This window comes from Vibrio toranzoniae, assembly GCF_024347655.1.
Lineage (GTDB): Bacteria > Pseudomonadota > Gammaproteobacteria > Enterobacterales > Vibrionaceae > Vibrio > Vibrio toranzoniae.
The window spans coordinates 2,998,362-3,056,032 of sequence record NZ_AP025514.1; the positions used below are offsets into that span (position 1 = coordinate 2,998,362).

Sequence of the window (57,671 nt, forward strand, 5' to 3'; positions counted from 1 at the left end):
TGCATCGAATTAAACCACATGCTCCACCGCTTGTGCGGGCCCCCGTCAATTCATTTGAGTTTTAATCTTGCGACCGTACTCCCCAGGCGGTCTACTTAACGCGTTAGCTCCGAAAGCCACGGCTCAAGGCCACAACCTCCAAGTAGACATCGTTTACGGCGTGGACTACCAGGGTATCTAATCCTGTTTGCTCCCCACGCTTTCGCATCTGAGTGTCAGTATCTGTCCAGGGGGCCGCCTTCGCCACTGGTATTCCTTCAGATCTCTACGCATTTCACCGCTACACCTGAAATTCTACCCCCCTCTACAGTACTCTAGTTCACCAGTTTCAAATGCAGTTCCGAGGTTGAGCCCCGGGCTTTCACATCTGACTTAATGAACCACCTGCATGCGCTTTACGCCCAGTAATTCCGATTAACGCTCGCACCCTCCGTATTACCGCGGCTGCTGGCACGGAGTTAGCCGGTGCTTCTTCTGTTGCTAACGTCAAGAGATAACGCTATTAACGTTACCCCCTTCCTCACAACTGAAAGTACTTTACAACCCGAAGGCCTTCTTCATACACGCGGCATGGCTGCATCAGGCTTGCGCCCATTGTGCAATATTCCCCACTGCTGCCTCCCGTAGGAGTCTGGACCGTGTCTCAGTTCCAGTGTGGCTGATCATCCTCTCAGACCAGCTAGGGATCGTCGCCTTGGTGAGCCATTACCTCACCAACTAGCTAATCCCACCTAGGCATATCTTGACGCGAGAGGCCCGAAGGTCCCCCTCTTTGGCCCGTAGGCATCATGCGGTATTAGCCATCGTTTCCAATGGTTATCCCCCACATCAAGGCAATTTCCTAGGCATTACTCACCCGTCCGCCGCTCGACGCCCATTAACGCACCCGAAGGATTGTTAGTGTCGTTTCCGCTCGACTTGCATGTGTTAGGCCTGCCGCCAGCGTTCAATCTGAGCCATGATCAAACTCTTCAATTTAAAGTTTTGATTACCTAAATTAATAGGTATGACTCAACGAATACTGACTTCAAAACTATTCTTTATAAATAAAGAGTGTAATTTTAAAGCTATTACCATTCCAACAGAATGGTAATGAATTGACTGTGCCGAATAACTACAAGTAGTTAAACGTATTGGTCACTCAGTTCATTGAAATCAATGTTGTTACCGAAGTAACTGTTATTACCTAAGTAATAACGTTTTGATATTCATCAACGAGTGCCCACACAGATTGATAGGTTTAAATTGTTAAAGAACGTGTTCTCTAAAAAGAGAACGCTTTCAGTGCCTTAGCACGTAAGCAGGACGCGTATAATACGCTTTCCACTTTGAAAGTCAACATAAAACACTAAGAAAACTTAGAACTCTATGGTGACTTGTCTACTTAGTAGACAAAGTCGAACTTTTTGTCTTCACTTTTAAAACGTGAAAATAAATTTGGAGCCTGGCGATGTCCTACTCTCACATGGGGAAGCCCCACACTACCATCGGCGCTATTGTGTTTCACTACTGAGTTCGGCATGGAATCAGGTGGGTCCACAATGCTATGGTCGCCAAGCAAATTCTGTTTAATTGACGCCTCTGCGACAATTAATAATTCGGAAAACTGATTTAAAAGTCTTTCTCTTCAAACTCATTCAAGGTCTGGTCTTTCTTTGAGTCCACAAAACCCCTTGGGTGTTGTATGGTTAAGCCTCACGGGCAATTAGTACAGGTTAGCTCAATGCCTCGCAGCACTTACACACCCTGCCTATCAACGTCGTAGTCTACGACAACCCTTTAGGACACTTATAGTGCCAGGGAAAACTCATCTCAAGGCTCGCTTCGCGCTTAGATGCTTTCAGCGCTTATCGATTCCGAACGTAGCTACCGGGCAATGCCATTGGCATGACAACCCGAACACCAGAGGTTCGTCCACTCCGGTCCTCTCGTACTAGGAGCAGCCCCTTTCAATTTTCCAACGCCCACGGCAGATAGGGACCGAACTGTCTCACGACGTTCTAAACCCAGCTCGCGTACCACTTTAAATGGCGAACAGCCATACCCTTGGGACCGACTTCAGCCCCAGGATGTGATGAGCCGACATCGAGGTGCCAAACACCGCCGTCGATATGAACTCTTGGGCGGTATCAGCCTGTTATCCCCGGAGTACCTTTTATCCGTTGAGCGATGGCCCTTCCATTCAGAACCACCGGATCACTATGACCTGCTTTCGCACCTGCTCGAATTGTCATTCTCGCAGTCAAGCGGGCTTATGCCATTGCACTAACCACACGATGTCCAACCGTGTTTAGCCCACCTTCGTGCTCCTCCGTTACTCTTTGGGAGGAGACCGCCCCAGTCAAACTACCCACCAGGCACTGTCCGTAACCCCGATTCAGGGGCCAACGTTAGAACATCAAAACTACAAGGGTGGTATTTCAAGGACGACTCCATCACATCTAGCGACGCAATTTCATAGTCTCCCACCTATCCTACACATGTAGGTTCAATGTTCAGTGCCAAGCTGTAGTAAAGGTTCACGGGGTCTTTCCGTCTAGCCGCGGGTACACTGCATCTTCACAGCGATTTCAATTTCACTGAGTCTCGGGTGGAGACAGCGTGGCCATCATTACGCCATTCGTGCAGGTCGGAACTTACCCGACAAGGAATTTCGCTACCTTAGGACCGTTATAGTTACGGCCGCCGTTTACCGGGGCTTCGATCAAGAGCTTCGACCGAAGTCTAACCCCATCAATTAACCTTCCGGCACCGGGCAGGCGTCACACCGTATACGTCATCTTACGATTTTGCACAGTGCTGTGTTTTTAATAAACAGTTGCAGCCACCTGGTATCTGCGACTCTCGTCTGCTCCATCCGCAAGGGACTTCACTGATAAGAGCGTACCTTCTCCCGAAGTTACGGTACCATTTTGCCTAGTTCCTTCACCCGAGTTCTCTCAAGCGCCTTGGTATTCTCTACCCGACCACCTGTGTCGGTTTGGGGTACGATTCCTTACAATCTGAAGCTTAGAGGCTTTTCCTGGAAGCATGGCATCAATGACTTCACACCCGTAGGTGCTCGACATCGTATCTCAGCGTTAATGAAAGTCCGGATTTACCTAAACCTTCCGCCTACGTACTTGAACCTGGACAACCGTCGCCAGGCCCACCTAGCCTTCTCCGTCCCCCCATCGCAATTGTAAGAAGTACGGGAATATTAACCCGTTTCCCATCGACTACGCCTTTCGGCCTCGCCTTAGGAGTCGACTTACCCTGCCCCGATTAACGTTGGACAGGAACCCTTGGTCTTCCGGCGAGGGAGTTTTTCACTCCCTTTATCGTTACTCATGTCAGCATTCGCACTTCTGATACCTCCAGCAGCCCTTACAGACCACCTTCAACGGCTTACAGAACGCTCCCCTACCCCACGCACCCTAAGGTACGTAGCCGCAGCTTCGGTGTATAGCTTAGCCCCGTTACATCTTCCGCGCAGGCCGACTCGACCAGTGAGCTATTACGCTTTCTTTAAATGATGGCTGCTTCTAAGCCAACATCCTGGCTGTCTGAGCCTTCCCACATCGTTTCCCACTTAGCTATACTTTGGGACCTTAGCTGGCGGTCTGGGTTGTTTCCCTCTCCACGACGGACGTTAGCACCCGCCGTGTGTCTCCCGGATAGTACTTACTGGTATTCGGAGTTTGCAAAGGGTTGGTAAGTCGGGATGACCCCCTAGCCTTAACAGTGCTCTACCCCCAGTAGTATTCGTCCGAGGCGCTACCTAAATAGCTTTCGGGGAGAACCAGCTATCTCCAGGTTTGATTGGCCTTTCACCCCTAGCCACAAGTCATCCGCTAATTTTTCAACATTAGTCGGTTCGGTCCTCCAGTTGATGTTACTCAACCTTCAACCTGCCCATGGCTAGATCACCTGGTTTCGGGTCTAATCCTAGCAACTGTACGCCCAGTTAAGACTCGGTTTCCCTACGGCTCCCCTAAACGGTTAACCTTGCTACTAAAATTAAGTCGCTGACCCATTATACAAAAGGTACGCAGTCACACCACGAAGGTGCTCCTACTGCTTGTACGTACACGGTTTCAGGTTCTATTTCACTCCCCTCACAGGGGTTCTTTTCGCCTTTCCCTCACGGTACTGGTTCACTATCGGTCAGTCAGTAGTATTTAGCCTTGGAGGATGGTCCCCCCATATTCAGACAGGATATCACGTGTCCCGCCTTACTCGATTTCACTGATGATGATGTGTCGGTTACGGGGCTATCACCCTTTACTGCGCCACTTTCCAGAGGCTTCACCTGCATCATTAAAAGCTTAAGGGCTAATCCAATTTCGCTCGCCGCTACTTTCGGAATCTCGGTTGATTTCTCTTCCTCGGGGTACTTAGATGTTTCAGTTCCCCCGGTTTGCCTCCTGTTGCTATGTATTCACAACAAGATACGTGCTTATGCACGTGGGTTTCCCCATTCAGAAATCCCAGACTCAAAAGGTTATTACTACCTAATCTGGGCTTATCGCAAGTTATTACGTCTTTCATCGCCTCTGACTGCCAAGGCATCCACCGTGTACGCTTAGTCACTTAACCATACAACCCGAAGAAGTTTCGTGTTGATGTCAAATCACCAAGGTTTTTGGTTGTCATCAAGAAGGGTTAATTCTTGATGACTGTTTGCCGGACTCAATGTGATTCAAACAAGTTTGAATCGAATACAAGACACTTGAATGTGTTTGTTGTGTTTATGCTGTTCTTATTAAATAAGAGCAGATAAACATTGAGAACTTTTAAATTTGATTAACTTAATCACAGCCTATAGCTGTTTTATTTCACTTTTTAAAGTGAAAACCAATTAAGTAATCAGTCAGCTTTCCAAATTGTTAAAGAGCTTGATTCAACTTCTATTAAAAGAAGGGAACCATTTTTAAAGATTCTTAAGGAAGAACACTTAAAGATGGTGGAGCTATGCGGGTTCGAACCGCAGACCTCCTCGCTGCCAGCGAGGCGCTCTCCCAGCTGAGCTATAGCCCCATCTGGAAAAGTATTTCTTACTCTTAACTTTTCTAAACCTAATCAATCTGTGTGGACACTCATCGTCAATATCTTCGTATAAGGAGGTGATCCAGCCCCAGGTTCCCCTAGGGCTACCTTGTTACGACTTCACCCCAGTCATGAACCACAAAGTGGTAAGCGTCCTCCCGAAGGTTAGACTACCTACTTCTTTTGCAGCCCACTCCCATGGTGTGACGGGCGGTGTGTACAAGGCCCGGGAACGTATTCACCGTGACATTCTGATTCACGATTACTAGCGATTCCGACTTCATGGAGTCGAGTTGCAGACTCCAATCCGGACTACGACGCACTTTTTGGGATTCGCTTACCATCGCTGGCTCGCTGCCCTCTGTATGCGCCATTGTAGCACGTGTGTAGCCCTACTCGTAAGGGCCATGATGACTTGACGTCGTCCCCACCTTCCTCCGGTTTATCACCGGCAGTCTCCCTGGAGTTCCCGACATTACTCGCTGGCAAACAAGGATAAGGGTTGCGCTCGTTGCGGGACTTAACCCAACATTTCACAACACGAGCTGACGACAGCCATGCAGCACCTGTCTCAGAGCTCCCGAAGGCACTCCTGCGTCTCCGCTGGATTCTCTGGATGTCAAGAGTAGGTAAGGTTCTTCGCGTTGCATCGAATTAAACCACATGCTCCACCGCTTGTGCGGGCCCCCGTCAATTCATTTGAGTTTTAATCTTGCGACCGTACTCCCCAGGCGGTCTACTTAACGCGTTAGCTCCGAAAGCCACGGCTCAAGGCCACAACCTCCAAGTAGACATCGTTTACGGCGTGGACTACCAGGGTATCTAATCCTGTTTGCTCCCCACGCTTTCGCATCTGAGTGTCAGTATCTGTCCAGGGGGCCGCCTTCGCCACTGGTATTCCTTCAGATCTCTACGCATTTCACCGCTACACCTGAAATTCTACCCCCCTCTACAGTACTCTAGTTCACCAGTTTCAAATGCAGTTCCGAGGTTGAGCCCCGGGCTTTCACATCTGACTTAATGAACCACCTGCATGCGCTTTACGCCCAGTAATTCCGATTAACGCTCGCACCCTCCGTATTACCGCGGCTGCTGGCACGGAGTTAGCCGGTGCTTCTTCTGTTGCTAACGTCAAGAGATAACGCTATTAACGTTACCCCCTTCCTCACAACTGAAAGTACTTTACAACCCGAAGGCCTTCTTCATACACGCGGCATGGCTGCATCAGGCTTGCGCCCATTGTGCAATATTCCCCACTGCTGCCTCCCGTAGGAGTCTGGACCGTGTCTCAGTTCCAGTGTGGCTGATCATCCTCTCAGACCAGCTAGGGATCGTCGCCTTGGTGAGCCATTACCTCACCAACTAGCTAATCCCACCTAGGCATATCTTGACGCGAGAGGCCCGAAGGTCCCCCTCTTTGGCCCGTAGGCATCATGCGGTATTAGCCATCGTTTCCAATGGTTATCCCCCACATCAAGGCAATTTCCTAGGCATTACTCACCCGTCCGCCGCTCGACGCCCATTAACGCACCCGAAGGATTGTTAGTGTCGTTTCCGCTCGACTTGCATGTGTTAGGCCTGCCGCCAGCGTTCAATCTGAGCCATGATCAAACTCTTCAATTTAAAGTTTTGATTACCTAAATTAATAGGTGTGACTCAACGAATACTGACTTCAAAACTATTATTCATGTAAACATGAACATGTAATTCTAAAGCTATTACCATTCCAACAGAATGGTAATGAATTGACTGTGCCAAAATTAAGTAAACTTAACTTTGTATTGGTCACTCAGTTCATTGAAATCAATGTTGTTACCGAAGTAACTGTTTTATCTAACGATAAAACGTTTTGATATTCATCAACGAGTGCCCACACAGATTGATAGGTTTAAATTGTTAAAGAGCGCTAGCGTTTTGTGATTTGCATCTCAATCGCTAGGGGTGCGTACTATACCTGCACCGCTTAGAGAGTCAAGGGTTATTTTAAACTCCTTTTTCTCTACCGATTTCACTGTGTGACTTTCGTCTCACTCCGTGTCGGTGAGGCGGCATTATAGAGAGATCGACATAGAGCACAAGGGATTTTTTTGAATAAAAGTTTTGTTCGCCTAAAAAGCCACCAGAACCACATTTTTCGAATAAAAACTAAACATTTGAGACGTATCACAGCAATACATTGGAAAAATGGAAGCCATGAACGTAAGATTCATGTATCTATTTTGTTAAGAGTAGATGTGTCTATTTCGTTTATTAATATGTAGTATTCCGATATGAACTCAAAAAAATCGATGTTGTTAATTGTCGCTCTAGCTGTTCTAGGTGGCATTATTTTCTCTCAGGTAGATATATCGCCTGCAATTACCTTTATCCTTGGTGTCTTGGCTTCCGCTTTTGTTGTTAACTTTTCAAGCACCGACTCAAAATCAGATTCAGAACCTAAGGCATCAACAAAAACACTTTATGTAGGTAACCTTCCATACAAAGCGAACGAGTCACACGTACGTGAACTATTCTCTGAGTATGGTGAAGTATTTGCTGTTCGTTTAATGAAAGACAAGCGAACAGGTAAAAGAAGGGGCTTTGGTTTTGTTGTTATGGCGAGTAATGATGTGAATCATGCAATCTCTGCACTTAACGATAAAGATTACATGCAACGAACTTTAAAAGTACGAGTTGCAAATGATCCTAAACATCCTGAAACGGACGAATCTGAACTGAGCTAAACCCTAACTGCTTTAACATTCTATTTAGTGCACTTTCTTTTTTAGGAAGTGCACTACAAAAAACCTCACGCACTCCCCCTTCTTTATCACTACTTTCCAAGTCCAATAAATCTTGAACTCGCTTCGCAATCGCTTTGCCAGAATCAACCAATAAAACACTCTTACCTAGGACTTGTTGAATCTCAGATTTTATCAGCGGGAAATGTGTGCATCCTAAAACGGCCACATCAATTGTGTTGATCATCGGTTGAAGGATGAGTTGCAGCTCTTCAAGGTCAATCGTCTCCCCCCTGAGTTTGTCTTCGGCCATATCCACCAGCCGAGTAGAACCTAAAAGCTCGACTCTTTTATTACTCGAGAAGTTTTTAATGAGATCATGTGTATATTCACGAGTGATCGTTGCGGGAGTAGCAATAAGACCTACCGCTTTATTGGCGAGGATGGAAGCAGGCTTGATTGCCGGGACAACACCAACAATAGGGATTAGGTTACTAGCACGAAGTGTAGGTAAGACAATCGTACTTGCTGTATTACAGGCTATCACCACAACATCAATCGCGTGGCTAGCCACAAAACTGGCAACAATACTTTGAACTCTGCGAATAAGTACTTGTTGATCAAGCTCGCCGTATGGGTAAGCCTCGTTATCGAATACATAGGTATAATTATGGTTCGGTAGTAATTGGCTTATCTCTTTATATACAGATAGACCACCCACTCCAGAATCAAAGACTAATATATTTTTTTGTAGACTATCCGACACGACGATTACCTGTAATTAGTTCCGCAGCAATGATACCCCTTCGCTTAGTTTTCGCCAATCCTCACTCTATATAATGCAAGCTTGATAGCGTTGATGAACAAAACGCTCACCTTGTTCTACATTTTCTAACTCTATCTTAAGCTTTCCTGTAAAACATGGTGCTGACGTCACTAGAGTATGGAACTCACCATCTTCACCACATGGATCGACATGACTCGGTAAACTGTCTATTAGTTCAGGCGTGTATTGTTGCCCGCAATAGCCAGCATCTAATGACTCACTATCAACCGTGACGAGAAAGGTTTCAATTCCTCTGTTTAATATCTCACTAGCTAAATCCTGACTACTCTCTCCCATTAGGGGAAATACACACTCCCAACCCGCTGGTTCTATGTAGCTTCTTCGATAATCGGCAATGCCATTACAAAACATGTCTCCAAACGCGACCGCGTCGATTGATAAGCCAGACCCTTTTAATGCTGAGACAATCGTACTTTGGTAAATCTCATTGCTTGGGAACACTTCCGGAAGCTCTATGGTAATGAGTGGCAAATCGATTAATTGCGCCTGCATGGCAACAACTTCGATCGGAGTCACTTGGAAAGGGACTTCATCTCCAACATATGTAGTATAGAGAGCAACAACTTCATATTCAGAGCTTTCAAGTAGACGCTCCAACGTTAACGTAGAGTCCTTGCCTGACGACCAACTTATGACTACTTTCTTTTTCATTGATATACCCAATAAGAAAAACCGCCCGAAGGCGGTTTAGGTGTTAATTAGAATTGGTAAGTAGCATTCACGTAATATGTACGCTCTGGTGATGGGTATCCACCAGCAGTCTCGTACTCTTCGTCAGTTAAGTTATCCACTCGACCATTTAAAGTAAGATTTTCATTCGCATAATAGTTAACTGAAACATCAAACAAGCTATATGCTGCAAGATCTTCAGAGAAGTCTGTTCGCTCACCTACGTATTGATAACCTAATGAAACATCAACCTCATCAAAACTAGCTACCGCATTATACTTATAGATCTCTTTAGCGCGGCGGACTAGCTGCTCACCTGATTGGTCTTCAGGGTCTTGAAAATTAGCGCTTACTTGATGGTTAATAAAGTATGTATCAAACCCTACGACCATTTCCACACCACGCAACTGGCTTTCACCATCTGTGTTGTAGTACTTACTCGTCGCATAGTTATAATCAATCAAGTCTTCGACATTTGTATCGTACCCAGTAATCGACCAATCTACGCCTTTAACTAGGCCACTAAAAGTCAACTCTACCGAATCAGCTTTTTCCGATTCTAGCTGCTCATTACCGTAGTAGCTATATAATTGATACAAGTTAGGCGCCTTGAAGGATGTACCATAAGCTGCTTTAACAACAAGCCACTCCGCATAACGATAGCCTACCCCTGTGTTGTAAGTGGCTTCGGTACCAAATTGCTCATTATCATCAACACGAAGGCTCAGTTCGCCAAACACTTTATCCGCGTCTGCATTTAATGCTGCAAAGTATGCAACATTCGTTCTGTCATATTCAGTATTCGAAGGCTTCACAATATAAGCTTCATCACGCCAATCTACACCGCCGCTTAGAGTCAGTGCCGAAGTCAGTTTGTATGAATTCACCCATTGAACATTTAGCTGTTCAAGCTCATCAGATATTGCTGACGCTGAGTTCTTGCCTAAAGACTGTTCGTAGTTCCAGTTATCTTGATTCTGATAGTTAACTAGGAAATCAGACTTAAGTTCACTGCCACTATATTTAACACCAGTAGCAAAGGTAGAGTTTTGCACCTCTGCTTCTTTGTAAGAATGGACTGGGTTGCCGGTATTAAAATCAATATACGAACCATCATATTGAGAGATAGTCTCGAACATGCGGAAGTTAGCAAAACCACTCCATTGCTGATCAAAGTTATGAACATAGCCAATAAGCGCATTACGCGATTCAAAGCCATGTCGATCACCATCATTTATTCCCTGCATAGGATGAACGTTGTATCCCTCATCGGAGTCGTAGCCAATAGATACGTTTAAGTGACCATTTTCACCAACCTTGGTACCACTAACAAAGCTCAACTCTTCGTAATCTAAGCTTCCCAAGCCCGCACTTACCGCCGTTTTTTCATTGTCAGAGTTTGCAACGGTAATAATATTGATAACACCGCCGATCGCTTCTGAGCCATACATAGCGGCACGAGCTCCTCGAACGTATTCCACACGATCAACGAATGTAATTGGTAACTGGCTAAAATCGACACCACCTTTTGCAGCTCGTGCAAAACGAATACCATCAATTAGAACAAGTACTTGATCAGAGTTAGCACCACGAACAAAGATCGAAGCTTGCTGACCTCGGCCTCCATTTTGTGAAACCTGGATACCCGTTAATCGTCTAAACACATCTGTTAGAGACTTAGCTTGAATTCGGTCGATATCTTGGCGCGTTACTACTTCAACTTGAGCGACAACACTTTCCGTGCTCTGCTCAAAACGGTTAGCCGTAACCACCATGGTTTCGTCGGCAGAGGCTTCTTGGGCGTGTAAATTGGAGATAGGTGAAAGCAGCGATGCTACGGCAACTGCTAAAAGGGACTTGTTCATATTATGATCCTAAATCGCGTAAATTCCTACCAAACCACATTGTATGGTTTAGCTGCTGGCAGGTATTCGGACTTAAGAGCACAACCTTATGGTTACCTCATATTCGACTTCCCACAAAAAGCTATTTGCAGTGTCTTATGAATATTTGTTCTCTTTTACCGCTGCGCGTCAGTTCTGGATTTACACCAGATTCCCTCTTCAGCCATCTATACATCTAAATGGCACCAGCTTGTCGGAGATAGTATTGGCCTATAAATCATTTGTCTAGTCTAAGATAGTTATAAGCTATAGTTTTCATGGCCGATTTACATTGAATGACTCTCAACACTGGACAAGCGCTTGTGATTGAATAAAATCTGCGCTCTTGATTTAAAAGCACGACAGCAAAAAGGCATAACAATGGCGAATTTAGATGTAAACCCGCAACGCTACCAAGAACAACTAGCAGAAAAGACTGAGCGTCTTACTGAGATGTTCTCACAATATGATGTGCCTGAGTTGGAAGTGTACGAATCTCCAGAACAACACTACCGCATGCGTGCTGAATTCCGCGTGTGGCATGAAGGTGACGATATGTATTACGTCATGTTCAATCAAGAGACCAAAGAAAAATACCGCGTAGACCAGTTTCCTGCAGCTAGCCGTCTTATCAATGACTTGATGCCTCTATTAACAGATGCAATGAAAGACAATCACTCTCTGCGCCACAAGCTATTCCAAGTAGATTTTCTTTCTACACTAAGCGGTGAGATTTTGGTGTCACTGCTTTACCACCGTCAATTGGGTGAGCAATGGATTCAAGATGCTAAAGCACTGAAGCAGCAATTGAATGATGAAGGTTTTAACCTGAACCTGATTGGTCGTGCGCGTAAGATGAAAATCGTATTGGATCGCGACTACGTCATTGAAAAGCTAGACGTAAATGGTGACAGCTACATCTACCAACAAGTAGAGAACAGCTTTACTCAACCAAACGGTAAAGTAGCAGAGAAAATGCTTGAGTGGGCTGTCGACTGTACTCAAGACAGCAAAGGTGACCTATTAGAACTTTACTGTGGTAACGGTAACTTCTCATTAGCATTGGCACAGAACTTCGAACGTGTACTGGCAACAGAACTAGCGAAGCCATCAGTAGAGTCAGCGCAATACAACATTGCGGCGAACAAGATTGAAAATGTTCAGATTATTCGTATGTCTGCGGAAGATTTTACCGTAGCAATGGAAGGCAAACGTGAGTTCCGTCGTCTACAGCAAGCGAACATCGATCTTAAGAGCTATAACTGCAACACTATCTTTGTTGATCCACCGCGTTCAGGTATGGATGTTGATACTTGTAAGATGGTTCAAGGCTATGAGCGCATCATGTACATCTCTTGTAACCCTGAGACACTGAAAGATAACTTAGACATTTTAAGCGAAACACACGACATCACTCGTTTTGCTCTGTTTGACCAGTTCCCTTACACCCACCACATGGAAGCGGGCGTGCTGTTGGAACGCAAAGCGTAAATCATGATTCAAATCTCTAAGCGCTCGTGATGAGCGCTTTTTATTGATATCGCTATACAGCCAACTTCAAGTCCGTGGTTTGAGTTCCACCATATTGCCTTCTGGATCTTCTATATAGGCAGAATACCCAAAACCTTGCGCACCATAGCGCTCTGCAAACTCGGTAACTTGAATATCGTGTTTGTACAGATAATTGACCAACTCTCGCTCATCAAAAGCCGCTATTTGCAGACAAAAATGGTCGAGGTTTCTTCCGTCTTGTTGCGGCGCCTTGCCGCCAAGCTTTCCTAGCTCGCTATCGACGACGACTAAGTCAATGATTGACTCCCCCGCCCTTAATTGCGTCAACCCTAAGTCTGGCAATTCCCTTTCAATAGGACAACCCAGCACCTGTTGGTAAAAATAGAGCATCGCCTCACGGTTTGATGTCCGCAATACAATATGGTCAATGGCCTTTACCTCTATCATGCAGTTTCTCCTTATAACACGCACACTTCCCTAGTATAGGTAACATTGTGTACAAAAAAGGCCTGGCGATAAAGCCAAGCCTTTCTTTCACTATTTACCAAGCGAAGTGCTGAGGTTATTCAGCTTAAGTTGCTTTGCCGATAAAACCGAGCTTTTTTCCTACCCAAGCTAACAGCAACATCGCAACAATAATCGCAAAGAAGTTTGAGCCCGCATCAGGATATTGTGCTTTGACAAAAGCCGAGTGGCCAAATGCACCAACAAAGAAGCAAGCTAAACCTACCAATGGAATATCTTCAGAGACTGGGTTAGTTAGATACTCCTGGTAAAGTGCTTGTACAGTCAACACTAAAGCAATAAGCGGGAAAATAGAGAAGCCCACTTCGCTCATTGTGACCCAAGACAACAGCGCATCACCACACACACCGGCAACAACAGCTAGTACGAGTGTTTTTCTTTCAGAACCACGGTTTACAGTATTATTTTCATTCGACATTATTCAATCCCGCCTTTTAATCGGTTACGTTCACGTTCTTTACGATACCAAAAAGCCCCTTTGGCCATCATTCGCAATTGCATGATCAAGCGATCAGCCAATTCATCTCGCTGACGTCGATCTAAATCTAGTGCTTCTGCCCCTGAGTTAAAAACCAATATGACGGAGGCTTCAGCTTGAGTAAAAGCTTCATCTCTTGTCATGCCAGTCGTAATCAAATATTCGGTTAACTCAGCAGAGAAGTGCTGTATTTCACGAGCTACCGCAGCACGAAACTCAAATGAAGTCCCTGAGCGCTCTCGTAATAACAATCTGAATACGTTTGGACTGCTTTCAATGAATTCCATAAAGGTTTCAACCGATGTGCGAATCACACTGCCTTCTTTTACTATACGCTGACGAGCTTGACGCATTAATTGACGTAATAATAAGCCACCTTCATCAACCATGGTTAAACCAAGCTCATCCATGTCTTTGAAATGACGATAAAAGGAAGTTGGGGCTATTCCAGCCTCACGAGCAACTTCTCTCAAGCTTAGGTTGGAAAAACTACGATCGGCGCTGAGTTGGCTAAATGCTGCATCAATTAAGCTACGACGAGTTTTTTCTTTTTGCTGTGCGCGAATGCCCATTGGTTTCATATTTTATCAAATTCTTCTTTTACAGCCTAAACAGGCATGTCTAATACTCTCTTCAATATAACATAACGCGAATCACTTATTTATATAAGGCACTCTGGTTATATAAGACACTCAACATACCTCTTTGTTCACGTACCGAAGTAAATACGCTCGAACAAAAAATTTCAATCTCCACACTGTGATTTGGAGACATACAACATACCAAATGTTATTTTTTTTAGAACACTGCGTGATCCCACCGACTCTCTGATGTCCTTTTCATGTACCCAAGAACAGAATCAGTTAAAATCTCACTAAAGCAATGTTAATTAAATATAACAAGGAAGATATCTATGCCGCACTCCAACCACTTTGATGTAATCGTAATTGGTAGTGGCCCCGGAGGAGAAGGGGCAGCGATGGGATTAACCAAAGCAGGGTTGAATGTTGCAATCATTGAGAAAGAGAGCAGCGTTGGTGGTGGTTGCACCCATTGGGGAACCATTCCTTCCAAAGCACTGCGTCATGCTGTAAGTCGTATTATTGAATTCAACAGCAACCCGCTGTTTTGTCAAAATAACAAAAGCATCCACTCTACCTTCTCCAGTATTCTGGGCCATGCTAAATCAGTCATCGATAAACAGACTCGACTGCGCCAAGGCTTTTATGATCGCAACCAATGTACATTGGTGTTTGGTTCTGCACGTTTTATCGATACCAACACTATCTCTGTCATGCAAAGCGATGGGACAGAAGAACATTACAGTGCTGACAAGTTTGTAATCGCAACGGGTTCGCGACCTTATCAGCCAGATAATGTTGATTTCTTGCATGAACGTATCTACGACAGCGACTCGATTCTTTCTCTTAAGCACGACCCACAACACATCATTATTTATGGCGCTGGTGTTATTGGTTGTGAATACGCCTCAATCTTCCGCGGTTTAGGTGTAAAAACCGATCTCATCAATACTCGTGACCGCCTACTCTCATTCCTAGACAATGAAACGTCTGATGCGCTTTCTTACCACTTCTGGAACAGCGGTGTTGTGATTCGTAACGATGAAACCTTTGAGAAAATTGAAGGTACGGACGATGGCGTTATCATCCACCTAGAATCTGGCAAGAAAATGCGCGCGGATTGCCTACTGTATGCCAATGGTCGAACAGGTAATACCGATAAACTGAATCTTGGTGCAGTTGGCTTAGAAGCCGACTCTCGTGGACAAGTATCCATAAACACCAATTACCAAACCAGCGTTGACCATGTTTACGCGGTAGGTGATGTGATTGGTTACCCCAGCTTAGCGAGTGCTGCTTACGACCAAGGTCGATTTGTCGCACAAGCGATCGTCAAAGGTGAAGCAGAACACCACCTGATTGAAGACATCCCCACGGGGATCTACACCATCCCTGAGATCAGCTCTGTGGGTAAAACCGAGCAAGAACTCACGGCTGCGAAAGTACCTTATGAAGTGGGACGTTCTTCATTCAAACACTTAGCTCGCGCTCAAATCGCAGGTAAAGATATTGGTAGCTTGAAGATCCTATTTCACCGTGAAACCAAAGAGATTTTAGGTATCCACGTATTTGGTGAGCGTGCTGCTGAAATCATCCATATAGGCCAAGCAATCATGGAGCAGAAGGGTAAAGCCAATACCATTGAGTACTTTGTGAATACGACGTTTAACTACCCAACAATGGCCGAAGCTTATCGTGTTGCAGCCCTTAACGGACTTAACCGTTTGTTCTAAATAAAGAACCAACAAGAGCATTTGACCACCCATAGGCCAAATACATAAACAGCAAGCCACGCGCTTGCTGTTTTTATTTAAGATACTGAATAATATAATAGTGATAGTCATTAGATCATGATGTTCTAAATGCTATTTTACCTGTACAGCCTCTATTTATTGCTCTCTGAACTGAGCTACCTAAGTAAGCTAAGCGAGAAACTCACCCTTCTTCCACTGACAAACAAATAAAACACCAAGGCCAATCCCACGCATCGCCATAAAACTCAGCATCGCGAGCCACAACGCATGGTTTTCTAAACCTGAAGCTAAGTAGAAAATCGCAAAGAAACTGCAGGTCGCAACGAACATGCTATTGCGCATATCCTTACCTTTGGTTGCTCCAACAAAAATACCATCCAACAAGAAACACCACATAGAAACCAGCGGCATCGCAATCAACCACGGCAAATACACTTGAGCTTGGCTCTTAACGTCTGGGATTGTGGTGATCATATTAATCAAGCTAGACCCTGCAATCGCGAACACGATAGTGAGCACTAAACAAATATTGAAGCTCCAAAAGAAAGTACCAATCAAAGACTGATTTAACTCATCTTTATCTTTCGCGCCAATCGCTTTACCCACCATGGCTTCCATTGCATAGGCAAAGCCGTCCATCCCATAAGAGATGATCATCAAGAAACTCATCAGTACCGCATTGGCTGCCACCACATCATCACCAAAGCTTGCGCCTTGGAAGGTCATGAAAGTGAAAGTCGCTTGTAGGCACAATGAACGCAGAAAGATATCGCGATTCAATTTGACAAAACGACTCAAGCCTTGACTGGTTTTCTTAACTAAATCCCATGGCGAAGGCAGTTGTCTCTTCATCCAGATTCGATAAACACAAACTAAGCCAAAGGTAAGACCCGCATAGTCCGCTATCACCGATGCCAACGCAGCGCCTTCAACTTGCCAACCGAGTCCAATCACAAATACGATATCTAAAACGATGTTGGTGATATTAGTGATGATTACCATCCACATGGGTGCTTTGGCATTCTGGGTTCCGAGTAGCCAACCTAAAATTACAAAGTTAGTTAGTGCAGCGGGCGCACTCCACGCTCGAATTGAAAAATATTGCTGACCGTAGTGTTTCACTTGTTCACTAGCACTACTTAAAGAGAAAACGAGATCCGCGACCAAGCTATGTAAAAGCAAGAAGACACCAGCAAATCCCAAGGCCATGGTCACACCTTGCACGAGAACCAAACCAAGCTGTTTGCCATCGTTCGCCCCATAAGATTGCGCGGCGAGCCCCGTTGTCGACATACGCAGAAATCCGAGCAACCAAAAGGTTACACTAATCATGGTGCCACCTAATGCCACACCTCCTAAATACCAGGAGTGCGCTAAGTGACCGATAACCGCGGCATCAACTAAACCCAGAAGTGGAACGGTAATATTGGAAAGAACCATCGGGATCGCGAGTAACAACACCTGTTTATGCACGGCTTGATTAGATAGTGTTTGAAAAATAGTTTGGGAGTTAGATAGCTTCACGATCACCTCTTCGATTAGAGGCGATAGTTTAACCTAGTGGATGTACTTTCACTACGTTGCGAGGTTTTACTTATCTTTTACTTATAACGAGGCGTGTATTACGCGCTCTAAAGGGCAGAGTTGTTAGCATTACCATTTGATGAGGACTAATTGCGGAGTTAAACGTTTTTTGACCTGAGAGATCTTACACAATAATCGCTGCCACAACTTCCAACGATTACATTGTTGGTCTAGTGGAGAAAACGCTTTTACCCACTGGGCCCATGGTAGCCAATTTAGAATACTGTCGACTGGAGAAGACAAGCCATGTGCATAGTCACCAGAACCAAGTTTTTTCCCTAGAGTGCTCGAACTCTTGTCTCCCGCTAACACTAAACACGCATGGGCATGAGTAAAGTAGCGGCTCAAAGACTGAATAAAGTGCGCGGCCTGTTGTTCATTACAGTCAAGCAGAGCATGTTCACACACCACCATCACTGAGGCTTGCTCTGGGATGTTAAGTTCATCTAACCAAGTTAGGTCATCAACAGAGCCGCACTCTAAACGATAGCGTTCATTTTTGTGGAACAAGCGTTGCCGCCAAACTAGATTTTCCGTTACATCCAATTCTACCCAATGACAGCGGCCATTATCTAAACGGTAGAAACGGGTATCGAGCCCTGCTCCCACGTTAATAATCCAAGCATCTGAGTTGTGAGATAAGAACTGTTGAACTTGAGAATCACAAAGTTGAGTCAGTGTCGCATAAAGGAGTTGTTGTTGGTCGAGTTCACCGGTAAGACATTCTGGTGCCAATTGGCAACGCTTACAGGCTTGCGCTCCGATAGGATCATAAACCAAGCCATCATCGGCAAGACTTTCGCGGCTGCGAAACCAAAGATGTTGAACGAGATTCGTCGGAACTTGAAATTCTTGATGTGCAGACCCTTGATAAGAATCAGCCTTTTGATCAAAGGAGCGCGACTTACGAATAAGCGGCTTAATTTGAGGTTTGGTTGGGTTTGGCATCATCATCTTCCTTGTATCTCGACAAAGAAGATGATAATGAATATCAATTACAATAACAAGTTATTGAGAATAAATATCAATAAGCTATTTGCATTGATTACATCCAGTCGGTGTTGCGAATGATACCAACCGCGAGCCCTTCAATAGATAAGTGTTGAGACGCTAGATCGACATGGATTGGAGAAAACTCTTCATTTTCAGCATGTAACAGAACCGTTGCACCTTTACGTTCTAGGCGTTTAACCGTTACATCATCATCGACACGAGCAACGACAACCTGACCATCGCGAACATCTTGAGTTTTATGAACAGCCAGTAGATCACCATCCATAATACCGATGTCTTTCATACTTTCACCATTTACACGGAGTAAGAAGTCAGCCTGTGGTTTAAACATGCCAGGGTCAACTTGGTAGTGCATTTCTACATGTTCTTGAGCCAGAATAGGCTCACCAGCGGCAACCTGACCGATTAATGGTAAACCTTGTTCTTCGTTTGCTGCATCTTCAAGCAAAATACGAATACCGCGAGACGCACCCGGGATAATCTCAATCGCTTCTTTACGAGCAAGAGCTTTCAAATGTTCTTCTGCTGCATTAGCAGAACGGAAGCCTAATTCACGTGCAATTTCTGCACGCGTCGGTGGCATTCCGGAATCTTCGATCTTACTTTTGATAAGGTTAAAGACTTGTTGCTGGCGGGGCGTTAACGGCTTCATGATTCACCTGTCTTTTTATACAGTTGACTGTGAGTATATCCAGTAACTGAACAAAAGCAAAGCAATTGGTTGTTTTTAGTTCATTTTAAGCGAATTACAAAAACAATATATCTAGCCACACGTAACCCGCTAACACTAAACAGATAAAAACCGCTGCCGAACCGACATCTTTTGCCATTCCAGATAGCTCATGATGTTCACTACCAATCCGATCAACGACCGCTTCAATCGCAGTATTTATTAGCTCGACAACCATCACCAATACGATGGCAGAGATCATCAAGATTCGCTCAACCTGGCTTACGTCTAGGTAAAACGCCAGTGGGATAAGTACAGCTGCCAGCAACACTTCTTGTCGAAATGCAGCTTCGTTTTTAAACGAACTCGTAATGCCCTGCCATGAAAAGCCTGCAGCTTTAACGATACGTTTGAATCCTGTGCTTGATTTTTTAGTCATTTTTAACTCTATACTCAATCAGTCGATGAATGATTTTCCACAAACTTAACGTCAATATGACTATTTCCATTAAAAGGTTAGACCAGTTTCTGGTATTCTTGCATCGATTAAATTTACGCCTAGGCTTACCCCTATTTCACTCATAGGATTTATCCTTTCATCATAGAAATAGCGATACGCTTAAGCACATTGAAATAACTATTGAGGCAGTGAACCTATATGTCTTCTGGACAATCTTTTTCACGTTCATTAATGAAGCTACCTTTATCCTTATTGGTAAAAGGCACATCAATCCCTTCAAACCCGGTTGAGGATTTGAACATTGATTTAGGCAAACCGATTGTATACGCCTTACCGTTTCGCTCAAGTGTAGACATGCTTACATTGCAAAAACATGCACTTGAATTGGGGCTACCTGATCCGTTGAGCAAGCTTGAAATCAACGGTAAATCACTGCAACGCTACGTTTTTATCTCTTCTCGCAAAACTTTACTGCAAGACGATGATTATGTACCAAGCTCTTCAATTGAAGTTTTCTCGGAGCTGCTTTCACTGCATGCCGAAGACTCTGAGCTTGATGTTCAAGTTATCCCTGCCACTGTGCTGTGGGGACGTAAACCCGGTAGAGAGAATAACCAGAAGCCTTACCTACAAGCAATGAATGGCTTAGAGAAATCAAAAGCCGTATTGCTGGCAGGCCGTGACTGCCTAGTTCGCTTTAGCCCTGTGGTTTCTTTACGTTACATGGCTAACTCTCACGGTACCGACAGCACCATCGCTCATAAATTAGCGCGCGTGGCGCGTATTCACTTCTCTCGCCAAAAGTTAGCAGCATCAGGGCCGAACCTACCCAGCCGCCAAGCTCTTTTTAACCGCCTACTGAAGTCAGAGGCGATCAAAAAGGCAATTGAAGATGAAGCAAAATCAAAGAACATCTCGGTCGAGAAAGCGAGCAAAGAAGCTCAAGACATCATGGATGAGATTGCTGCTAATTTTTCTTACTCACTGATTAAGCGTGGAGAGAAAGTGCTTGGTTGGCTATGGAATAAGTTGTACCAAGGCCTACACATCAACAATGCTTCAACGGTTCGAAAACTGGCTCAAGATGGCCACGAAATCGTTTATGTACCTTGTCACCGTAGCCATATGGACTACCTACTGTTGTCTTATGTTTTGTATCATGAAGGCATGGTGCCTCCGCACATCGCCGCGGGCATCAACTTGAACTTCTTCCCTGCCGGCCCTATTTTCCGCCATGGTGGTGCGTTCTTTATTCGTCGTAGCTTCAAAGGCAACAAGCTGTACTCAACTATTTTCCGTGAATACCTAGCAGAGCTGTTTGCAAAAGGTTACTCGGTAGAATACTTCAGTGAAGGTGGCCGTTCTCGTACTGGTCGTTTGCTACAAGCTAAAACCGGTATGCTAGCGATGACGATTCAGGCCATGCTACGTGGTATGAACCGCCCAGTAACTTTGGTTCCTGTATACATCGGTTACGAACACGTAATGGAAGTAGCGACTTACGCCAAAGAGCTGCGTGGCAAACGTAAAGAGAAAGAAAACGCCAGCCTGGTGATTCGTACTCTGCGTAAACTGCGCAACTTTGGTAAAGGTTATGTCAACTTCGGTGAGCCGATCCAACTGAACCAATATCTAAACGAACACGCACCAGAGTGGACCAAAGATATCGACCCAATGGGGGCTGGTAAACCACAATGGATGAACCCAGTGGTTAATGGTTTGGCAACTAAGATGATGACGCATATTAATGATGCAGCAGCGACCAACGCTCTAACTCTTTGTGCAACCGCTCTACTCGCTTCACGACAACGTGCATTATCTCGTGACTCTTTGGTTTCTCAGATCAACTGTTATCTGTCTTTGCTGAAAAATGTACCTTACTCTAATACATTCACGGTACCAAAAGACAGCGCTGAAGATCTGGTCAAACACGCTGAATCACTGAACAAGTTCCTGATCGAATCAGATTCAATGGGCGATATAGTTTCACTCGATCGTCACCAATCTATTCTGATGACGTACTACCGTAACAACATCATTCACTTGTTCGCTCTACCGTCGTTAATTGCTCAAATGACGATTCGTCAGCGTGGTCTATCGATTGAAGCTATTCAAAAGAATGTTGCTGCACTCTACCCATTCTTGAAGAAAGAGTTGTTCCTAAGCTACGACGAAGACAAGCTTGAAGGTGTGGTTTCAAACATCATTGAAGAGCTAGTCAGCCAAGGTATGCTTGTTGTGTCAAACAACGAAGTCACCATCAACCAATCAAACAGCCAAGCACTGATGCTATTAGGTCGTACGATTACAGAAACGCTGCAGCGCTACTCTATTGCTCTAAACCTATTGGCAGAAAATCCTGAACTGGATAAATCTGATCTGGAAACAAAGAGCCAAGACATTGCACAGCGCCTTGGTCGCTTACATGGTATCAACGCTCCAGAGTTCTTCGACAAAGGTGTATTCGCATCGATGTTCGCGACACTGAAACAGCAACAATACCTAGATAACGATGGTAACTGTGATTTAGAAAAGACTCAGCAATTCGCTAAACTTCTTTACTCTATGCTCTACCCAGAAGTGCGTATTACTATTCAAGAGAGCATCCACCAAGTAGAGTAATCTTTCAGCTAATATTCGCTTTAATCACTAGACTGAAACGATCAAAAAAGGCACCAAATAGGTGCCTTTTCATTTTGAGTCAAGCAACTCAAAAAAGCTAAGTTTTACCAGAAGGTAATGAACAAACCGACAGTTACTGCCATCCCAACATAGTTGTTGTTGAGGAAGGCTTGGAAGCATAGATCTCGGTCGCGATGACGCATCAAGTGCTGTTGGTACACAAACAAGCCCCCTACCGCTAACAGAGCCCAATAAAAGATATCACCCAGATGGTAATGCATGCCCACAGCAATCAACATCGTCAGTGTTACTAACTGCAAAAAGCCAACGATAAGCTTATCGAACCGGCCAAACAAAATAGCTGTCGACTTAATGCCAATCTTAAGGTCGTCATCTCGGTCGACCATGGCATATTGTGTGTCGTAGGCAATCGTCCAAAATGCATTCATTATAAAAATAAACCAAACAACACTTGGTAGCTCATTGGTTTGTGCCGCCCAAGCCATTGGTATTGCCCAGCTGAAAGCCAACCCAAGGAACAATTGTGGAAGATGGGTAAAGCGCTTCATGAACGGATAAATGAAAGCTAAGCCAACTCCGATAAAAGACAATTTGATGGTCAGAGGGTTCATAGTTAGCACCAACAAGAATGAGACCACAGCCAGTGCTAAAAAAAGTAATATGGCTTCTCTACTAGAAACCAAACCTGAAGGCAATGGACGCTGCTTGGTTCGTTTTACATGACCATCTACTTTACGATCAGCAAAATCATTAATCACACAACCAGCTGAACGCATCAGCACCACACCTAAGACGAAAACAATCAAAACATCAAAGTCAGGCATGCCTTGCGCGGCGATAATCAACGACCACAAGGTCGGCCAAAGAAGTAGCAAAGTACCAATTGGGCGATTCATTCGTGTTAATTGCCAGTACGCCTTCGCTTTGGTGGCAAGCATTTACACACTCTCCTTAGAGTAAATGGGGGATGTTGGCAAAAACAGTTCTGCAACGAGCATAGGCTTGTGATTCATCCATAAACGAGAACGACGAGCGAGCAATCGCTCTTCGCCTACAATAACCCAACCAACTTGCAACGCATCTCGTTTTACGTTTTCGGCATTAAACACGGTGAGACCGAGCGGGACGTTCCCTTGTTGAGATAAGTCTGAGTGTTTATCTTCTAGAGTCACTCTGGGAATTAAGGTTCGACCTAGTACCCACGGCGCATCATCACCTTTTAAAATCACTTTACGTAGTAAGCAATCAAACGATGATAAAAGCTGTTCCTCATCGGGTTGCAGCATTGATTGATCTACAACTTGGTTATGAAGCAACTCAACCGATAAGTGCTGGCAGCTCCTTCCTAATTTGCGAGAAAGAGATCCTTGCTCCATAAGCCACTCTTTGGCGTTTTCATTAGGAAAATCAAATATTTCTGTGTTTTGCCAATCTACATTCATTAACGAATTAAGATACAGCGATATTGGCTGATTCATACTAGTATTCAATAGGTGACTTTACACGTACAATAAAGCTTCAATTTTCGAACAAACTCAAAGCGCTGTTGAATTGTAAACGTATTTAGATTTAGACCGCTCATTGTAACAAGACAAACGCGTTTCGAATATCGCGAATAAACTAAAGAAAAGTCACAAATATGCACAAACGTTATGTAGCCCAAGTATTTCTTGCGATTAGCCTACTCTTTTCAGCATCAAGTTTTGCTGAAGAGGAGTCTATATCTAAACTCGCTTACTTCACGCTAGAACCAGACCTGACAACCAACTTTTATACTAAAGGTAAAAAACTGGGCTATATCCAAGTACGCCTCGATATCATGGTTGCGAACAGCAATGATCTAGCTGCCATTGAGCATCACCAACCATTAATTCGCGATGCCGTGATTGAATTGCTTGGTAAACAAAACGAAGAAACAATTAAATCTCTGTCTGGCCGTGAAGATTTGAGAAAGACCTTAGTTGAACACCTCAACAAGATTCTGCTGCCTGAAACGGGGAAAACCCTCATTGCTGACTTACTGTTTACCAAATATCTTTATCAGTAACGATGTAAAAACGAATCCTAATAAAAAAGCGGCTCACCTGGCCGCTTTTTGGTATCTATCAGTTGTCGGTAACTAATCACTCGCTCCTTGCTGAGCTAGGCGCTTTCATGGAATCAACTAAACCGATAATCACACCTGCGACTAAACCTGCCAAGTGAGCAGTATTTGCGATCGCCATGAACGGCTGCATGTACCCAAGAACTAACCACACTAACATAAAGCCGACGATCTGTTTTGGGATACCCAAACCAAATTGTGGAGCCTTCGCACCAACAACCCAGAGATAACCAACCAAAGCATATACCACACCAGACAGGCCACCGAAGTTCGCACCTTCAACCCAATATTGCCCAGCGCCAGAAAGCGCAGAAGAGACAGCAAAGATCTGAAGTAACTTGAAGCCGCCTAGCTTTTTCTCGATGTCTCCGCCTAACTGCCACCACCACAAAATATTAAATGCGATGTGCATAACAGAGAAGTGCAAAACAGCATGACTCAACCAACGCCACAACTGCCATTGTTGGCCATCAAGCGCTGGGAAATGTAAGGCATTGAAAATCGCCTGACCGAAGCCTATCTGCTGCAGAGCAAAAATAACCACACATACCAGCATGATGCTGAGCGTCACTGGGCCAGCTTTTGCTTTTATCATGCCCATGAAACTCGGGGTGTGATAATGAAAATTGCTCTTTCTGGTTTCCGCCATATCCCAAGACGCTGCTTGGTAGCGTTTATGGTTTGGCTCAGACAAGAAACGATTGAGCTCTGATTCCGTCTCGACCTGATACTGACTATCCGTCAGCCAAAGAGCAAAACGCCCCTCACCTTCAGGAGACATTTGAATAGGGATCTGGCGAGAAGCCATGTAATCAATAAATGCTTGAGCAAGACGCGGGTTGTCTAACACCATCAATCTAATCATTGTTATTTCCTATTCATGCTATAGAGACGCTTAAAGTGGTTAAAGTACTAAAGGCTATAACCCAGCGATCACTGGAAGTTCAGCACGATGCCAAGCTTCAAAGCCGCCATCAACACTATATACCTCTTCAAAGCCTTGGTTCACTAAATATTGTGCAGCACCTTGGCTACTAATACCGTGATAACACATCACCAAAATAGGCTGTTCGAACTCGACTTCATCCATAAAGGACACCATCGTATCGTTCGTAAGATGGTAAGCGGTTTTTGAGTGAGCAACCGCAAATGACTGCGGGTCACGTATATCGACAAGTCGAGCTTCGCCTTGTTCAATGAGGGCTTGAGCGCCTTTAACGTCGATATGTTTAAACTGGTCCATGACTCTCTCTTTTATGCTGATTTACTTTGCTGCCATTGTAACCTATCCCAAGGCCAACAATCACATCCACTTAATAAGGTTATCCACCAACGATCACTTTTACACCGTTTGTGGATAAACCTGTGGATTGCGTGAATAAAGTGTTTTTTAAAAAATAGATCCACAACATGTAGTAATGATCCTGATCTAACTGTGGGTTAGTTGAAACATATCCCCACCACTAAAACCCCTTCAAAGCCTTACTACACCCTGCTTTTAGACAGTTGACGAATAAACTTTTCACAGAGTTATCCACAAAATCATTTTGCAAATTTCGATCGCAAAATTTGAGAAATCGATCCGAAACAAAAAGGCCGAGATCTCTCGATCCCGGCCTTTTCAAAATTTAGCTTGCTAGCTCTACTATTAGATAGAAGCTAGATACTATTAGAAATCGCCAACGGCTTGTTTCAACTTCTTCATAGCATTTTTTTCTAACTGGCGAACACGCTCTGCAGAGATACTGTAGGTATCCGCTAAATCTTGCAGTGTTGCTTTGTTATCATCTAACCAACGTGAGCGCACAATATGCTGACTACGCTCATCTAAGCTTGCCAATGCTAGCCCTAAACGATTGTTGGTGTGTGATTCCCAGTTAGCCGCTTCAACCGTTTCAGCAACGTCTGACGCTTTGTCTTCTAGGTAGTAAACAGGGGCAGTATAAGCAGAGCCACCGTCGTCGTCGTCCATTGGCGCTTCAAACGTAGCATCTTGGGCCGCTAAACGAGATTCCATTTCTCGAACCTCTGAAGGCTCAACTCCCAATTCACGAGCAACGGTCTCAACTTCACCGTTATTGAACCAACCTAAGCGCTTTTTAGACTTACGAAGGTTAAAGAACAATTTACGCTGTGCTTTAGTGGTTGCGATTTTAACGATACGCCAATTACGCAACACGTATTCATGAATCTCAGCTTTGATCCAGTGAACAGCAAAAGAGACCAGTCGAACACCAACTTCTGGGTTGAAGCGCTTAACAGCCTTCATCAAGCCGATGTTACCTTCTTGAACGAGATCGGCCATTGGCAGCCCGTAGCCTGAGTAGCCTCTTGCAACGTGTACCACGAATCGTAAGTGGGAAAGGATTAAACCTTTCGCAGCATCGATCTCACCTTTGTAATGTAATCGCTCTGCAAGTCCACGTTCCTCTTCAGGCGTCAGCATTGGGTAGCTGTTCGCTGATCGGATATAGCTATCTAAACTATCTTGTGTGACTAAAGCCATTTGATACGCTTGGTTTGCCATTCGGTTCCTCATCAATCTCTGATCTGGAGTAATACATCTATTAAAACCCAACAATCTTGAACCTAAAATGAACAGGTTTCAAGGCGGGGGAAGTAATTATGCATAATCAATTCTTCTATACAAGGCAAAGTCTGGTTAAGAAGTGCCTATTTTTCGTCTAATTATGACTCTATTTTCCTAAACTGGTTCAATTTCTTTTAGGTGACGCTGCGCAGAGAGCTTCGCAGCCACACTACCAAGCAAGGTTCCAACGATCAAAAGCAGTAAAGACTCATCCCAACTCAGGCCTATTAACCTAAAGTGGCTATCATAAAGCTGCGCTAAATCGTCAACGGCACTGTTCAGCAATACAGTAATCAATGCCGTCATGACCCAAGCGCTAATCGCACCTAATACACCAAACCACATGCCAGCGTACAGGTATGGTCGAAGAATGTAGCTATCGGTCGCACCAATCAGCTTCATGGTTTGAATCTCTTCTTTATGTGCCAACACATTAAATCGCAATGTATTACCAATAATCAGAAATACTGCGCCTAACATCAAGACTGTTAAGGTAATAACAATGACAGCCGCTAAGGCTTTAATAGCATCTAATCTAGCTAGCCAATCTTCGTCTAAACGGACATCGGTCACTAACTCTTGTTCTTTAACGGTACTTGCCAACCCCTTAATTAAGGTATCGCTGTGCACATTTGGTGTAATCACCAACACGCCTGGCAATGAATAATCGTCTAGGACAGTCAGAGCATCTTCAAAACCAGAGTATTGGCTAAGATCTTCAAGCCCTTGCTGTGGAGAAATGTATTCCACCCGGTCAACTTGATCCCAATTTTCTATTTCATCTTTAAGTACCATCACCCTAGGCTCAGGGATACTATCCTCCACATAAGCACTAATTTGTGACGGGCTTGTGACGTCTTGAGCTACTTCACCAACGTTTTTTCCTAACAAATATAAGCAAGCAGGCATTGTCAGCGCCATTGAGATCACCGCTAACGTAAGCAAATTACCCAGCGGACGTTGCCACATTTGTGAGAACGATGACTTGGCTTGCTTCCAGTGAACAACAAAAAATCCGTCACTTGAAGTGCGGGTTTTAGCTCGGTTGGATTGAGGTTTCTTGATACGCTTATTCGCGGCCATAATCTTCAACCTCACTCAAAAAGCCTTGGTTTAACTCCAGGTGACGATATTGAGGGCGAGTATTCACTAACCCGATATCGTGCGTCGCTAGGATAATCGAGACACCCGCGCGGTTGAACTCTTCAAACAATCTCAACACACGATTCGATAACTCAGGATCTAGATTACCTGTTGGCTCATCCGCTAACAGTAGAGTAGGACGATTAACCACGGCGCGAGCAATACCCACGCGTTGTTGTTCACCACCAGAAAGCTGGCTTGGCAAACAACGGGCCTTGTCTAGTAGTCCGGTTTTATCTAGTGCAGCACTGACTCGGCGTTTTACTTCATTTTCAGAAATAGACTCAATACGCATCGGCAGGGCGACGTTATCGAAAATAGAACGATCCATCAGTAGGCGGTGGTCTTGAAAGACAATTCCTATGTTACGACGTAAAAACGGAATATCTTTGGCTGGGATACGAGTGATATCGTGATCGTTAAACCACACACGCCCATCGGTTGGACGTTCTATCGCACATATCAACTTCAGCAAGGTACTTTTACCAGCTCCAGAGTGCCCACCCAAAAAAGCCATCTCTCCACGTTTAAGATGAAAGTCCACTTTTTGGAGCGCTTGTCGTCCGCCTCGGTAGGCTTTACTCACTTGCTGAAATTTGATCACCGAAAATTCCTCTTACGATCACTCATATCAAATTTAAAACGGTAGCCGGTTAAGAATAAACCATCTGCCACACGCGTTATTCTTCACGACTAAATAGTGCTTCAATGAAGTCTTTCGACTCAAATGGACGTAAGTCATCGATACCTTCACCGACACCAATATAACGAATTGGAATCTGGAACTGGTCTGCAATTGAGAAAATCACACCACCTTTCGCCGTACCATCTAGCTTAGTGAGCGTAATCCCCGTTACCGGTGCGACTTCACTGAATAGTTTTGCTTGGCTGATAGCATTCTGACCAGTCCCAGCGTCTAGTGTTAGCATGATTTCATGCGGTGCAGAGTCATCAATCTTCTTCATTACACGAACAATTTTGCGTAGCTCTTCCATCAAGTTGCTCTTGTTCTGCAAACGACCGGCTGTATCAGCAATCACAACATCGACACCACGTGCTTTCGCGGCTTCAATCGCATCGTAGATAACAGACGCGCTGTCCGCACCTGTGTGCTGAGCGATAACCGGCACATCGTTACGCTGCCCCCAAACCTGAAGCTGTTCAACGGCTGCTGCACGGAATGTATCACCCGCCGCTAACATCACTTTCTTGCCTTCACTCTGGAACTGTTTCGCCAGCTTACCGATGGTGGTTGTCTTACCCACCCCATTCACACCGACCATTAAAATAACGTAAGGCGTTTTAGTCGTATCAACAACCAATGGCTGTTCCACTTGGCTTAAGATATCTGCCATCTCTTCTTTGAGCAGACCATAAAGCGCCTCACCGTCTTTTAGGTCATTGCGAGATGCTTTTTCTGTCAGATTTTCAATGATCTTAACGGTGGTATTCATACCCACATCAGCGATCAGAAGTTGCTCTTCTAGCTCTTCAAACAGCTCTTCATCAATTTGCTTGCCTTTGAACAAGCCAAAGAAGCCAGCACCAATGTTTGCTTTAGTACGACTAAGGCTGCGCTTAAGGCGAGCAAAGAAGCTTTCTGTTGGCTTCTCTTGCACTTCTTCAACCTTAGCTTGAGGAGCTACTTCTTCTTCCTGTTCTGCTTCTGCTTCTGCTTCTGCTTCTGCTTCTGCTTCTGCTTCTGCGGGAACAGGTTGCTGCTCTTCTTGAGTATCTTCAAGCGCTTGCTCTGATTCAGCAAGCTTAGATTCAACTATCTTAGATTCCACTGGCTTAGCGACTTCAGTTTCAGGCGCGACCTGCTCAGCCTCGACTGGTGATTCAACTTCAGTTTGCTCTTCAACGTTTTCTACGTTCGCTTCATTCTGCGTTTTTGGGCTTTGTTCTTCTTCACCAAAACCAAGCCACGATAATAATCCGCGCTTCTTTTTTTCCGTCATCCGAGGAGTTCCCTAGATCTACTAATTAACTGTATTGACTTAATGCACGTCGACTCTTTGCTATTGTTATACAATACAATCTTGTACAAACGAATAGTAAAGAAAAATGACAAAGCAGTGATAAGTTTGCTTTTAGCTTGATACACTTTGTCATTGCAAATTTATTTAATACTCGAACCCACTTAAATTGGGCTCGGTATAGTATCACTTTATTAGCGGTCAAAAAATCTATGGTAAGACGTCGCCAGCAAAACACATCACAAAAAAAGCCATCCGGGGGCTTTGTTCGAATTATTAGTGGCTCATGGAGAGGAAGAAAACTGCCTGTTCATGATTTAGAAGGCTTACGCCCAACCATTGACCGAGTAAAAGAAACACTCTTTAACTGGGTTGCACAAGATATCCCACACTCGACGTGCTTGGATGTATTTGCCGGTTCTGGTGGCCTAGGTTTTGAAGCAGCGTCTCGCCAAGCAAAAATGGTGACGCTGCTCGAAATGAATCAAAAGGCCGCCAAGCAGCTTTCTGATAATGCTAAAGAACTCAAAGCAGACAACATCAACGTAGTGAACACTGATGCTATCTCTTTTCTAAAGAAACCTGGAACTCCTTACGATATGGTTTTTCTCGATCCGCCATTTCGTAAAGGCTTACTAGCAGAGACAGTACAACTGCTTGAGAGCAATGGCTGGCTTGCAGATGATGCCATTATTTACGTCGAAACAGAGAAAGAGCTGCAACTCGAAGCTATGCCAGAAAACTGGGAATTGCATCGCGATAAGACGACTGGCCAGTCGAGTTACCGACTGTTCAATCGAACGACTGAAGAATAGGAGTTATTGAATGAATATCTTACTTCCACTAGCAAAAGCAGCCATCGCCTTTGTTTGGTTTGTCTTAATCGTCAATATTTTTCACCCATTCCCGGGTAATGCGGCGATTGCGCTTTATATCATGACAGCGTTCTTGTTCTTCATGCACGGCCTACAGATGCTGATCTTTATCGGTGCTTTTGGCGATAAAATTGAAATGTCGCGTTGGGAAAAATGGTCAATTCTGATTTTTGGAATCTTCGCCTTACTCGATATCCGTCGTAAACACATGATGTAATCGAGCTTAAAGATCAAATTTACACAGCTTACATACAGAAAGCATCCTTACGAAACAGTAGATACAAAAACGCCGCTCAGTTAAGCGGCGTTTTTTATTGAACGATGATAGCAATACTAGCCCATGTAACTCTTCACACCATCCAAGAACATTTGAGTCGAGAGCATAACTAGCAGCAAGCCCATCAAGCGTTCGACAGCTTTAAGACCTCTCTCACCCAGCACTCGTAAAAAGAAGCCATTAAACATAAGAATGAAGAAAGAGGCTCCCCATGCCAGTAGCACAGCAGCAGAAAGCTCTAACATGTTATCAGGGTGCTGTGTAGAAAGCAGAATCAATGCCGCAATCACTGATGGCCCAGCAATCATAGGGATCGCCATAGGTACGATGAACGGTTCCTCACCGGCCGCTAGACCAGTAATGCTGCCAGCACTTGGGAAAATCATCTTAATCGCGATAATAAACAGAATGATACCGCCAGATATACTTAAGGTTTCAGGTTGTACATGCAGGAAGTTCATAATGCTTTGGCCTGCAAACAAAAACAACAGCAAGATGACGAGAGCGAACATTAACTCACGAATAAGAACAATACGACGACGTTTTGGATCGAGATGCTTAAGGATAGAGAGTACGATTGGCAAGTTGCCAAGCGGATCCATAATAAGAAACAGCATGGTGGCTGCAGATAATATTTCCATAAGTTTGTCTCGAAAAACGTAAGTGCGCGGAAGTATAGCAGCCTCAACATTGATTTTCGAACACAGTAGCAAACTCGGTAATTTATACAGCCAGAAGAGTATTTATAGAGATACGTTTACCCTAAATGGTAAGGGAAGCAACAATAAGAGCATGTGCGAGAAAGTAACTGCCTGTTACCCAAAAATAGGCCCCCTTGATTGGGCTACGATAACAATTTAAAGCATACGCCAATGCGGAAATCAGCAATACGCTACAACCAACAAAACCAACCGCATGCGACAGTTGAGGATCCAGCAACCAGACCTCACCAGCAGCCCATGCCAGCTGAATAAGCACCATACCCATGATAACCACAGGAAAGACAAGTTTGTCTAAACGGGGTAATAATAAGAAGAAAGCGACGATACATGCCGCCAATAGCAATGCGAACAACCACCAGACCATTTCTCCCGACAGTTGTAACCAAAATGCTTTGCTGTAACAGAGTTGAGCCACCAAAAAACAAACAAAATACAGAGTACGTTTTTGAGTGAGAGAGTGAAGGACATCGGCAATCGCAGAGACAACCAACCCTGCCACCAACCAATAGGTAAAATCAGCGACGACAGACTGAGTTAAAGCAATGACCGCCAATAATACAAAGGTAAAGACCTTATACGATAAAGCCTGACCGATATGTCCATGTTTCGTTCCTGCTATTGCTCCAATACCAGACAAGGAAACCGCTAACCAACTCCACATACCATTTGCCCTATTGCTTTAAATCGTCGCCAGTCTAGGCACACGAGTGTTGATGTAAAGCCTCAGCCCTTCAAAATTGGATCTTGATTACGCTTCCACTAAAAAGAACCTCTTTAGATTGAAGTCGTAACAATTATCACTACGATCATGATTACTGGTTTAACATTAAAGCGATTTATCGAAAAACCCGCCTAAAAGTACATTACAACCTTCAGCATTCGATTTTGGTCATTTCTAGCCTATCGAAATCATGGTAAACCATCGAGTTTCGCTAATATTCATACTTAAAAAATAAAAACACCCCCATTAAAACCTAATAAATACATGAGATTAGCGTATAAAAAAACAAAATTGACAGACAAATAATAATTAAAGACAAGAGTTAACTCTTAAAGTAAGTAACTTGTTTTTTATCCCCATATTTGTCAGCCGCCTTCAAACTCTTTGTAAAAATTACCACCAAAACCAAGCCAAAAATGAAAAAATAAAACAAAAATCAAACATAGATACAACCAACCCCCATTAATACAGTTTAACAACCTTTAACAATATAAATCACAAAAACCAACCATTAAAAAACAGTAACTTAAAAGCAAACAGAACAAACATGAACCACAACGACCAAAATAAGAACACACCAAAAAACACAGTTAAATATAGAAAAACAAGAGGAAAAGTAACAGTTATCTATCACTTTTAAAGCCTTAGAAAGTAATTATTGATCTAAACCCATAAGTAATGCTATTCTTTAAAACATAGCGAAAGACAACCAAATTTAGGAGTAGTGTTATGATTTCATCTTCGCAAAAGCAAGGACTTGTAATGATCGCGGTAGTTGTAGGCCTCATGACGCTACCGATGATGTACTAAAGCAAGTTACAGATAAAAAAAAGGGACGCTTATAGCGTCCCTTTTTTGTTCAATTTTTCACTTAGAAAACAGGTGCAACTTTAATACATCCCAATTCGCATAATAGAAACCAGCAGCAGCTAAAGTCATTACCATCATAAGTAATATCGCAACTCGCCAAATAAAACGACCACTGCGTGGCGTCAGCTCCTTCTCACACTCGTTACACATCATTATAAATTGATGTTGATCTTCCAATTGAGCATCATGCTCATTCACTACCTTATTACGACATGTTGCGATATAACGCAGCTTGATTATCATATCGTGTGGTAGCCTTTCTTCACAGCTTGTTACAAGCTCATGCAGGCCTTCGCCTTCAGCGTGATAGTGTAGTCTCAATAATTTTTCTATATTGCGAACTCTTGTCACCACTTTTTCAATGTCGGTCATTTTGGCCTCCCGCTCCACACTATAATTCTAGTCGAGCATTTCCTTATTCTTATACAAAATCACTGTTATTTACGAGAGAAAGAGACAATAAATAACAATGCTTTAAACCAAACTGGCTATTAAATGTGAAGTCTACCGAAAAATAATCAGCTTAGCTTACAACAGTTCACGAATAGCGGCTTTCAACACACATATCGATTGCCGAAAGACTAGAATAACCACCTCAACAACATGGAGGTTATATGCCCAATTCACTCTTTTTTTCTATCTTTGCACTCGCAGTTCTAGCGGCTTGGGCATTTCTTGTTTTCTACCGAAAACACATGCAAGGCGAAAATGCACCAGAAAAGAAAGTGAACGTCACGGTACTAGATAAACAGTCCATCGACCTTCCTGACGTAGAACCAGGTCAAGAAGATCAAGAGTACTGGATTTACGTTCAACGAGGTGTCGTTGGTCCGAAACGAGAATTCCAAGTCGGCATCCACTACTTTCACGCGCTTAATCCAGGCGATAAAGGAACCCTAACCTATCAAGGTGATAAATTCTTGCACTTTGCATTGAAACGCTAATCGGAAGCTGTCTCAAACAATTATTTGACTTACTTCTACGGCAATAACCAGCGTGTTTTTTCGGACTTAGATACCAACCAACTCATCCATAAAGCCCCTGCGCCACTAATCACAATCCATAACGGAATAACCCAAGCAGGATGCCCTTGATACCAACCGAACGCTTTCATTGGCCATAAGAAGATAGGGTGCAGCAGATAGATACCCAAACTGTGCTTACTGATAAAACCAACCACTTGATTACTTTTTTCAGATAACCCTTCTCCAAAATAGCGACACAGCATAAACACCATACTTGCTGCCAATACGGTATTCAGCGTCTTGTAAGATAACCAACGGCCAACCGTGTACTCCTTAGCAATTAAGCTCGCATCAACCACCATGTAAACCGTGGTTAACAACGCCAGCGCACCGAGCCCTGCACTCACACCAACGGTGAACTTGTTAAGCGGTATTTTCTTGTACAACAGGTAACCCAATGGCAAGTAGCCAGTGTAAAGCCATAACTCATGACTCCATGGGCCATCAATTCTCAGTAAGAACAATAACGTCGTAAATAGCCACACCGCCGTGAATCCGTAAACAGCTTTGTCGCCATACTTTCTGACCATGATCTGTAAGAAAGGAATCACAAAGTAGAGCGGGATAAAGTAATAGAAGAAACCAAGATGGTAGTAGGTGTAATGGTGATAGCTATTGAGCAACACATCCCAACTTACGTCGGCGTCAAAGCCCAGCGCAGACCAACCAGACAGGTAGGTATAGAAAAGCGACCACACAATGAAAGGTATCAGTACCTTACCTAGGCGGCGCTTGAGGTAGTATTTGGCGTCAAACGGGCGTTGGTCGCTTAGCATCAAGGCGCCGGTTATCAATATAAAGACAGGTACCGCCCAGCGGCTGAATCCATTGACGGTGATTGCTGTTAACCATTCGCCGAAAGGAATGGATCCTAGCTCGTTGCGATAAGGCGCCAAAACATGAATCGCGATAACCGCTACGGCCGCGACACATCGTGCTAAATCAAAAAAGAGAATTCGCTGCTTCATGTAAATGCCTGATTAATATTCAATCATTCTACTATAGCAATAAAAAAGCTGACCGGAATAAATACCAAGTCAGCTTATTGTTAAAGGAGAAGCATATCGCTAATTAATCTTATACGAATGAGCAGTTGCAACTTTCGCTCTTACGAATGAGGCCTATGCGGCAGATGTTTGCGGCACCTTAGGTAAACGCAAAGAAATCACCGTCGTTATCGCTAAGAACACGAACGATACCCACAAACACGCAGACAAACCGGCCATTTGAAATACCAAACCCGACAGAATGGTGCCAATCAAACGGCCCATCGCATTCGCCATATAATAGAAACCAACATCAAGCGACACACCATCGCCTTTCGCATAACTCACAATCAAATATGAGTGTAGTGATGAGTTTACCGCAAAGATAGCGCCAAACACCATCAAGCCACCAATGATAGCTAGTTCTGGTTGCCAGCCTATCTGTACCGCATACGCAATACCAGCCGTCACAATAGCCAATGCACCGGCCCACAATAGCGCAGCATGGCCATCAGGTACCTTGCCTTGCGCTTTACCGGTAATCTTAGGTGCAATGCCCTGTACAAAGCCGTAAGCGATGGTCCAAGCCGCTAAGAAGCCACCCACCCATGAATGGTCCCAACCAAACACGCTGCCTAGATAAATAGGTAGAGCAATCACAAACCACACATCACGAGCACCAAACAGGAACATGCGTGCCGCAGACAGAATGTTGATGGATTCAGATTTAGAAAAAATCTGTTTGAACTTAGGTTTTGTTTTCGCTTTACCCATGTCCGCTTCTAAGCTCACCACACTACCAATGAAAACCAAGGTCAGTACAGCCGCCATCGCCAACACCGCGTATTGGAAGCCAATTGTAGAAAGCAACAAACCACCAATAAAGAACCCTGCACCTTTAAGCGCATTCTTAGATCCGGTCAGAATCGCAATCCACTTATAAAGCGCGCCTTGTTGTTCATCAGGAACCAGAGTCTTAATCGAACTCTTGGCACTCATCTTATTGAGGTCTTTAGCGATACCAGATAAGGCCTGCGCCGCCATTACCCAAGGAATGGTCAACATTGCCGTTGGCACCGCGAGCATCCCCAAGGCCACGACTTGCATCCCTAAGCCGATGTTCATCGTTTTATTAAGTCCAAGACGAGCCCCTAACCAGCCACCGATTAGATTAGTGACCACACCAAAGAATTCATAGAAAAGGAACAGTGAGGCGATCTCTAACGAACTGTAGCCAAGATCGTAAAAATACAGGACCACCAGCATACGGAGTGCACCATCAGTAATGGTGAAGTTCCAGTAGTTGAAAGTCACTAACATGTATTGACGAACGCTCTTACTTAGATTTGAAAACATAATGCTATCTCTACGATCTAAACAAAAAGAGCTTTTAGATCATAGGTGTCCAAAAGCTCTAATTCTTACTTTCCACTTAACTTATACTCAAAATAATTGGAGTTGCAGCCAGGCAACAAGCAAGTTCAGCCCTATGAGCATAGATGTTCTATGTGATTAGGGTGAACTTGCGCAGTTAACAACGCTGCAGGTTCAAGTATGAAGAGCTACGCAGAAGCTACGCCGTTGATATACTCAACCTGGATTGGTTTAGTGAAGGCACCCGGGCGAAGTGACTGTACTTCTTGAACAATCTTGCTCAGATCCCAGCTCTTTTCTAACAACAAGTGTGCGGCCAACAAACCAGTACGGCCTGAGCCGCCCATGCAATGCATCGTAACCTTACCGCCGTTATCCACCACTTGGTGTAACGCAGGGCTAGCCGCTTGCCATTTCGCAGAAAAATCAGCGCCTGGCGCACAATCGTCTTCAATCTCGATCTGGAACCACTGCATGCCTAATGCTTGCGCTTTGTCACCTAGCTCAGAAACATTCTTGCTCGCCAGTTCTTGACTGTCTAAAGCTGTCACAATCGCTTCTACACCTTGCGCTTTAAGTTGAGCCAGAGATGCATCTAGGCCAGCTTCTTTGGTGCCTGGGCACGGAGTAAGCACTAACGCACCAGTTTCTAAATCTAGTTGCCATGTTGGGTGTGTCATTATTTATTCTCCAGATTCTACTATTTCTTAAATACGCAGGCTTATGCGAGACCAACTGTACGTACAAGCTCAGCGGTACGTGTCGCGTAGCCCATCTCGTTGTCGTACCAAGCGTAGATCTTAACCATGCGCTTACCTACCAACATGGTTGATAGTGCATCTACGATAGTTGAACGTTGGTCGCCTTTGTAATCGATAGAAACCAGTGGGCGTTCTTCAAAACCAAGAATGCCTTTCAGTTCGTTCTCAGACGCTTCTTTCAGCATCGCGTTAACTTCTTCTGCTGTTGTGTCTTGCTTCACTTCGAAGATGATGTCTGTCAGAGAAGCGTTCGCTAGTGGTACACGAACCGCGTGGCCGTTGATACGGTTTTCAAGCTCAGGGAAGATCTCAACAATCGCTTTAGCACTGCCCGTAGTTGTCGGGATAAGGCTCATGCCACATGCACGTGCACGACGTAAGTCCTTGTGGGGTGCATCTAGGATAGTTTGCGTGTTGGTTAGATCGTGAATCGTCGTGAAAGACGCATTTTCGATACCAAGCTTCTCGTTGATCACTTTAACCACTGGCGCGATACAGTTTGTTGTACAAGACGCTGCGGTTACGATTTTGTGTACTGCTGGGTCGAAGATGTTGTCGTTCACACCAACAACAATGTTTGCGATGCCTTCTTCTTTCACTGGCGCCGATACCACAACGCGCTTCACGCCCTGCTCTAGGTATTTGTTTAGGAAAGATGTCTTACGGTGAACACCGGTCGCTTCGATAACCACATCACAGCCAGACCAATCGATCGCATCGATGTCGCGCTCTTTAGTGGTTTTGATGCGTTGACCGTTGATGATCATCTCATCGCCTTCAACCGATACTTCGTGGTTCCAACGACCTTGCACTGAGTCGAACTCTAAAAGGTGCGCCAATGTCGCGGTGTCGCCAGCAACGTCATTAATTTGTACAAACTCTAGCTCAGCCCAATCGAATGCTGCGCGAAGTGCTAGACGGCCGATACGGCCAAAACCATTGATACCTACTTTGACTGTCATTTTCTGTTCTCTCAGTTAATTGCTTTCATATTTGAAACTGCAGCGTTGTTGACTGTGTTCACTTACCCTAATCACATAGGACATCTATGCTCATAGGAATAAGTTCACTTGTCGCCTAGCTGCAACTCCAACTATTTCGGCAATAAGTTTTAATGTATTTAAACGCAACATTGAGGGCGTGAAGTCATCGCTTCTAGTCGTTCAATGTCTTGTTGATATTCAGTTTTCAAACAGTTCGATGCGATAAGGTCATCAATTAACTTTAGCATCCAACCCGGTAAATCTTGTGACAAACGGTAAAACACCCACTGTCCTTGGCGAACGTCAGTCAAAATGCCGTTTGAACGCAACTGCGCAAGGTGACGTGAAACCTTTGGCTGACTTTCTTGCAATCCCTGCGTCAACTCACCCACAGATAAGCACTCATTGCGTACTATCAGCATTAAGCAACGCACTCGCGTTTCATCAGACAGTAATTTGAAAAATTGGTGAGGAAGCATAGTTACATACTCATATATGGATATGCATATATACTAGTTATAAAAAAACGCACGTCAAGGCGTGCGTTTCAATTGTCATTAAAGTTTAACAAAGATAAATCAAAGCTGGTTGGTGATCGTATGGCTCCAGCGTCGAGCCTCAGTGAGCTCTGTTTTAACCTGCTCCACGTTCAGCCCTAGATTTGCGCAATGCTCATCGATCTGTTGCCAATCTGCATGTTCAAAACTCTCTTCAAGCGCCAATAATGTGCCATAAGGCCCCTCTCTACGAAGCAGAGCGACTTTGATGCTTTTACATAACGGTAACTGCTCGACAAGGTTCTCTAGCGACAGGTCGAGCAGCGCATCCAACAACGAAAACAAACCAATCATAAAGGCTTGCTCTTGGTGCCCTTCAAATGCTTGGTAGCGAGACATACGCTGGCAAAATTGTGCGCGCTGCAAAGACAAACCGTATAGCTCTTTTGGTTTTTTATCAGAGACATAAGAGGCCACCGCCAACGAAACAAACATTTTCAGCTTATCTTGCCCCAGATAAACCAAGGCCTGACGGAATGAAGAAATGGTAACTTCAAGTCGTGGAGACATGGTGTTCACAAAACGCAACAGCTTATAGGACAAAGCGATATCTTTCGCGACGATGCTTTCGACACGTTGGAAATCAACGTCAGGCTTACACACTTCTTGGAATAGCTCCATGGCAATCACTTGCTCTGGGCTAATGTACTTAGTCTTGATAATTTCTGGCTTACTAAAGAAATAGCCTTGGAAGAACTTAAAACCGGCCTCTTTTGCTTGCTGGAATTCTTGCTCGGTTTCGACTCTTTCTGCAAGAAAGCTAAACTTCTTCCCTTGATGAGCCTTCACCAAATCGCACGCCTCATCCAAACCCATCTGCATAATATCGAGCTTAACAATATGCGTGTACCTGAGAAAACGTTCCCACTCAGGTGTTGAGGTGAAATCATCAAGGGCAATCATATAACCCGCTTGATAGAGCTCTTTAACGGCCTCTAAGAGCTCATCGGTCGGTGTACAGGTTTCAAGAATTTCCACCACGACCTTGTCTTTAGGCAAGCTTAAAGGAAGCCGACGAATCAGGCTCTGGTACGGAAAATTAACAAAGCAACGTGAAGACGGAATCGAAGGGTTGAGTCCAACCGACAAGAAGTTCTCAACAATCAGACGATACGTTGCTCGATTGGACTCAATATGCGCTGGATAGGCATTCCTTTCTCCATCGCGAAACAACAGTTCATAACCAAGCGTGTTCTTATTACGATTTAAGATAGGTTGTCGAGCAACGTACGTAACGGTCATTTATTGATAACTCTAATTGGTTTAACGAGAACTCTATTGCTTTCACTAAGCTTTGGCAGCAGCCAGCAAGGCACCGCAGCCCATGAACATACCACCAAATATTTTATTTATCTTACCCATTATGCGATCTGAACGGATAAAACGCCCCATTTGTGAAGCTAATGAGGTGTAACCCAACATAACAACACTATCAATAAATACCGTCGTAACACCTAACACTAACAGTTGCGGTGCTTGCGGTTGTGTCGGGTCAATAAATTGAGGAAACAGAGCCACCAAAAATACGATAGATTTAGGGTTGGTGAGGTTAATAAGTACCGCATTTCTCAGCAGCTTGCCACTCGATAGGGTAGAGCTCTCTTCAGAAGCCACTAAGCTAGAGCTATCACGCCATTTTTGAATACCTAACCAAACAAGATAAACCACGCCAACCCATTTGATAATGATAAACGCCAATGCAGATTTAGCCACTAATGCACCGATACCCGCCCCCACCAACATGATGTGGAATGCAAGGCCTAGCTGTAAGCCTGCGATCGATGCGAGTGATTTCTTGGTGCCATAACTTAGCCCATTACTGATTGAATTCACAGTGCCGGAGCCCGGAGCCAAGCTAAACAAAATCGCAGTAACGACATAAGCAAGCCAAACATGAGTATCCATTTGCATTTCCTTACTAGTTCTTTAATCTAATAACATTAGTAGCAATAAAGCTCTCACACGTATTAGCTCAGGTAACTTCCCATGGAAAACCACAGTGTCACCCCGTTTTCTTACACGCAAGAACCTCAGTTCGAGCAAGCGATTAGACACCTGATCCCTACCCTTTGGCAACAACGAAAAGAAGGGTATATAACATCATCTGGTAAAAAGAAACTGTATTGGTGTAGCTTAACCTCATCAACACACACCAAAGCCATTGTGATTGCCAATGGTCGTATCGAATGTTGCTTAAAATACCAAGAGCTATTTTATGATCTCTACCAGCAAGGTTATGACGTTTATTCATTTGACCACCAAGGTCAAGGTCAGTCAGAACGAATGGTAACAGACTCTGACATTGGTCACATTCATGAGTTTGATGATTATGTATCCGACATGTCTGACATCATTGACAGTTTTGACCTTAGCAAGTATGACAATCGTTACTTGTTGGCTCACTCAATGGGCAGCACTATTGCTACACGCTACTTGCAAACACACCCCGAACAGCCGTTTGACAAAGTCACCCTGTGCGCTCCGATGTTTGGTATCAATACCGAGTGGTATCTTAAGCCGATCGCGATGGTTGTTGGACAAGTACTCACCGCCTACCATATCAAGCCTGTCTATGCTCCAGGTCAACAAGCGTACAACTCAAAGCCATTTGAAACTAACCTGCTAAGCCACAGTCAGGTACGTTATCAATGGTTCCGAAACTTATATGAAGAGTCTCCCGCATTACAAGTAGGCGGAGCGAGTACCCGTTGGGTATGGCAAGGGTTAATGGCGGCAAAACAGTCAATCCAGCAAACTCGTCAAATCAAAATTCCGTTGCTATTGATTCAGGCTGGGGAAGAGAAGATTGTCAGTAACGATGCTCAAATAAAGTTCATCAATAAGCTAAGAAAAACCAACCCCGTTTGCCAATTAAAGGTCATTGAAGGCTCTAGGCATGAGGTGTTATTTGAACAAGATAAATACCGTAACCAAACTCTGGATGCCATTATTCAGTTTTTTGTTTAGCTCAGCACACCAAGAGAGATTAATTACAACTAAGATAAGCGCTAAAGAGGAAGAGAAGTAAGTGAGCTTTGCCCTCTTTTCTTGCGCAGATTTGGCATACAATTTCTGCATAGAGATATTGTACTTTAGAGGACGCTAGCACTGGCTAGTGTCGATATCAGCTAAACATTTTGCAATGAGGGTTAAATGACTATTCCTGCACTAAAAGATTCCGTGAAAATCGTTGCCTCTGATTTAGATGGTACGCTACTAGCACCTGATCATCAGCTCAGCGATTTTACTAAACAAACACTCACGAAGTTACACGACCAAGGTTATACCTTTATCTTCGCAACAGGTCGCCACCATGTCGATGTGGCAGGTATTCGTGAGATCGCTGGGATTCCGGCCTATATGATCACTTCAAACGGTGCACGTGTGCACGACCAGAATGATCAACTAATGTATAGCCAGAACGTGCCTCAGGAATTAGTACAACCGGTTATTGATATTGTTCGTCAAGATCCAAACATCTTTGTTCACATGTACCAAGATGAAGATTGGCTGCTGGATCGTGAAGATGAGATGCTGGCTAAATTTCACAGTGAGTCTGGCTTTAGCTACAAGCGCTTCGAAGCGGATAACGCACCAAGTGACGGCATTGCGAAAGTCTTCTTCACACACCCAGAGCAAGACCATGAATACCTAGTGACGTTTGAGCAAAAGCTAAGAGATACGTTTGGCGACAAACTGAACATCGCTTTTTCAACGCCTTGGTGTCTAGAAGTGATGGCAGCAGAAGTATCGAAAGGCCATGCGTTAGACGCTGTCGCGAAATCTCTGAACCTGACACTGGATAACTGCATTGCCTTTGGTGATGGCATGAACGATGCTGAGATGCTGGCTATGGCGGGTAAAGGCCTGATCATGGGCACATCGCATGAGAAAGTGATGAAAGCCCTGCCAGACAATGAAGTGATTGGTAGCAACGCAGACGATGCGGTTGCTCACTACTTAGAAAAACACCTACTTTAATCTAGCCTGGTCTAATCGAAGCCATCTGAGTAAATAAAAAAGCAGCCACTGGCTGCTTTTTTGAACCTTACGCTAAAACCTTCCTCTAACGTTAACGAGAACTGAGTACTTCTTTACTTAAAATAGCCCGCCACTCCTGCTCGGTAACAGGCATGATGGACAAGCGATTACCGCGCTTCACCAGCGGCATTTCTGATAGCTCTGGCATGGCTTTCAAGGTTGCTAAAGGAATCAATCGCTCAGTTACTCGCACAAACTCGACATCCACCATAATCCAGCGCGGGTTGTCTGGTGAAGATTTAGGATCGTAGTAATCACTCTCGGGATCGAATTGAAAATGGTCTGGGTAGGCTTCTCTGGTTACTTTCGCGATCCCCGCTACGCCAACTTTTTTACATGATGAATGGTATATCATCACCAGATCTCCAAGTTTGACGTCATCACGCATCATGTTTCGAGCCTGATAGTTGCGTACCCCCTCCCAACAAGAGGTTTTTTGTACCCTAAGAGTTTGAATAGAAAAGGTGTCGGGTTCTGTTTTAAATAACCAATATGCCATAATAAATCCAATTAACGGTTGCTTCGAGGAAGATATAACATGAAGGTAATGAAAAACCCAGTGACATGGCTAGTCGCATTCGCGCTACAAGGTTGCGTAACGGCGCCAGATACGCCGCAACAACCTGAAGTTCCACCAGCAACCTTAGATGAGCCACTCAGCATTCAACCGCAAACCTTCATCATGCGTGGTCAGGTTGTGGTTGGCCATGAGAGCCGAACCTTCACCCCTTGCGGTAGCCAGCAACAATACTGGTTAGATTTATCGCCAGAGCTAGCACTCGAGGCTCAAGGCTTAGCAACCAGACCTTATCAAGCCTTGTATGGTGAGCTCATCGGTCACCTAACGGTACCAAGCCAAACTGGATATAATGCCGACTTCACCGCGCGCTTCGTGGTTGACCAAGTCAATATCTTAACAGCAGAGAACCCTGATCGTTGTGACCAACCCTTGCGCTCTACTCGTGTGTTCGGTAATGAACCATTCTGGTCAGCGACCTTTGATAAAGACCAACTCAAATACACCAAGATGGGCGAACAGCCACAGCGACTCAATATCAAATCAAGCCGCACCACACCAAGCACTCGTGACTACCAACTAGAAGGTCAATCAGCGCAAGGCGAACTCAACCTGACGAAAGAGAGCTGTAGCGATGGCATGAGCGACTCTATCTATGGCTGGGAAGCGAAACTCAACCTTAATGACAGCAAGTACAACGGCTGTGCAACAGTATCTAACCAAGATCCTACGCTGGACTGGAGCGGACTCTACTTCGCAAGCTCAACCCAAAACTCAGGGTTCTCTATCAACCTAGAACTCAACGATGACCACAGCGCAATCACGACTTACTCGTACAGCAATGGTGACCCTTCGATTGTTGAACAAGGCTTCTGGCAGCAACTCAACCAAAATCAGGTTCAAGTAGTGATGACTCGCCACCAGCAACAATACCTGCTCTCTGAGCGTATCTTCACGCTCGATAACGGTAAGCTGGTCGCTGAGAAAGAGAAAGTAGGCAATGTCGTCTACCCGATAGCCAATGGTGGGCTGGTATTGTTTGAAGCCAAAAGCAAGCAGGCGCAAGTGAACGCGACCACAAACGTTGATCTAGCTGCAAAGCAGATCAATTCGAGTGATCAACTTGATCCAAAAGTCGACCAAGCGATCCGCGAATACTTTAAGATCAATAACACCTCACCAGACAATACTAAGTATCGCTGGTTAACCTACGACTTAAATGGCGATGGTAAAGAAGAACTGTTTGCCCAGCTCGATTGGTGTGGCTCTGGTGGCTGTACACTGCTTATTTTTGAGAATCATCAAGATAACTGGCGCTTCAATAGTCGAGTAACATTGGTTAAGGGCGACATACGCTTAGGTAAGACTCAAAATCACGGATGGCAGGATCTGATCTTCAATGTCAGCGGCGGCGGAGCAGAACCCGCGAAACACACTCTGTCTTACACTGGGGTTAGCTACCCACTCAACCCAAGCGTCGCGCCAGTCGCCGATGACGCTGACATCAGCGACGTGGTGTTATTTGCTGATGGCGTCTCACCAGCACAAAGCGGAGTTAAGCTATAACCATGAGTAATCAACAAGCTTGCGGTGGTTGTGGCTTCACTCATCAATGTATTTGTCATCGTATACCAAGTGTCGAAAGCCAAACTGATCTTGTACTGCTGACTCATGAGAATGAACTGTCGCGCGACACCAATACCGGGAAGCTGCTGCAACAATCGCTTAAGCAGTGCGAGTCGTTCATGTGGCAACGAAAGACACCACCTGCCGATTTAATAGCATTACTTGAAGATGAAACACGACAGCCTTTTCTGTTGTTCCCAAGTGAAGAGAGTATGGAGTGTCAGCAAGCGGTATTGAACGAAGCTAGTGACCAAAAACCATTATTCATCATCTTGGATGGCACATGGCAAGAAGCGAAGAAGATGCTCAACAAGAGCCCGTGGTTAAAAACCATTCCTCAGGTTCATCTCGATATTACCAGCGAATCCTCCTATACCCTACGCCGCAATCAAGACAGCGGTCATCTGTGTACCTGTGAGGTAGGTGTCGAACTGCTCAAAGCACTAGGTGAAGAAGAACCTGCAAGGCTGATTGACGATTACTACCAACATTACCTCAAAGTATTCCAAGCGGATAAGTGTGGTCACTCACTCAAATAGTCAAGTACAGAGGCTTGAAATAAGTAGCGTAATCCAAAAGGGTGAGCCATAAGCTCACCCTTTTTTACATCGTACTTTAATCTATTAAACCAATTAGTGTTTCACGTGAAACGATCTACTACGTCAATCGCCCCATCAAAACAGACGCTGGGGTTCACCAAAGTGGTAACCCTGCAAGTAATCAACCCCCATCTCCTCTGCTATTCGACATACCTGTTCATTATGTACGAACTCCGCTACCGTCTTAGCGTTTAAGATATGACAAAGGCTGACGAGTTGTTGAGCTATCTTACGTTGCTTCTTATCTTTATCGATATTGCGAATCAGACTACCGTCGAGCTTAATAATCTGTGGTTCAAGCTTTATGATCTCATCAATGTTGGAATAGCCAGAACCAAAATCATCAACAATGATTCTCGCCCCGAGAGCACGGAAGTGATCACACACCTCAATCATTCGGCCATAATCTTTGATCTGTTCTGACTCGAGAACTTCTAAACCAAGTCTTGTGGGATCGTTGATGCCACAGATGGCAGCCTCGAGAATCTCAAGTGTCTTATCACTCAACAAGTCTTGTGGGGAAAGGTTGATCGAGAACGGGCTCTGCTTATCCGCCATATAACCTATTGTGTTCTTAATCATGTGTCGGCTAAGTCGAGTATAGAGATGCGTATCAGCAATCATAGGTAGAAACTTACCTGGTGGGACAATAGTACCATCTGATTCCATGATTCTGACCAAACACTCTTGGCCAATCATTTCGTGAGTGCCCGATGCCACAATAGGTTGTGAGTAAGTGATAATATTCTGATCTAAGATCGCTCGGCTTACGCAACTCAACCAACCTAGTTGTTCCTTACGATCCTCTTCACTGACTTGAATGTCTTTGGCGTTAGTAATATGGGTATTGTTACGCACCCCATAACGTCGAGCTTCAATCGCTTTTAACAAAATCTCATCGCCCGTGTCGGTTAAGAAGTCGCAACGACTGGCGAAACCACCACACAGAGAAACCGACAGGTAATCAATATCGGTTAATCCATACGGCTCAAAATTAATGTGTTCAATATCATCAGCAAATTCAATGAAACCTTGCTCTATCTTCACGCTATCAACGCTCGCATTAAAGATGATCGCCCATTCGCCAACCCCAATACTGAAAAGTTCTACTTTTAATTGAGACGCCTTACCCACACGAAGCTGCAATCGATCAACAAAGTGATTGGACAAATCGAGTAACAACTGGTCCCCTACTTGGTAACCATATTTTTCGTTAACCTGATGAAAGTTGGTTAACTTGAGTGTCAGCAAATGTTCAGTGAGAGTAATCGTATTGAGGCGTTCTTTTAGTACAATACGATTCGGTAAGCCAGTACGAGAATCAATCCGATAGCTTTCCGTTAATTTTCGAGCCTGTAGGTGAAGTTTCTTCTCCATCTGAGTGTTCACGCTATCGAGATCGGCGACTGCATTTCTGACAAGATTAAGCAGTGGCGACACCGTTGAGCCACACTGAAAATCTTCACTGTGAAACTCTTTGATTTCGTCCGACTCGCGCATCGCAATGTAGGTGAGGCTGTGGTGAAGTATCTCTTGGCGATCTTCATTACGATATAACTCCCCCATACAGTATGCACCGCACGCATCCACTATCCCCTCAAATGGCTTCAACTCAAGCTTACTATCAATAAATTCCAGCCGAGATACACAGTTATAAATGATCACAGATTCAGGTTGATGCATAGCAAGCACCTCTGCACCATGACGAACTTTTTCTGCGCTCAAAGATGGGTGATTATAACAAAACTGCGCTTCCTCTCCGGTATGCCAAGGGCTATCAAACTCAATACTGCCATCATCATTAATGCGCCGCGGTGTCGAGATTTCCTTCTTTCTGCCTAACTCTCTATAGAGCGGAAAACTCATCAACTGGCTAAAAGGCAGGTCTTTTCCATCAGCAAGATAATATTTGAAAACGTCGATAGCTGGTTTGTCATTCAGCGAATATAAGCGGTTTCCCACCGCGTGAGTCACTCTCAATTTTACCCCAATCGGATTCCACTCAGAGTACGCATCCGACCACACCTTCAGTTTAGGGTTAGTCAAAGCCACTGCTACGCAAGCGTGTTGGTAGGTCTGTTCGTTATGTAAAACCCAACGCCCAAATTCGCTTTCCTGACACAACCCACCAGCAATGGGGAATACGTAAGGTAGGTTTTCAAAAGCACTATAGATAGGGTAATCGCGACCTTCAATCTGATCGCACAGGCTTATCACCGCTTTGGTATCTTTAGATAGATCTAACTGGGAAGCCAGTACTTGGCTGTCATGATTGAGGTTGCCCGTAAAAGGCTGAACGGTAGAGGTTAAATTTGTTTCGTTAAATTCACTGATAATGACTAAGGTACATGCACTCTTGAGAGTGTTATCACAGATCACATGACGAGCACTCTGCCCGATTAAAGTGGCACGGTTTAAATGATTTAAGGCGACACTCGCAATACCACGAGCAACATCAGAGGATTGATCTGAGAAAAGTTGAATAAGGTATTGCTTATTGTCACACCACTCTCGCTGATCGAATTGAGATTTGAATAACTCCTCAGTATGTGCGAGAAATGTAAATGTTTGCATGCCAACCCTTGTTCTAAATCGAGTAAAGTGAATAACCTGCTATGACTGAAATGAATCGCGAATAACGCCGTACCAATAATCCTAGTCTAAACCAAGTTTGAATAGCGACTAATCTAGCTATTCATATTATAAATGCGGCGTAATGAGCTTACAGTAGCGGTTAAATCAGTCGCACGAGATCGCTAAGTTGGTCTATTTCAACATCAGGTAGCACTCTTGCCTTAGGAGATAGGTATAAACTGGAACCAATGTCATTAAACCAGCATGCTTGGAAACCACTTCGCTTCGCACCGTAGACGTCGGTTCTAAGATGATCGCCAACATGAAGAATGTTCTCAGCATCACACGCTAAGTCTCGTTGGGCTTTATCAAACATATCTGGGTAGGGTTTAGCTCTGCCATCAGGGCCAGCTTTAAGGATTCGTTGAAAGTACTGCCCCAAACCGATTTGATGAGGATCCACATTACCATTAGTAATCGCAACCAAAGGAATACGTTGGCTAAGTTCTGTCATCACTCGATGCGTTTCTTGAGGGACATCGACTTGATTACGTAGCCATAATGCATGTTCGATACCTTCACGAGCCGCCTGCTCTGCTTGCTGCTGTGAATAACCCAACTGCAGTAAGCCGACCTTAATCTGAGTCTCGCGCCATACGGTGACATCGTGCTTTAAATTGGGGTTTTCAGCAGCGACCTGTTGTTTCACCCCCTGCCATTCTTCTTGTGATAAAGAAGCCGACACCGGATGTTTTTGATTCAACCATTGCGCCATCTCTTTTTCTACTTTCATTATCACAGGCCAGTTATCATACAAGGTGTCATCCAAGTCAAAGGTCATCGCTTTGATGGTCTTCAACCCTCGATAAATTCGCATAGTAAACCCTTATCTAACCTTTGTTCTTCTTACGTGCTCTTGGGTGAGCTTGATCGTACGCTTGGGCTAAGTGTTGGAAGTCTAAGTGGGTATAAACTTGAGTAGTCGAGATATTTTCGTGCCCCAACAGCTCTTGGACAGCTCGAAGGTTCTGGCTAGACTCAAGCACATGCGTTGCAAACGAGTGGCGAAGTTTATGAGGGCTTATGTGGCTCGCCACAGATTGCTTCTTGCCCCACTCTTCCATGCGCTTTTGCACGCTACGATGAGAGATTCGCGTTCCTAGTTTAGAAACAAACAGTGCAGTTTCGCCCGGCGAAGCCAATTCTCCGCGAACCTTGAGCCATTTATCGACCCACTCTTTGGCTAAACCAGAAAACGGCGCCTTGCGTTCTTTGTCGCCTTTACCAACCACGCGAATTTCACCCTGTCGACCCAACACATCTTTTAGATTGATGCTGACCAACTCCGCCAATCGTAACCCCGCACCATACATCACTTCCATCATAGCTCGGTCACGAATCGATAATGGGTCGTCTCCACTCACTTCAAGCAACTGACCAACCTCGTCGACATCGAGGTTTTTGGGTAGAGGGCGCTGCTTGCGAGGTGCTGAGACCCCTTTGGCAGGGTTGGCGGTCATTTCGCCACGCAACACAAGGAAATCAAAGAAGCTACGTAGTGAAGACAAGCGTGTTGCGATACTGCTCGCTTTCATACCTTCACGCATGCCTTTGCTGGCAAGTTGTCTTACCCACGCCGCGTCCACTTGCCCCCAATCTTTCAGCCCGAGCGTGACCAAATGTGCGGCCATAGTTTCAAGCTGTTGTTTGTAATTACGTTGAGTGTGTAGGCTAAGCCCCTTCTCGCTTCTAAGGTACTCATAAAAGCGAGAAAGTGGAGTTTGAAGACGATTAGGAAGAGGTGCTTTGGGCTCTAGGCTCATTATTTATCTGCCAAGGTAAGGTGTCCGCCAAATGCGCAACGACAAGCGCTAAATGGCGTAAAAATAGCGTATCCATATACGGTTGGAAATGACCACCATCTTCACTAGAGAAGGCGAGCAACCCCAACGGAGACTGCTTAGCAAGTGGTAGTACTACATAAGAGCCTAGCTCTGGCACTTGAAAATTACCAAACAAATCTTGTCTGTCTGCTTTTCTCAAGCGCCCTAGATAAGCATCTTTACCGTTAAAATGATTCCAACAAAACTTCGAATAACGCTCTTCATTAAGCTGATAGAAACCAGTTTGAGAAAGCACTCGAATATAAGCTTTAAGGCCTAAATCCAATGCCTTCTGTTCAACGGTTTTAATCACCTGCATGAAGTCGTTGCACTTCAGTACTTGGACTTGAAGATCCATAAACTCATAGAAAGTTTTATCGTTATTCGCCGCCAGCGACATCAGGCCAGTGATCTCTTCTTCGAGCTCTTCGATTCTATGACGTTGTCGTTTTAGCTGGACTTCAACTAAGGAAACAGCGCCCTGCTCAACATTATTGATAGCAAGGCGATCAACCAAATCTTTCCTATCTTGAAAAAAATCTGGGTTATCACGTAAATATTCCGCGACCACTTCTGCGGTGAGTGCGTCGGCTTCAACGTAAGACAAAACCTATCCTTTATGTTTTATGAATCTATTTATGATGAGTCGTTATTAACAAGAAAGTTGACCATCAAACACATGTGTTGCAGGGCCTGTCATAAACAGAGGCTTACCCGGGCCTTGCCAACTAATGTGTAAGTCACCGCCAGGTAAACGAACCTTCACATTCTCAGCCAGCAAGCCTTGAATGATACCAACCGCAACCGCGCCACATGCACCGCTGCCACATGCTTGAGTTTCACCTGCACCACGTTCGTACACACGCAAGCGAACCTCTTCACGGTCAACCACTTGCATAAAGCCAGCATTCACACGCTCAGGGAAACGTTCATGTGATTCAAGAAGTGGACCTAGCGTTTCAACATCAGCAGTGTCCACATCATCAACAACCGTGACGACATGTGGGTTACCCATACTCACAGCGCCGCAGAATAAAGTGTGCTCGTCCGTTCTTAGGATATACGTCTTCTCTGACTGCTTTGCCTTAAAGGGAATCTTGCTAGGTTCGAACTCAGGCACACCCATATTGACGGTGATCTGGTCATTATCCTCAATCTTAAGAGCCATTTTACCTTTCTTGGTGCTCACGTTGATGCTGTACCTATTCGTTAAACCTTTCATTCGAACGAATCGTGCAAAGCAACGAGCGCCATTACCACACTGTTCCACTTCACTGCCATCCGCATTAAATATGCGGTAATGGAAATCAGTTTCTGGATCATAAGGAGCCTCAACCACAAGCAGTTGATCAAAGCCCACACCAGTGTGACGATCCGCCAAACGACGGATCAAATCTGGAGAAAAGAAGATATTTTGAGTAATGCAGTCCACGACCATGAAATCATTGCCCAAACCATGCATTTTAGAAAAGTGGAAGTGCATAACGCTTAAAATTACTCCGGAAGAATGTTTTCAAGTTCCCACAGACTCGTAAGCTCTTCACGCTGACGAACCAAATGAGTTTTATCGCCATCAACCATCACTTCAGCCGCACGCGAACGAGTGTTGTAGTTAGATGACATCGCGAAGCCATAAGCACCAGCGGAGCGAACTGCTAGTAAGTCACCTTCTTCAAGAACAAGGTCACGATCTTTACCTAGGAAGTCACCCGTTTCACAAATAGGGCCAACCAAATCATAGGTCACAGCCTCACCCTGACGCGGGCTCACTGGCACAATATCCTGCCATGCTTGATAAAGCGCGGGACGCATTAGGTCGTTCATTGCTGCATCGATGATGGCAAAATTCTTATGTTCTGTTGGCTTCAGGAACTCAACTTTTGTTAATAATACACCAGCGTTCGCCGCAATCGCTCTTCCTGGCTCGAAAATCAGCTCTAGATCAGAATGATTTTCTAATCGAGCAAGCAAAGCTTTCGCATAATCGGAAGGTTGTGGTGGCAATTCATCGCGATAAACCACACCCAAACCACCACCTACATCGAGGTGCTTGATATTAATACCATCAGTTCGCAGTTGATCGATAAGTGCAAGCAGACGGTCTGTTGCATCGATGAATGGTTCGAGATCCGTTAACTGAGAGCCAATATGACAATCGATACCATGGATAGATAAGTTATCGAGTGTTTGTGCAAAAGCGTACACGGCAGGAGCACGATCGAAAGCAATGCCAAATTTGTTATCACGCAAACCAGTAGAAATATAAGGGTGAGTATTGGCATCAACATCGGGGTTGATACGCAGTGAAATAGGCGCTTTAACACCCAATTCGCCCGCCACTTTATTTAACCGTTCGAGTTCTGGTTCAGACTCTACGTTGAAACACTTAATGTTCAACTCAAGCGCACGCTTCATTTCAGCGGCTGTTTTGCCGACCCCAGAGAACACAACTTTCGCTGGATCGCCTCCGGCAGCAATCACACGCTCTAACTCACCGCCAGAAACGATATCAAAACCTGAGCCCAAGCGAGCTAAAGTATTCAATACACCAAGGTTTGAGTTAGCTTTAACGGCATAACACACCAAGTGCGGATGCTCACCAACTGATGAATCGAACGCGTTCCAGTGGCGTTCTAATGTTGCACGAGAATATACATACAGCGGTGTACCATATTGCTCTGCGAGTTGTGAAAGTGCGACGTCCTCAGCCCAAAGCTGGCCATCTTCCTGATAGTTGAAGTAATCCAAAGTTCTTATCCCTTATAAATAACGATTTCTGCGTGTTTCACTTATTCTGATTGTTCTACCTGTTGTACTTCATCAGGATCGTACAACGGACCTGTTTGACCACAACCAGAAAGTCCAATAACGGACACCATAAACAGAGCGGTAATTAATTTTTTCATTTTGCATATCGTGATTATTAACTCAATGCCCCCTATAATCGCACCACACTCAGGAAAAGCAATAGGATAGAAAGGATGAACGATACTGAATTTCATCAACTGGTCGATATACAGATGCAAAACATCGAAGAAGCCATCGATGAATCAGAGGCAGATGTTGATTACGAAGTGACAGGCAACGTGATGACGCTGGAATTTGAAGACCGCAGTCAGATCATCATCAATCGTCAGGAACCAATGCATGAGGTCTGGTTGGCGTCGAAATCTGGAGGCTTTCACTTCAAGTTAGTTGGCGACAAGTGGACATGCTCAAAGACTGGTATGGAACTGTTTGAGATGGTTAAAGAAGAATGCGTGAAACACGCAGGTGAAGAAATTGATTGGGTTTAATCATTTGTAAGAAAAACTAAAAGGAGTGAATCAATCACTCCTTTTTAATATCTACCCGCTGATATAAACCTAAATATTTACTATCTTCGAACTCCGCGAAGACAAAATAGCATCGTTGCGATAAGGCACAACATAAGAACTGCCTTCTTCCGGATGAACAATTTGGTAATACTGAGGTAGATTGAAATTAATCAACTTAGATGACACCTTTGTCTCATCTTTTACCGAGGTATAGAAAGAGTTCACGCTCGCAATCATCTCATCTTTCTCACCATTGTATTGGTGGTAAGCCTCAATTTGATTAGATTCATCCAATACGTAAATATTGAAACCTTTATCCGTATCTTCAAAGAAAAATTGAATTAAACCTTCACTCGCAAAACCATCCACCACTTCTGGTAGTTGGTATTCTTGTTCCTTATCGAGCATCAATAGCGGTGAGCCCTTCAACTTATTCGTTGAAATACTACGATAGAAATCAACCGAATTTTCGAGCATTTGTACCGATACTCCACGACGTTCGAAGAACAAACCGAACATCTTGTTCGCTAAGCGGATCGCCTTAAAGCGACGACGTTTCTCTGGTTCGATCGGTTTCAAGCGTAAATCAATACACTCAGCCAGTAATTGATAAACCGTGTTACGCATCACACCGCGCAAATTTTTACTGTAGCAGAAAACATCAACAGACTCTGGCGGCAAGGCATCTTGGTGCATTTTGCCAAGTACCGTCTTCAAAGCATCTAGCATTGCAGTATCACCTTGGAAATGAAGTGTACGCACTTCATGCCAAGAGTTTCGATAAACCAAATCAACACTGCCGACTAAGCTCTTACCTTCTTCTCCAAAACTGAAAATATCAGCGTTCTTCACATCCACTTTTAATGCACGACCTGTTAACTCCGAAGTCGGGTCATTTTCGAAGTTGATGAACATCGCCAGTTGGCTTATCTCACACGGACTCGCGAGCGCTTGCATGCTTGGACGACGCTTATGCAACGAGAAAGTATTACGCAGATCACTCACCATTTGATAGAACTTATCAATATCAATATGAGCATCACGAACGACAGAATGCAAACGAGTTGATTCCGTAATTAAACCATTAAAGAATGACCAAGCCACCAACTTACTCAAGTACTCATGGTGCTCGAGCGATGGCTGACCAAGGATTCGATGGGCAATCAGTGGTTGTTTGTACAGATACCAACCGGCCTTGTTAGCTTGGCCTTGGCGAACCTCAATAAAGCTCAAATCCGGCTCATGGAGATCCGGTGAGATTTGTGGATTCAATAACGTCACTTTACCTGGTAACACTTCAAAAGCCGCATAAAGCTTACGAGCTAAGATACTGATATCTTGTGGGCTAATCGCTGAAGTAATGTTATTACGACGAGCAAACTGAATTAGATTACGATAGCTCAGCATCAATGCATCAAGCAGTGCATGGTGCACGACTTTGACCTGCTCAACCTTCCAGTTACGGCGGTTATCGAGCTCTGCAATGATTTCATTCCCCCAATTCCAAGATGTTGTCATCTCAGTCAAAGCTTCACGACGCCACGCCACAGATCCCATACCCGCTTCACGTGACAGTTTCTCATGGGTTTTCAGGTAGAAACAGCGTCTCACTAGATCCAGTCGAATATGATCGTTTATCCGCTCTAGGTAACGAGTCACCTTCTCGAGCATCAGATAGTAACTATCCATACCATAGAGATCAGGTTCATCCGTAAAAAAGCGACGCTTGGTATCAATACTTAGAAGTTGTGTATTTGGGTATTCCCAAGAGTAAGCTTCTAACAAGATCGCCTTCAACACCGATTTATACGGTGAGTCGATACTCTTATACAGTTGCCACAAGTTGGAGCCAAAATACTCTTCAGCAGGGATGCTATTCAACTTACCGAAATCAATCCACTGCGAACAATCAAGAGCCCCACCCTGACATAAGCCTTGAACATACTCGTCATAGCACTCCTCCATTTCTGGCGGAATGATTTGCCATAACAGGCGTTGACCAGCCAAACGAACCGCAGAACGATAAAATTCATCAAGTAATAATAGGTGCTGAGACGAGCCACAATTATCACCAGTCATCTCTTCAGAATGATTCGAACGGAAACGCTCTTCGTCCATCAGGAAAAAGTTAGCTTCAATGCCTAAGGTTTCAGCCCAGTCCGTAATAAGCAGACATTTATTCGTCAGGCTATCACGCGACGCGCCATCCATATCCGACGAAACACAGACCCAAATATCGAGATCACTAGAGGTACTTTGGCCAATAGAAGAAGTGCTACCCATGGTGTACAGACCCAGGATAGCAGGCTCAGTAGCCTCGGTGAGTTTGCCACCCAGCGTTAATTCAGTATCAGAGACAAATTGCTTTTGGAATGAGTTTAAGGTGAAGCTTCGTATTCCAAAAGGAACTTGCTCGTCGTAATAACCAGGCATCATGGGATGATTAAAATGAAGCAGTGCAGGTATTAGGTTGAAAACTCGCTGACCTTGCAAAGTCATCAACGCCAACGCACGATCAATGCGCTGTTGGTTTAGATTGTCCAATCGTTGAATCAAAGTCTGAGTGTAAGCCTGCAAGGTAAGTCCTTGGTTTAAGATAAATGCACTTCTGTTTAGTTACTAAGCGATACAAGCAACAAAACGTGATCAATTTAACACTTTTACCTCTAATGGTAAAGCAAAGGAACCAGTCTCGCCTACCAACTCCTTAATGACAATAAGTAAAACTCACGGCGCCGTAGTGTCCTCTTTATTGACTATTTCTAATAATAGCCCATGTTTCAAATGAGATACTAATCACACTATTTTGGTGAACTAATGAAAATCCCTCAGCTATCAAAGCATGGGATGATCAAACAGTAAAAATTTTCTTTTCACAATGATAGGATTAAGCAATTAAAGAACCTATACCGGAAACACCATGACAAATTCAGCACCAATCCGTATCGCCACCAGAAAAAGCCCTCTTGCCCTTTGGCAGGCATACTTTGTAAGGGATGCTCTTCAAGCTGCTCACCCTGGCTTAGAGGTTGAGTTGGTAACGATGGTGACCAAAGGTGACGTCATCCTCGATACCCCGCTTGCTAAAGTCGGTGGTAAAGGGCTGTTCGTAAAAGAACTCGAAGTGGCAATGCTAGAGGGTCGTGCTGACCTAGCCGTTCATTCTATGAAAGATGTCCCTGTCGACTTTCCTGAAGGTCTAGGTCTGGTGACTATCTGTGAACGTGAAGATCCTCGTGATGCTTTCGTATCAAATACCTACAACAACATCGACGAACTACCACAAGGCGCTATCGTTGGTACATGTAGCCTGCGTCGCCAGTGTCAGTTACTTGAATACCGTCCTGATCTAATCATTAAAGAACTGCGTGGTAACGTGGGGACTCGTTTAGGTAAACTTGATAATGGACAATATGACGCTATCGTACTGGCAGCGGCTGGTCTTAAACGCCTAAAATTAGAAGAGCGCATCCGTAGCTTCATCGCACCCGAACAATCTCTACCTGCCGTTGGACAAGGTGCGGTAGGGATCGAGTGTCGCCTTGATGACGAACGACTCATTAAACTTCTTGAACCACTTAATGACAAAGACACCGCTGATCGTGTGCTATGCGAACGTGCAATGAACCTGACTCTGGAAGGTGGTTGCCAGGTTCCTATCGGTAGCTACTCACTATTGGATGGCGACAACATTTGGCTGCGAGCACTTGTCGGTGAGCCGGATGGCTCTAAAATGGTTCGCGGCGAGATCTCAGGCTCTCGTAAAGATGCTGAAGCGC

The 57,671-nt window shown here is 44.5% G+C and carries 51 protein-coding genes, 1 tRNA gene, 4 rRNA genes and 1 riboswitch (2 of these 57 cut by a window edge); of the genes, 14 read left to right on the forward strand and 42 right to left on the reverse strand.

Translation table 11 applies throughout. The features are described 5' to 3' along the window. From OCU50_RS13650 to OCU50_RS13670, 5 genes are all read right to left on the reverse strand, one after another. Window positions 1-978, reverse strand: a 16S ribosomal RNA gene (locus OCU50_RS13650) (it extends 575 nt beyond the left edge of the window). Between the two features lie 464 nt (window positions 979-1,442). Next, a 5S ribosomal RNA gene (gene rrf, locus OCU50_RS13655) occupies window positions 1,443-1,558 on the reverse strand. A gap of 126 nt (window positions 1,559-1,684) precedes the next feature. Further along, window positions 1,685-4,578: ribosomal RNA gene (locus tag OCU50_RS13660) — 23S ribosomal RNA — on the reverse strand. A gap of 365 nt (window positions 4,579-4,943) precedes the next feature. Beyond that, window positions 4,944-5,019 (reverse strand) — tRNA-Ala (locus tag OCU50_RS13665). Window positions 5,020-5,098: 79 nt separating this feature from the next. After that, window positions 5,099-6,651, reverse strand: a 16S ribosomal RNA gene (locus OCU50_RS13670). Together the 16S, 23S and 5S rRNA genes with 1 tRNA gene alongside form the textbook arrangement of a ribosomal RNA operon. Window positions 6,652-7,298: 647 nt before the next feature. Here OCU50_RS13670 and OCU50_RS13675 point away from each other — a divergent pair. Further along, complete coding sequence (locus OCU50_RS13675; RefSeq protein ID WP_060468815.1) at window positions 7,299-7,751, forward strand: RNA recognition motif domain-containing protein; 453 nt, start codon at window positions 7,299-7,301, stop codon at window positions 7,749-7,751. Here OCU50_RS13675 and murI read toward each other — a convergent pair. From murI to btuB, 3 genes are read right to left on the reverse strand one after another with little or no spacing between them, the layout of a single operon-like run. Further along, complete coding sequence (gene murI / locus OCU50_RS13680) at window positions 7,714-8,520, reverse strand: glutamate racemase (protein ID WP_060468816.1); 807 nt, start codon at window positions 8,518-8,520, stop codon at window positions 7,714-7,716. The two genes, OCU50_RS13675 and murI, sit on opposite strands and share 38 nt — an antisense overlap. Before the next feature lie 60 nt (window positions 8,521-8,580). After that, on the reverse strand, window positions 8,581-9,246 hold the full coding sequence (locus OCU50_RS13685) for a Dph6-related ATP pyrophosphatase (RefSeq protein ID WP_060468817.1): 666 nt from the start codon (window positions 9,244-9,246) through the stop codon (window positions 8,581-8,583). 47 nt (window positions 9,247-9,293) lie between these two features. Then, the gene (gene btuB, locus OCU50_RS13690; RefSeq protein ID WP_060468818.1) at window positions 9,294-11,129 is read right to left on the reverse strand and encodes a TonB-dependent vitamin B12 receptor; all 1,836 of its coding nucleotides are present in this window, start codon (window positions 11,127-11,129) and stop codon (window positions 9,294-9,296) included. 40 nt (window positions 11,130-11,169) lie between these two features. After that, window positions 11,170-11,373: riboswitch (cobalamin riboswitch) on the reverse strand. Window positions 11,374-11,528: 155 nt separating this feature from the next. Between btuB and trmA the strand changes: the two genes are divergently transcribed. After that, entirely contained in the window at window positions 11,529-12,638 is a 1,110-nt protein-coding gene (gene trmA, locus OCU50_RS13695) for a tRNA (uridine(54)-C5)-methyltransferase TrmA (protein ID WP_060468819.1), read from the forward strand. 66 nt (window positions 12,639-12,704) lie between these two features. Here trmA and OCU50_RS13700 read toward each other — a convergent pair whose 3' ends face one another. The 3 genes from OCU50_RS13700 to fabR all read right to left on the reverse strand — a co-directional run bounded on the left by OCU50_RS13700 (window position 12,705) and on the right by fabR (window position 14,243). Next, window positions 12,705-13,106, reverse strand: a complete 402-nt coding sequence (locus tag OCU50_RS13700) for a VOC family protein (RefSeq protein WP_060468820.1) — start codon at window positions 13,104-13,106, stop codon at window positions 12,705-12,707. A gap of 124 nt (window positions 13,107-13,230) precedes the next feature. Continuing rightward, window positions 13,231-13,602, reverse strand: coding sequence for a YijD family membrane protein (locus tag OCU50_RS13705; RefSeq protein ID WP_060468821.1), 372 nt, complete (start codon window positions 13,600-13,602; stop codon window positions 13,231-13,233). Continuing rightward, entirely contained in the window at window positions 13,602-14,243 is a 642-nt protein-coding gene (fabR, locus tag OCU50_RS13710) for an HTH-type transcriptional repressor FabR (RefSeq protein ID WP_004736697.1), read from the reverse strand. Before fabR ends, OCU50_RS13705 begins: the two co-directional genes overlap by 1 nt. 332 nt (window positions 14,244-14,575) lie before the next feature. Between fabR and sthA the strand changes: the two genes are divergently transcribed. Then, window positions 14,576-15,976: a Si-specific NAD(P)(+) transhydrogenase gene (gene sthA, locus OCU50_RS13715; protein ID WP_060468822.1), complete on the forward strand. Its 1,401-nt coding sequence runs from the start codon at window positions 14,576-14,578 to the stop codon at window positions 15,974-15,976. 189 nt (window positions 15,977-16,165) lie between these two features. On the opposite strand, the gene dinF is transcribed toward sthA, so the two are convergent. The 4 genes from dinF to OCU50_RS13735 form a co-directional block, all read right to left on the reverse strand. Further along, on the reverse strand, window positions 16,166-17,521 hold the full coding sequence (gene dinF, locus OCU50_RS13720) for an MATE family efflux transporter DinF (RefSeq protein ID WP_060468823.1): 1,356 nt from the start codon (window positions 17,519-17,521) through the stop codon (window positions 16,166-16,168). 129 nt (window positions 17,522-17,650) lie between these two features. Then, entirely contained in the window at window positions 17,651-18,529 is an 879-nt protein-coding gene (locus OCU50_RS13725; protein WP_060468824.1) for a class I SAM-dependent methyltransferase, read from the reverse strand. Window positions 18,530-18,626: 97 nt separating this feature from the next. Next, window positions 18,627-19,247, reverse strand: coding sequence for a transcriptional repressor LexA (gene lexA, locus OCU50_RS13730; RefSeq protein ID WP_060468825.1), 621 nt, complete (start codon window positions 19,245-19,247; stop codon window positions 18,627-18,629). Window positions 19,248-19,341: 94 nt separating this feature from the next. Further along, on the reverse strand, window positions 19,342-19,704 hold the full coding sequence (locus OCU50_RS13735; protein WP_060468826.1) for a diacylglycerol kinase: 363 nt from the start codon (window positions 19,702-19,704) through the stop codon (window positions 19,342-19,344). Window positions 19,705-19,923: 219 nt separating this feature from the next. On the opposite strand from OCU50_RS13735, the gene plsB reads away from it, so the two are divergent. After that, window positions 19,924-22,347 carry a glycerol-3-phosphate 1-O-acyltransferase PlsB gene (plsB, locus tag OCU50_RS13740; RefSeq protein ID WP_060468827.1) on the forward strand — a complete coding sequence of 808 codons (2,424 nt, stop codon included), beginning with the start codon at window positions 19,924-19,926 and terminating at the stop codon, window positions 22,345-22,347. 104 nt (window positions 22,348-22,451) lie between these two features. Here the strand turns inward: plsB and ubiA are convergent, their stop codons facing one another. Together ubiA and OCU50_RS13750 are read right to left on the reverse strand one after the other, a co-directional pair. Next, a complete protein-coding gene (gene ubiA / locus OCU50_RS13745; protein ID WP_060468828.1) occupies window positions 22,452-23,306 on the reverse strand; it encodes a 4-hydroxybenzoate octaprenyltransferase in 855 nt (284 codons plus the stop codon). Then, complete coding sequence (locus OCU50_RS13750) at window positions 23,307-23,846, reverse strand: chorismate lyase (protein ID WP_167346769.1); 540 nt, start codon at window positions 23,844-23,846, stop codon at window positions 23,307-23,309. Between the two features lie 161 nt (window positions 23,847-24,007). On the opposite strand from OCU50_RS13750, the gene OCU50_RS13755 reads away from it, so the two are divergent. Beyond that, window positions 24,008-24,415: a flagellar basal body-associated protein FliL gene (locus OCU50_RS13755; RefSeq protein WP_060468830.1), complete on the forward strand. Its 408-nt coding sequence runs from the start codon at window positions 24,008-24,010 to the stop codon at window positions 24,413-24,415. Between the two features lie 76 nt (window positions 24,416-24,491). Here OCU50_RS13755 and glpG read toward each other — a convergent pair whose 3' ends face one another. From glpG to ftsY, 6 genes are all read right to left on the reverse strand, one after another. Beyond that, window positions 24,492-25,337, reverse strand: a complete 846-nt coding sequence (gene glpG / locus OCU50_RS13760; protein ID WP_060468831.1) for a rhomboid family intramembrane serine protease GlpG — start codon at window positions 25,335-25,337, stop codon at window positions 24,492-24,494. Window positions 25,338-25,391: 54 nt separating this feature from the next. Continuing rightward, window positions 25,392-25,715, reverse strand: coding sequence for a thiosulfate sulfurtransferase GlpE (gene glpE / locus OCU50_RS13765; protein WP_046224926.1), 324 nt, complete (start codon window positions 25,713-25,715; stop codon window positions 25,392-25,394). Window positions 25,716-26,141: 426 nt separating this feature from the next. Further along, the gene (rpoH, locus tag OCU50_RS13770; protein WP_017055518.1) at window positions 26,142-26,999 is read right to left on the reverse strand and encodes an RNA polymerase sigma factor RpoH; all 858 of its coding nucleotides are present in this window, start codon (window positions 26,997-26,999) and stop codon (window positions 26,142-26,144) included. Between the two features lie 177 nt (window positions 27,000-27,176). Then, window positions 27,177-28,145 (reverse strand): permease-like cell division protein FtsX, encoded by a 969-nt coding sequence (ftsX, locus tag OCU50_RS13775; RefSeq protein ID WP_060468832.1) that lies wholly within the window; start codon window positions 28,143-28,145, stop codon window positions 27,177-27,179. Continuing rightward, window positions 28,132-28,809, reverse strand: a complete 678-nt coding sequence (ftsE, locus tag OCU50_RS13780; protein WP_017055520.1) for a cell division ATP-binding protein FtsE — start codon at window positions 28,807-28,809, stop codon at window positions 28,132-28,134. Before ftsE ends, ftsX begins: the two co-directional genes overlap by 14 nt. 76 nt (window positions 28,810-28,885) lie before the next feature. Beyond that, entirely contained in the window at window positions 28,886-30,166 is a 1,281-nt protein-coding gene (gene ftsY, locus OCU50_RS13785) for a signal recognition particle-docking protein FtsY (RefSeq protein ID WP_060468833.1), read from the reverse strand. Between the two features lie 230 nt (window positions 30,167-30,396). Here ftsY and rsmD point away from each other — a divergent pair, with 230 nt between their 5' ends. Together rsmD and OCU50_RS13795 are read left to right on the forward strand one after the other, a co-directional pair. Beyond that, window positions 30,397-30,999, forward strand: coding sequence for a 16S rRNA (guanine(966)-N(2))-methyltransferase RsmD (gene rsmD / locus OCU50_RS13790; protein ID WP_060468834.1), 603 nt, complete (start codon window positions 30,397-30,399; stop codon window positions 30,997-30,999). 10 nt (window positions 31,000-31,009) lie between these two features. Further along, complete coding sequence (locus OCU50_RS13795; protein ID WP_017055523.1) at window positions 31,010-31,276, forward strand: DUF1145 domain-containing protein; 267 nt, start codon at window positions 31,010-31,012, stop codon at window positions 31,274-31,276. Window positions 31,277-31,392: 116 nt separating this feature from the next. Here the strand turns inward: OCU50_RS13795 and OCU50_RS13800 are convergent, their stop codons facing one another. From OCU50_RS13800 to OCU50_RS13810, 3 genes are all read right to left on the reverse strand, one after another. Continuing rightward, window positions 31,393-31,977, reverse strand: a complete 585-nt coding sequence (locus tag OCU50_RS13800; RefSeq protein WP_029626862.1) for a YhgN family NAAT transporter — start codon at window positions 31,975-31,977, stop codon at window positions 31,393-31,395. Between the two features lie 121 nt (window positions 31,978-32,098). After that, window positions 32,099-32,719 carry a lysoplasmalogenase gene (locus tag OCU50_RS13805; protein WP_017055525.1) on the reverse strand — a complete coding sequence of 207 codons (621 nt, stop codon included), beginning with the start codon at window positions 32,717-32,719 and terminating at the stop codon, window positions 32,099-32,101. 927 nt (window positions 32,720-33,646) lie between these two features. Further along, window positions 33,647-34,021 (reverse strand): hypothetical protein, encoded by a 375-nt coding sequence (locus OCU50_RS13810; RefSeq protein WP_017055526.1) that lies wholly within the window; start codon window positions 34,019-34,021, stop codon window positions 33,647-33,649. A 242-nt stretch (window positions 34,022-34,263) separates the two neighbouring features. Between OCU50_RS13810 and OCU50_RS13815 the strand changes: the two genes are divergently transcribed. After that, entirely contained in the window at window positions 34,264-34,593 is a 330-nt protein-coding gene (locus OCU50_RS13815) for a DUF2500 domain-containing protein (RefSeq protein WP_017055527.1), read from the forward strand. A 35-nt stretch (window positions 34,594-34,628) separates the two neighbouring features. On the opposite strand, the gene OCU50_RS13820 is transcribed toward OCU50_RS13815, so the two are convergent. The 7 genes from OCU50_RS13820 to rhtB form a co-directional block, all read right to left on the reverse strand. Next, the gene (locus OCU50_RS13820) at window positions 34,629-35,642 is read right to left on the reverse strand and encodes an acyltransferase (protein ID WP_060468835.1); all 1,014 of its coding nucleotides are present in this window, start codon (window positions 35,640-35,642) and stop codon (window positions 34,629-34,631) included. Between the two features lie 153 nt (window positions 35,643-35,795). After that, window positions 35,796-37,016, reverse strand: coding sequence for an organoarsenical effux MFS transporter ArsJ (arsJ, locus tag OCU50_RS13825; RefSeq protein WP_060468836.1), 1,221 nt, complete (start codon window positions 37,014-37,016; stop codon window positions 35,796-35,798). A gap of 206 nt (window positions 37,017-37,222) precedes the next feature. Further along, entirely contained in the window at window positions 37,223-37,714 is a 492-nt protein-coding gene (locus tag OCU50_RS13830) for a cyclin-dependent kinase inhibitor 3 family protein (RefSeq protein ID WP_060468837.1), read from the reverse strand. A gap of 41 nt (window positions 37,715-37,755) precedes the next feature. Continuing rightward, the gene (locus OCU50_RS13835) at window positions 37,756-38,757 is read right to left on the reverse strand and encodes an ArsJ-associated glyceraldehyde-3-phosphate dehydrogenase (protein WP_060468838.1); all 1,002 of its coding nucleotides are present in this window, start codon (window positions 38,755-38,757) and stop codon (window positions 37,756-37,758) included. 158 nt (window positions 38,758-38,915) lie between these two features. Then, on the reverse strand, window positions 38,916-39,257 hold the full coding sequence (locus tag OCU50_RS13840; RefSeq protein ID WP_060468839.1) for a metalloregulator ArsR/SmtB family transcription factor: 342 nt from the start codon (window positions 39,255-39,257) through the stop codon (window positions 38,916-38,918). A 99-nt stretch (window positions 39,258-39,356) separates the two neighbouring features. After that, the gene (locus OCU50_RS13845) at window positions 39,357-40,577 is read right to left on the reverse strand and encodes an EAL and HDOD domain-containing protein (RefSeq protein ID WP_060468840.1); all 1,221 of its coding nucleotides are present in this window, start codon (window positions 40,575-40,577) and stop codon (window positions 39,357-39,359) included. A gap of 45 nt (window positions 40,578-40,622) precedes the next feature. Beyond that, window positions 40,623-41,240, reverse strand: a complete 618-nt coding sequence (gene rhtB / locus OCU50_RS13850) for a homoserine/homoserine lactone efflux protein (RefSeq protein WP_046224935.1) — start codon at window positions 41,238-41,240, stop codon at window positions 40,623-40,625. A gap of 81 nt (window positions 41,241-41,321) precedes the next feature. On the opposite strand from rhtB, the gene OCU50_RS13855 reads away from it, so the two are divergent. Together OCU50_RS13855 and OCU50_RS13860 are read left to right on the forward strand one after the other, a co-directional pair. Continuing rightward, on the forward strand, window positions 41,322-42,302 hold the full coding sequence (locus OCU50_RS13855) for an alpha/beta fold hydrolase (RefSeq protein WP_060468841.1): 981 nt from the start codon (window positions 41,322-41,324) through the stop codon (window positions 42,300-42,302). A gap of 186 nt (window positions 42,303-42,488) precedes the next feature. Then, window positions 42,489-43,316: a Cof-type HAD-IIB family hydrolase gene (locus OCU50_RS13860; RefSeq protein WP_060468842.1), complete on the forward strand. Its 828-nt coding sequence runs from the start codon at window positions 42,489-42,491 to the stop codon at window positions 43,314-43,316. A 91-nt stretch (window positions 43,317-43,407) separates the two neighbouring features. Here the strand turns inward: OCU50_RS13860 and OCU50_RS13865 are convergent, their stop codons facing one another. Further along, window positions 43,408-43,875 (reverse strand): EVE domain-containing protein, encoded by a 468-nt coding sequence (locus OCU50_RS13865; RefSeq protein ID WP_060468843.1) that lies wholly within the window; start codon window positions 43,873-43,875, stop codon window positions 43,408-43,410. A 39-nt stretch (window positions 43,876-43,914) separates the two neighbouring features. Between OCU50_RS13865 and OCU50_RS13870 the strand changes: the two genes are divergently transcribed. Beyond that, window positions 43,915-45,459 carry a COG3650 family protein gene (locus tag OCU50_RS13870; RefSeq protein ID WP_060468844.1) on the forward strand — a complete coding sequence of 515 codons (1,545 nt, stop codon included), beginning with the start codon at window positions 43,915-43,917 and terminating at the stop codon, window positions 45,457-45,459. A gap of 2 nt (window positions 45,460-45,461) precedes the next feature. Beyond that, window positions 45,462-46,058 (forward strand): tRNA-uridine aminocarboxypropyltransferase, encoded by a 597-nt coding sequence (locus OCU50_RS13875; RefSeq protein ID WP_060468845.1) that lies wholly within the window; start codon window positions 45,462-45,464, stop codon window positions 46,056-46,058. Between the two features lie 135 nt (window positions 46,059-46,193). Here the strand turns inward: OCU50_RS13875 and OCU50_RS13880 are convergent, their stop codons facing one another. The 7 genes from OCU50_RS13880 to lptM form a co-directional block, all read right to left on the reverse strand. Further along, the gene (locus OCU50_RS13880; protein ID WP_060468846.1) at window positions 46,194-48,692 is read right to left on the reverse strand and encodes a bifunctional diguanylate cyclase/phosphodiesterase; all 2,499 of its coding nucleotides are present in this window, start codon (window positions 48,690-48,692) and stop codon (window positions 46,194-46,196) included. 160 nt (window positions 48,693-48,852) lie between these two features. Then, window positions 48,853-49,569 (reverse strand): 5-amino-6-(5-phospho-D-ribitylamino)uracil phosphatase YigB, encoded by a 717-nt coding sequence (gene yigB / locus OCU50_RS13885; protein WP_060468847.1) that lies wholly within the window; start codon window positions 49,567-49,569, stop codon window positions 48,853-48,855. Between the two features lie 13 nt (window positions 49,570-49,582). Further along, window positions 49,583-50,515 carry a tyrosine recombinase XerC gene (gene xerC, locus OCU50_RS13890; RefSeq protein WP_060468848.1) on the reverse strand — a complete coding sequence of 311 codons (933 nt, stop codon included), beginning with the start codon at window positions 50,513-50,515 and terminating at the stop codon, window positions 49,583-49,585. Next, a complete protein-coding gene (locus OCU50_RS13895) occupies window positions 50,484-51,182 on the reverse strand; it encodes a DUF484 family protein (protein WP_060468849.1) in 699 nt (232 codons plus the stop codon). Before OCU50_RS13895 ends, xerC begins: the two co-directional genes overlap by 32 nt. A 45-nt stretch (window positions 51,183-51,227) precedes the next feature. Continuing rightward, window positions 51,228-52,058 (reverse strand): diaminopimelate epimerase, encoded by an 831-nt coding sequence (gene dapF / locus OCU50_RS13900; protein WP_060468850.1) that lies wholly within the window; start codon window positions 52,056-52,058, stop codon window positions 51,228-51,230. Window positions 52,059-52,069: 11 nt separating this feature from the next. After that, window positions 52,070-53,323: a diaminopimelate decarboxylase gene (gene lysA / locus OCU50_RS13905; protein ID WP_060468851.1), complete on the reverse strand. Its 1,254-nt coding sequence runs from the start codon at window positions 53,321-53,323 to the stop codon at window positions 52,070-52,072. A gap of 41 nt (window positions 53,324-53,364) precedes the next feature. Next, window positions 53,365-53,481 (reverse strand): LPS translocon maturation chaperone LptM, encoded by a 117-nt coding sequence (gene lptM, locus OCU50_RS20785; RefSeq protein ID WP_416317307.1) that lies wholly within the window; start codon window positions 53,479-53,481, stop codon window positions 53,365-53,367. Between the two features lie 75 nt (window positions 53,482-53,556). On the opposite strand from lptM, the gene cyaY reads away from it, so the two are divergent. Further along, entirely contained in the window at window positions 53,557-53,871 is a 315-nt protein-coding gene (cyaY, locus tag OCU50_RS13915; RefSeq protein ID WP_017055547.1) for an iron donor protein CyaY, read from the forward strand. Between the two features lie 69 nt (window positions 53,872-53,940). Here the strand turns inward: cyaY and OCU50_RS13920 are convergent, their stop codons facing one another. After that, window positions 53,941-56,469: a class I adenylate cyclase gene (locus OCU50_RS13920; RefSeq protein WP_060468853.1), complete on the reverse strand. Its 2,529-nt coding sequence runs from the start codon at window positions 56,467-56,469 to the stop codon at window positions 53,941-53,943. A gap of 343 nt (window positions 56,470-56,812) precedes the next feature. Here OCU50_RS13920 and hemC point away from each other — a divergent pair, with 343 nt between their 5' ends. After that, on the forward strand, window positions 56,813-57,671 hold the 5' portion of the coding sequence (gene hemC, locus OCU50_RS13925; RefSeq protein WP_060468854.1) for a hydroxymethylbilane synthase. Its footprint extends 80 nt past the window's final position; only the first 859 of its 939 coding nucleotides appear in the window; the start codon lies at window positions 56,813-56,815; its stop codon lies beyond the right edge, outside the window.

Coding starts and splice junctions, on each gene's coding strand:
- OCU50_RS13685 (WP_060468817.1), bottom strand. CDS start 9,246: ATGAAAAAGAAAGTAGTCATAAGTTGGTCGTCAGGCAAGGACTCTACG.
- ubiA (WP_060468828.1), bottom strand. CDS start 23,306: ATGCTTGCCACCAAAGCGAAGGCGTACTGGCAATTAACACGAATGAAT.
- OCU50_RS13875 (WP_060468845.1), top strand. CDS start 45,462: ATGAGTAATCAACAAGCTTGCGGTGGTTGTGGCTTCACTCATCAATGT.
- rhtB (WP_046224935.1), bottom strand. CDS start 41,240: ATGGATACTCATGTTTGGCTTGCTTATGTCGTTACTGCGATTTTGTTT.
- OCU50_RS13815 (WP_017055527.1), top strand. CDS start 34,264: ATGCCCAATTCACTCTTTTTTTCTATCTTTGCACTCGCAGTTCTAGCG.
- OCU50_RS13795 (WP_017055523.1), top strand. CDS start 31,010: ATGAATATCTTACTTCCACTAGCAAAAGCAGCCATCGCCTTTGTTTGG.
- OCU50_RS13880 (WP_060468846.1), bottom strand. CDS start 48,692: ATGCAAACATTTACATTTCTCGCACATACTGAGGAGTTATTCAAATCT.
- OCU50_RS13860 (WP_060468842.1), top strand. CDS start 42,489: ATGACTATTCCTGCACTAAAAGATTCCGTGAAAATCGTTGCCTCTGAT.
- OCU50_RS13810 (WP_017055526.1), bottom strand. CDS start 34,021: ATGACCGACATTGAAAAAGTGGTGACAAGAGTTCGCAATATAGAAAAA.
- OCU50_RS13735 (WP_060468826.1), bottom strand. CDS start 19,704: ATGACTAAAAAATCAAGCACAGGATTCAAACGTATCGTTAAAGCTGCA.
- ftsY (WP_060468833.1), bottom strand. CDS start 30,166: ATGACGGAAAAAAAGAAGCGCGGATTATTATCGTGGCTTGGTTTTGGT.
- rsmD (WP_060468834.1), top strand. CDS start 30,397: ATGGTAAGACGTCGCCAGCAAAACACATCACAAAAAAAGCCATCCGGG.
- OCU50_RS13840 (WP_060468839.1), bottom strand. CDS start 39,257: ATGCTTCCTCACCAATTTTTCAAATTACTGTCTGATGAAACGCGAGTG.
- OCU50_RS13805 (WP_017055525.1), bottom strand. CDS start 32,719: ATGTGGAGTTGGTTAGCGGTTTCCTTGTCTGGTATTGGAGCAATAGCA.
- OCU50_RS13705 (WP_060468821.1), bottom strand. CDS start 13,602: ATGTCGAATGAAAATAATACTGTAAACCGTGGTTCTGAAAGAAAAACA.
- OCU50_RS13725 (WP_060468824.1), bottom strand. CDS start 18,529: ATGCCAAACCCAACCAAACCTCAAATTAAGCCGCTTATTCGTAAGTCG.
- OCU50_RS13750 (WP_167346769.1), bottom strand. CDS start 23,846: ATGAATCAGCCAATATCGCTGTATCTTAATTCGTTAATGAATGTAGAT.
- OCU50_RS13820 (WP_060468835.1), bottom strand. CDS start 35,642: ATGAAGCAGCGAATTCTCTTTTTTGATTTAGCACGATGTGTCGCGGCC.
- fabR (WP_004736697.1), bottom strand. CDS start 14,243: ATGAAACCAATGGGCATTCGCGCACAGCAAAAAGAAAAAACTCGTCGT.
- yigB (WP_060468847.1), bottom strand. CDS start 49,569: ATGCGAATTTATCGAGGGTTGAAGACCATCAAAGCGATGACCTTTGAC.
- arsJ (WP_060468836.1), bottom strand. CDS start 37,016: ATGTTTTCAAATCTAAGTAAGAGCGTTCGTCAATACATGTTAGTGACT.
- xerC (WP_060468848.1), bottom strand. CDS start 50,515: ATGAGCCTAGAGCCCAAAGCACCTCTTCCTAATCGTCTTCAAACTCCA.
- ftsX (WP_060468832.1), bottom strand. CDS start 28,145: ATGGCCGCGAATAAGCGTATCAAGAAACCTCAATCCAACCGAGCTAAA.
- OCU50_RS13845 (WP_060468840.1), bottom strand. CDS start 40,577: ATGACCGTTACGTACGTTGCTCGACAACCTATCTTAAATCGTAATAAG.
- glpG (WP_060468831.1), bottom strand. CDS start 25,337: ATGATTAGATTGATGGTGTTAGACAACCCGCGTCTTGCTCAAGCATTT.
- glpE (WP_046224926.1), bottom strand. CDS start 25,715: ATGGACCAGTTTAAACATATCGACGTTAAAGGCGCTCAAGCCCTCATT.
- rpoH (WP_017055518.1), bottom strand. CDS start 26,999: ATGGCAAACCAAGCGTATCAAATGGCTTTAGTCACACAAGATAGTTTA.
- dapF (WP_060468850.1), bottom strand. CDS start 52,058: ATGCACTTCCACTTTTCTAAAATGCATGGTTTGGGCAATGATTTCATG.
- lptM (WP_416317307.1), bottom strand. CDS start 53,481: ATGAAAAAATTAATTACCGCTCTGTTTATGGTGTCCGTTATTGGACTT.
- OCU50_RS13870 (WP_060468844.1), top strand. CDS start 43,915: ATGAAGGTAATGAAAAACCCAGTGACATGGCTAGTCGCATTCGCGCTA.
- sthA (WP_060468822.1), top strand. CDS start 14,576: ATGCCGCACTCCAACCACTTTGATGTAATCGTAATTGGTAGTGGCCCC.
- OCU50_RS13755 (WP_060468830.1), top strand. CDS start 24,008: ATGCACAAACGTTATGTAGCCCAAGTATTTCTTGCGATTAGCCTACTC.
- cyaY (WP_017055547.1), top strand. CDS start 53,557: ATGAACGATACTGAATTTCATCAACTGGTCGATATACAGATGCAAAAC.
- plsB (WP_060468827.1), top strand. CDS start 19,924: ATGTCTTCTGGACAATCTTTTTCACGTTCATTAATGAAGCTACCTTTA.
- btuB (WP_060468818.1), bottom strand. CDS start 11,129: ATGAACAAGTCCCTTTTAGCAGTTGCCGTAGCATCGCTGCTTTCACCT.
- OCU50_RS13835 (WP_060468838.1), bottom strand. CDS start 38,757: ATGACAGTCAAAGTAGGTATCAATGGTTTTGGCCGTATCGGCCGTCTA.
- lexA (WP_060468825.1), bottom strand. CDS start 19,247: ATGAAGCCGTTAACGCCCCGCCAGCAACAAGTCTTTAACCTTATCAAA.
- OCU50_RS13700 (WP_060468820.1), bottom strand. CDS start 13,106: ATGATAGAGGTAAAGGCCATTGACCATATTGTATTGCGGACATCAAAC.
- OCU50_RS13800 (WP_029626862.1), bottom strand. CDS start 31,977: ATGGAAATATTATCTGCAGCCACCATGCTGTTTCTTATTATGGATCCG.
- trmA (WP_060468819.1), top strand. CDS start 11,529: ATGGCGAATTTAGATGTAAACCCGCAACGCTACCAAGAACAACTAGCA.
- OCU50_RS13675 (WP_060468815.1), top strand. CDS start 7,299: ATGAACTCAAAAAAATCGATGTTGTTAATTGTCGCTCTAGCTGTTCTA.
- OCU50_RS13830 (WP_060468837.1), bottom strand. CDS start 37,714: ATGACACACCCAACATGGCAACTAGATTTAGAAACTGGTGCGTTAGTG.
- OCU50_RS13855 (WP_060468841.1), top strand. CDS start 41,322: ATGGAAAACCACAGTGTCACCCCGTTTTCTTACACGCAAGAACCTCAG.
- OCU50_RS13865 (WP_060468843.1), bottom strand. CDS start 43,875: ATGGCATATTGGTTATTTAAAACAGAACCCGACACCTTTTCTATTCAA.